The following is a 57,094-nucleotide window of genomic DNA, read 5'->3' on the forward strand; positions in this document are numbered from 1 at the left end:
GGCCAGGTCGCGCACGGCGCACCGCCAGGCCGCGGTGACGTCGAAGTTGCTGCTGGACAGACGGGCCAGCTCGGCGTCCAGCCGCGCCCGGGCCCGGGCGGCGGGGTCGTCGGGCTCGGCGAAGGTGGCCGGGGGCGGGGGTAGCCGGGTCCCGTCGAAGACCGGCTCGACGAGCAGTTCGGCGCCGGCGCTGCCGCCTGGCGGCACGGCCAGCTCGACGCTGAACCCGCCGTCGGCGTACGCCACCGGGGCATCGGCGCGCAGCCGGACCGCCACCGCCCGGTCCAGGCCCCCGTGCCGGTAGGTGAGCAGCAGCTCGGCGGAGTCCGGGTCCCACCCGGCCCCCACCTCGCCGACCTGGAGCCGGCGGCCCGCCTCGGCCTCGCTGGTGTCGGCGAAGTCCGCCTCGACCGTCACCCCCAGCCGGAACCGCAGCGGCCGGGCGGCGTAGCTGACCACGGTGAACCGGCTGCGCAGCCCGGGGCCGACGAACCGCTCGACGGTCAGGTACGCGGCCCGCGACGGCAGCACCTCCCCGTCGCCCAGCTCCGCGTAGGAGAGCTGGGCGTGCCCCCGCACGTTGGCGGTGGCGAACGGCACCGGCTCCCGGCCGTCCACGGTGATCCGCTCCCGGCTGAGCACCCGGGTGTTGCGGGCGTAGAAGCCCTGCGGGTCCGCCCCGGCGATCCGGCCGCGCACATCGGTGACCAGGGTGCTCCACCCGCTCGCCACATAGAGGAGATCGGGCCGGACGCGCAGGTTGCCCACCCAGGTCATCCGCCCGCCGTTACCCGTTGGCGCCCCCGCTACACCGCGGGGTCAGGGCGCGGTGCGGGCCCGGTCCCGGACGAGCAGCTCGACGGCCACCGCGATGGCCACCGCCTCCACGGCCAGCAGGGTGAGCAGGATCAGCAGTTGGGTGGCCCCGGCGCGGACCGGACCGGCCCCGCCGAGCAGCACGCCGACGAACGCGCCGGGCAGGGTGACCAGCCCGACCGTGCGGGTCTGGTCGAGCGCCGGGACGAGGGCCTGCCCGGCGGCCGGGCGGCAGATCTCCAGCGCGGCGTCGCGGGGGAGCAGCCCCAGGGCCAGTCCGGCCTCGTACTCGCCGTGCCGGGTGCGCAGCTCGTCGAGGGTGCGCCGGCCGGCCAGGCTGGTCGCGGTCATCGCCCCGCCGATCAGGATGCCGGCGGTCGGCAGCACCACGAGCGGGGTCGCCGGCAGGGCCCGGCTCGCCAGGAGCACGGCCAGGCTGGGCACCACCCCGGCGGCGATGGCCAGCGGGGCGACGCGGGCCGGCCCCTCCGCGCCGATCCGCCGGCGCGCGGTGAACGCGGCGACGACGTACATGAGCAGCACGAACGCGGCGGTGCTCCACCAGGCGCGGAGCACCGCGACGATGACCAGCGAGACGACGCCGAGCTGGACGGTGGCCCGGGCCGCCGCGGTGAGCACGGTGCGGGCCCGGCCGAGCCCGGTGAGCCGCAGCACGGCGGCGCCGGCCAGGGTGAGCGCGGTGAGCGCGACGACCAGAGCCGGGCCGATCGGTACCGTGCCGCCGCTCACCCGGTGATCGTATGCCGGCGGCCGGCCGGCGGGTGCGCTCCCGCCGGCCGGCCGGCCGATGTCACCGGCCGTAGACCTCGAACTCGTAGAGCGAGAAGCCGTACGAGGTGGCCCGCTTGACCCCGTACATCCGCACGTAGCGGGCGGTGACCGGGGCGAGGGTCACGGTGTCCGTCCCGCCGTTGCCGGCGGTGGTGCTGAACACCGGCTGCCAGGTGCCGCCGTCCGCGGAGACCTCGATCCGGTACGCGCTGCCGTACGCGGCCTCCCAGCGCAGCACCACCCGGCTCACGGTGTGGGCCGAGCCGAGGTCGACCCGGATCCACTGGTTGTCGTTGTAGCTGCTGGCCCAGCGGCTGCCCAGGCTGCCGTCGACCGCCTTGTCCGGGGTGTGGCTGGTGAGGAACTGGGTGCTCGACGCGGTCGTGACGCGCCCCTGGGCCAGGTTGGTGACGTCGTCACCGCGGCGCGCCGGGAACGAGACGACCTGCTGGTAGGTGGGGCGGTTCTGCCAGGCGATCAGCGGGTGGGTGATGCCGCCGAGCCCGGACTGGGCGATGGCGTCGGCGCACCACTGGTCGCCCGCCCCGCACGACTTGTCGCCCGGGTAGACGGTGCCGACCGGCACCGCGGCCGCCTGCCCGAGGGTGTCGAGCAGGCTCTGCCGGCAGGCACCGAGGTTGCCGTTGCCGCAGTACGGCCGCCCCAGCCCGCCGGCCACCGGGTCGCCGAGCACAGTGCGGATGTCCTTGTCGACGTACCCCCACCAGCCGTACTGGAAGGAGGAGCCCTTGTGCGGCTGGCCCTGCAGCGCCCACACGGCGCTGCCGTCGCGCCCGCCGTTCTGGCCGCCGGACGGCGCCTCGTTCACCTCGATGGCGTCGACCAGCGCCGCGTAGAGGTCGGGACCGAGGCCGGGGCGGAACTCCGCGGCGGCCAGCAGCGGCCACCAGGCGTCGAAGATCCGGATGGCGTCGGCGTGCTGGTAGACCCTCGACCCGGCGGCGGTCTCCACCCGGCGGGCGCCGGCCTGCTGCCAGGCCCGCAGCTTGGTCACGGCGTCGGCCAGCGCCGGGTCGGTGACCGGCGCGCTGCCGAGCACCCGGAGCAGGTCGCCGAGGACCTGCTGTCCCCGCAGGTCGGTGACCGCGGCGTCGGCCATGATCCGCACGACGTCGGCGCGGCCCAGTTTGCGCTGGGCGATCGCGGCGCGCACCGGGCCGTCCAGGAGCTGGGCCCGGTGGACCGGGCCGAAGCTGAAGTTGCCGTCGGCCGCGCCGAAGTCCCGGGCCTGCTTGTTGTTCCAACTGACGTAGTAATCCTGGTTCACCGACTGCGGGTGGGCGGCGGCCGGGGTGTAGGTGGCGGTGTTGGTGTCCGGGTTCCAGCCGACCCACTCGTAGGCCGCCTCGGCGCGGGTGGGCAGGTTGGGGTCGGCCGTGGACGGCCGGACCGGGTTGGATCCGGAGTTGAAGTAGGCCGCCTCGGTCGAGTTGACGTAGAACCAGTTGAACGCGTAGCCGACGGTCGCGGCGGACTGCTGGAACGCGGCCGCGGAGCCCATCGCGGCCGGGTCGTTGTACGCCTGGAAGCCGATCGCCGAGTCGGCCTCGTGCCGGTAGGTGGAGCGCAGCTTGGTGAACGCGGTCGGCTGCCCGTTCACCAGCCCCCGGTACGCGACCAGCCCGTACCGCGTGCGCAGCGCGCGCAGCGTGTACGAGCCGGCCGGGGTGGAGTCGGCCAGTGTCGGCGACCAGGAGTTGCGGTGTTCGATGACCTCCATGGCCACGCACTGCCCGTGCCACAGGTAGCGGGTCGACCCGAGTGTCGGGGCGCTGCCGTCGGTGGTGCACAGCGGCACGGCGTACGTGTCGGTGAGGTCCTGGGCGGCGGAGGTGGCGCTCCACGCGTAGTCCTGGCCCCGGCCGAGCAGCACGTACAGGTTCAGCCCGGCGAAGGCGGCGCCGCGGGCGCTGACCCCCGGCCCCTGCAGTTCCTGGAGCATGAGCAGTTGCGGGGCGAAGTAGCCGGTCTGCGGGCCGAACACGGCGACCGGGTTGCCGGTGGTGGTGTGCCGGCCGGAGACCACCACGGCGTTGGACATGCCGTGCGAGCGCAGTCCGGCGAGACCGCTGAGCAGCCCCTGCGTGCTGGCGCCGCCGCCGCCGGCCGTGGCGGTGGTGGCCCCGCCGGTCTGGTCGTAGGCGAGCGGCTCGGACACGACGCTGCCGGCGTCGGGGAGCACCGCGCCGGTCGCGCCGGCCGGGGTGGCGCCGTACGGGAAGCTCTGCCCGTCGTGCAGGGTGAGCACGGTCTCCGGGTCGTTCTGGGACCGGAACGCCTGCCAGACCCGGTCGCCCTCGGCGGCGCCGAACTTCGCCCGGGCGGCCACCCGGACCAGGGCGGACTGGATCTCGGAGCCGCCGCCCCCGCCGAACAGCCCGCCGACGACGCCGGCGGTGGCGATCAGGTCGGTCATGGTGAAGTGCTTCGGTTTGCCGGCGCCGGCCAGCACGTACTCGCCGGGGTAGTTGTCGGCGCTGATGGACTGGTCGATGTAGGCGTTGACGCCGGCGATGTAGTCGGTGACGTCGTCGTAGAGCTGCTGGCCGCGGGCGCCCTTCTGGCGCAGCGCGTCGACCTGGGCCTGCAGGTCCGCCTCGGTGTAGGGCGAGTTGGCCCAGATGCTCTGCTCCAGCTCCCGGTTGCCCGGGGCGCCGCCGGCGAAGGAGGTGAGCGTGCCGCGACCGGCGTGCCGCAGCAGGTCCATCACCCAGAGCCGGTCCTGGGCCCCGGCGTAGCCGGCGCCGAACATGGTGCCCGAGCGGGTGGTGCCGGTGACGTGCGGCACGCCGGTCGCCCGGTCGCGCACGATGGTGACGTCCGCGCGGGGCCGCACGGTGCTCTCCACCTGCCCGTCGGGCACGCCGAACGAGGCGTCGTTGTAGAACTGCGCGATCTGCTCGTCGGTGAGCCCGGCGTAGCCGTAGACCAGGTTCGCGTACTCGTCGAGTTGGTCGCTGGAGTGCGCGGGGCGGGTGCCGAGCGCCTGGTGGGCGAGGATCGCGGCGAGGGTGGCGTTGCCGTTCTCGCCGGGCGGCAGGATGTCGGCGCACTGGCCGAGGCAGTAGTCGTCGGGGGCGAAGGTGGTGGCGGCGAGCGCCGGTGACGGTGGGACGACCGTCAGGGCGCTCGCGGTGAGGGCGGCGGCGGCCAGCGCCGCGAGCCGGGCACGGGTGGTGGGACGGGGCATGGCGGATCCTCCGGGATGTGCGGAGTCGGGCCGGGGCTGCGCCCGGCTACCGCTTGCCGACGTCTCGCCCTCCGTGCCCGGGCGTCACACCCGGAGGTGAGAGTGACTCATGTCTACCTCCGGGTAATGATTGATGTCGTTCCATGCCTTGGGATAGATGCCGTTCACCAGGCGCGAATGCCGACGTTTCGGCGCGATTACGGCAGCGCGAGCACGGCCTGGTGACCCAGGTGGTCCGACGCCCACCGGCCGGCGGGGGTCTGCCGCTCGGTGCCGAAGACCTCGCTGGACACCGGCACCACCGTGCCGCGGACCAGCACCATGTCGATCCGGTGCTCGACGTCGTCGGCCGGCTCGGTCAGGTCGTCGCCCAGCCCGGCGGTCCAGCCGGGGTCGCCGGGGTGCAGGACCGGCCAGGTGTCGACCATCCCGCCGGCGACCAGGGCGAGGTACGCGAGCCGGTTGTTCGGGTCGGGCAGTTCGGGTCCGCTGTTCAGATCACCGACGAGGATCAGCCGGCCGGGCACGCTCAGCGGGCCGCGCAGCAGCTCCTGCGCCTGCAGCAGGCGTACCCCGGGGTGGAACGCCTCCAGGTGGGTGTTGACGAACCGGAAGGCGCGGCCGCCCAGCGCGGCGTCCACCGCCGTCCAGCCGCGGGTGCTCGTGGCGGTGCCGCCGGTGGCGGCGAGCGGGAAGACCAGGTTGTTGACGAAGTTGCCCGACGAGGTGCCGTTCACCTTGATCCGGCCGCCGTGCCGCATCAGGATCACGTCGCGCATGGTGAGCCGGACGTCCCGCAGGTGGGGCGCCCCGGCCGGGGCCTCCAGGTCCGCCTCGTCCCGCGCCACGACGACGTCGTACGGGTGGCCGGACTCGGCCAGCTCCGCCATCAGCAGGGCCAGGTAGTCGTACCGGACCTCGGTGGCCGGGGCCGGGTCGCCGAGCGGGCCGGTGCGCCAGAGTGCCACCTCCTGCAGGCCGACCAGGTCGGGCTTGCGCTCGCGGATCTCGTCGGCGATCAGCGCCGCCCGGGCCGGGAAGTCGACCAGGTCCACGTGGCTCAGCAGGGCGGCGTTCGCGGCCAGGAACGCCGGCAGGGTCGGCGCGGTGATCGACGGCGTGAGATCCCCGCCCAGGTAGAGATTGCGGGTCAGCACGGCGACCTTGGGCCCGGCTTCCGCGTGTGCCGGTGGGGCGACGAGCCCCAGGCCGGCCACCGCGAGGGCGGCCGCGGTGGCCAGCCTGGCCAGGCGTCGGAGGTGTGCGCGAGGGCTGCCGTCCATGACTGTCGTCCTTTCCGGCGGGATCCGTGGATCCGCGTACGCTAACGCCGGTCAGGCCAGCGTGGACACCGCCGTTCGGGCCACCTCCACCCGGCGGTCAGGCCTGGGGCTGGCCGATGTCCACCATCCAGGAGGTGCCGAACCGGTCCACGCACATGCCGAACTCGTCGCCCCACATCTGCTTCTCCAGCGGCATGGTGACGGTCCCGCCCTCGGCGAGCTGCTCCCACCAGCGGCGCAGGTCGTCCACGTCGTTGCCGCTCAGGCTGACCGCCATGTTGGTGCCCGGGGTGAATTCCATCCCGGGCGGGGTGTCGGAGGCCATCAGCGTGAAACCGCTGGGAGTCTCCAGTTGCGCGTGCATGATCCGGTCGGCCAACTGCGGGTCCGGGTTGCCGAACTCGCCGAAGGTGTTCATCCGCAGGTCGCCGCCGAACACCCGCTGGTAGTGCTCCATCGCCTCCCGGGCGTTGTCCTGGAAGCTCAGGTACGGATTGAGTCTGGACGTCATCGTCTCGCCTCCTCGGTGTCGTGACCTGGGCATCGTCGCAGAGGGACGGGCCGCGGCCAACGAGGCGCGACGGGCGAGTGTGGACGGGAGCGGTGGAGGTGGCGCCGTTGCCACCTCCACCGCCTTCCCCGCCGGTGCGCCGTCAGTTCTTCTGGAACGACTGGCGCACCACACCCCCCACCAGGGCGCACCAGGTGGTGGTGCTGACCTTGCCGTTCGGCGCCAGACCGTGCAGGCGCTGCAGGTCCTGAAGGGCCTTCTTGGTCGGGTGGTCGTACGCGCCGGTGATCGCCACGTCGGCGTAGCCCTTCAGGTTGAGCATGAACTGCACGGCCTGCACCGGGATGCCGGTGGCGTCCTTGTCCAGCTCGGGCGCGAGGGTCTCCCAGGTCGGCGCGGTGAGGGTGGCGTCGATGTCGACCGGGATGCCGTTGCGCGCCTGCCAGTCCTGCACGGCCGCCACGGTGGCGGCGTCGAACACGCCGGTGACCGGGACGGTGTAGCCGCGGAAGGTGAGCAGGTACTGCGCGACCTGCACGACCGGGCCGCCGACGAAGCGCCAGATGTCCGGCCAGCGGCGGGCCGGCACGTCGGCCAGGTGGGTGCCGAGCTTGGCGAAGACCCGGCGGCGCAGCGCCGGGAACTCCCGGTAGAACATCGCGCCCGGGCACTGCGTGGCCCGGAAGTCCCAGTGACCGAAGATGTCGTGCGCGTGCAGCCCGTACTGCCGGCAGACGGTGGTGCAGAGCTTCACCAGCGAGTCGAGCAGCTCGTCGGGCGGGGTCTCGGTGACGTAGGTGCCCTCGTTCTCGATGCCGATGGCCCGGCCGTTCTCGCCGGGGCAGTGCGCCGAGATCATCTGCCGGTCGCCGGCCTGCAACCGCTCCAGGCTGCCGTGCCGGCCCTCCAGGACGTGGCCGCCCCTGCTGACCGTGAAGTGCTGCCCGGTGTCCGACCAGCGGTTGGTGTCCATGTGCAGGTCCTGGCAGTCGCGGGCGAGCTGCTTGGCGTGTTCCTCGGAGTAGTCCGTGCTGTTCGGGAACGCCATGTGGTGCACGATGATCTTGTTGGTCGCGATCGCGCTGATCGACAGCGGATCCGCCGGCGGGCGGGCGCCCCACTCGTCGCAGCTGATGATCCAGTCGAGGTCCGCGTCCGGCGCGGCCTGCGCGGCGGCCGGGAAGGCGAGTTCGCTCCCGACGACCGCGACCGCGGCGGCGCCGAGGCCGGCCCGCAGCAGGGTACGACGGTCCAGCTCGGGGTGGTCGAAGTGCATGGCATCTCCTCAGTGGCCCGTGGGTGGCCGGGCGTGTAAAGGAACTCCAACTGCTGCGCGCGAAGTGGAGAATATTGCCAGGATCGGTCGGTGCGCCAGAGGACAAATGCGACGACCGCCGATCGCGGGACCTTCTCTCCTACCGCAGGAGTAGGCGATGTCACGTCCGGTGGGTGGGACGGCGAGCGCCCCGCCGCCGGTCGTCGTGGCAGCCTGGACCCGTGCAGCCGCCCCGCCTCACCGGTGTCCTGGTGCTCGTCGCGGTGCTCGCGGCCGCCGCCGCCTTCGGCTGGTGGCGACGCCGTCGCGACGGCCGGCTGCGCGCCGTGTCCCCGGCCGGCGACGCGCCGCACCGGGCCGCGTTGGCCGCCCTCGGTGTCCGCCCCGGCACGGTCACCCTGGTCCAGTTCTCCGCCCCGGTCTGCGCGCCCTGCCGGGCCGCCCGCCGGGTGCTCGAGGACGTTGCGGGGCGGCTCGACGGGGTCGCCCTGCTGGAGGTGGGCGTCGATGAGCACCTCGACCGGGCCCGCGAGCTGGACGTGTGGCGTACCCCGACGGTGCTGCTGGTGGACGGCGCCGGCCGGATCGTCCGGCGGGCCGCCGGCGTGCCGGACCGGGCGGACCTGCTCGCCGCGCTCGTCCCGCTGGCCGGCGGGGTGCGGGCGTGACCGGGGTCCGGCTCATCCGGCGGCGGGTGGTGGATCACGGGCGGCTCGCGGCGAGCCTCTGTGCGCCGGTCGCCACCGCCTGACCCACCCCTTCGCCGCCGAACGGAAGCCCTCATGCTGCTCGACCCTCGCGGGCCGCGGTTCGCCGCCGCCCTCACCACCGTCGTCCTCGCCGTCGCCCTGGTCACCGGCTCCGGCTGGCTCGTGCTGGCCCAGGCCGTCGTCTTCGCGCTGACCGCCGTCCACCCGCGACTCGGCCCGTACGGCCTGGTCTTCCGCGCCGTGGTCGCGCCCCGGCTGGCCCCGCCGGCCGAGCTGGAGCCGTTCGCCCCGGTCCGCTTCGCCCAGCTCGTCGGACTCGCCTTCGCCACGGTCGGCGCGGCCGGCTGGCTGGCCGGGCTGCCGCTGCTCGGGCTGGTCGCCACGGCCGCCGCGCTCGCCGCCGCCTTCCTCAACGCGGCCTTCGGGCTCTGCCTCGGCTGCGAGGGCTACCTGGCCATCCGCCGGCTCACCGGCCGCCCCCTCGCCGCCCGGACCCCGGCCCGCCCCGGCTGACCGGCCCCGCCCAGCTCAGCCCCGGTTGGAAACGTTTTCGTAACGAGCCCTTGACCTGACCGTCGGGTCTGGCGCAGACTCCCGGAAACGTTTACAGCAAGCAGCTGGAGGTGCGGGGCGTGGGTCGTAAACGTTTACAGGAGTCGGTCGACGGCCGGCCCACCGTCCACACCGTCGCCGCCCGCGCCGGTGTCTCCATCGCATCCGCCTCGCGCGTGCTCAACGGCGTCGGCGGCAGCCCGGAGACCGTCCGCAAGGTGCGCGAGGCCGCGGCCGAGGTCGGGTACGTGCCCAACGCCATCGCCCGCTCGCTCCAGTCCCAGCGCACCGGCCTGGTCGCGCTCGCCGTCGAGGACATCGGCAACCCGGTGTACGTCGAGATGATGCGGGCCATCGAGTCCGTGGTCGCCGCGTCCGGGCGGCAGCTCCTGGTGCACGCCACCGGCGGGCAGATCGACAACGAGACCGCGCTGCTGCGCCGGCTGGCCCACCGCTACGTCGACGGGATGATCGTCTCCCCGATCCGGGTCACCGACGACCACCTCGCCGCGCTGGTCGACAGCCCGGTGCCGGTGGTCGTGGTCGGCCAGCTCGCCGCCGACGCGCCGGTGGACAACGTCCGCACCGACTCGCGTACCGGCGTGGGGTTGGCCGTCGACCACCTGGTCGCGGCCGGGCGGCGGCGGATCGGCTTTGTCAACGGTCCACTGGACACCGTGCCCGGCACGGCGCGCGACGCCGGCTTCCGGGCCGCCCTCGCCGGGCACGGCATCGCGCTCGACGAGCGCCTGGTCGAGGTCGGCGACTTCCGGTACGCGGCCGGCCGGGCCGCCACCGAGCGCCTCCTCGCCCGGGCCCAGCCCGACGCGCTGGTCTGCGCCAACGACCTGATCGCCGTCGGCGCGCTGCACGCCCTGCTCGCTGCCGGCCGGCGCGTCCCCGACGACGTGGCGCTGGTCGGCATGGACGACACCGAGCTGGCCCGGATGATGTTCCCCCAGCTCTCCAGCGTCTCCCTCGGCTCGGCCGAGCGCGGTCGCCGCGCCGCCGAACTGCTGCTGTCGCGCATCGCCGACCCGACCCTGCCGCCGCGCCGCGAGCAGGTCGCCCCCAGCCTCGCCGTGCGCGCCTCCAGCGCCACGAGCCCGCCGTTCGTTCCCGCGCCGGCCGAGCCGGCGCCCGCGCCGCGTACCCCGGAGGTGACGGCATGACCATGGTGGCCGAACGGCCCGACGTCGCCCGCGCCGACGGGCCCCGCAAGGCCCGGTCCCGCTCCGACCGGCTCGGCATCTACCTGCTGCTGCTCCCGTCCCTGCTGCCCATCATGGTGCTGTCGGTCTTCCCGCTGCTGCGGGGCATCTACCTCGGCTTCACCGACGCCCGGGCCGGCCGCAACGTCGAGATCAGCTTCACCGGGCTGGCCAACTACCGGGAACTGCTCGGCGACCAGCTGTTCTGGAACTCGTTCAAGATCGGCCTGCTCTGGGCGGTCGGGGTGACCGTGCTCCAGTTCGTGCTCGCCCTCGGCCTGGCGCTGCTGCTGAACCAGCAACTGCGCTTCCGCGGAGTGGCCCGGGTGCTGGCCGTGGTGCCCTGGGCGATGCCGCCGGTGGTCGTCGGCATCCTCTGGAAGCTGGTCTACCACCCGGACGCCGGCCTGCTGAACGAGTTCTTCCACCAGATCGGCGCCGACGGGATGCGCACCAACTGGCTCGGCGACTTCAGCACCGCCCTGCCCGCGGTCATCATCGTCGGCGTCTGGGCCGGCATGCCGCAGACCACCGTGGTGCTCCTCGCCGGGTTGCAGGGCGTGCCGCGTGAGCTGCACGAGGCGGCCGCCGTCGACGGCGCGAGCACCTGGCACCGGTTCCGCAACGTCACGCTGCCCGCCATCGCGCCGGTCGTCGTGGCGATCACCTCGCTCGACTTCATCTGGAACTTCAACTCGTTCGGGCTGGTCTACGTGCTCACCGCCGGCGGACCGGGCGGCAAGACCATGCTGCCGATGCTCTTCGCCTACGAGGAGGCGTTCCGCTACGGCAACTACGGCTACGCCGCCGCCCTCGGCAACGTCATGGTCGTGATCATCGTCGCGCTGCTCGCGGTCTACCTGCGGCGCCGACTCCGGGAGGCGAACTGACATGTTCGGAAAGCCGAGCCGCACCGGGCGGACGCTCCAGTACGTCGCGCTGACCGGCTACCTGATCTTCCTCGGGTTTCCGCTGGTCTGGCTGCTCTCCACCGCGTTCAAGCCGCCGCGCGAACTGGTGCAGCTGCACCCCACGCTCATCCCGAGCAATCCCACCGTGCAGAACTTCGTGCAGGCCTTCACCGAGCAGCAGCTCGGCCGGGCCGCGCTGAACAGCCTCCAGGTGTCGCTCGCCTCGGCGGTGCTCACCGTGCTGGTCGCGCTGCCCGCCTCGTACGCCCTCGCGCGGTTCCGGACCAGACTCGGCACGGTCGCGCTGGGCTGGGTGCTGCTGTCGCAGCTCTTCCCGTTCGTGCTGCTGATCATCCCGATCTTCCTGATCCTGCGGCAGGTCGGGCTGGCCAACACGCACGCCGGGCTGGTGCTGATCTACGTGGTCTGGGCGCTGCCGTTCGCCCTGTGGATGCTGCAGGGCTTCGTCCGCAACATCCCGCGCGAGCTGGAGGAGGCGGCCAGCGTCGACGGCGCCAGCCGGCTGCAGGTGCTGCGCCGGGTGGTCTTCCCGCTGCTCGCACCGGGCATCGTGGCGACCGCGCTGTTCTCCTTCATCTCCGCCTGGAACGAGTTCTTCTTCGCGCTGGTGCTGGTCAAGACGCCGGAGCTGGCGACCCTGCCGGTCGCCCTGGCCCGGTTCGTCGGCATCGAGGGCACCGCCCGCCTGGGTCCCCTGGCGGCCGGTTCGCTGCTGGCCACCCTGCCGAGCCTGATCTTCTTCGCGGTCATGCAACGCCGCCTCTCGTCCGGGTCGCTCGCCGGCGCGGTCAAGGGCTGACCACATCCCCCACACCCATCACCAAGGAGGAATCCCCCATGCTCCGTAGCAGGTTCCGTCGACTCGCCGCGGCCGCCGCGGTCGCGGTCGTCGGGCTCGGCGCCCTCACCGCGTGCGGTGACGGCGGCGGCGAGGACGAGAACTCGTCCGGCCCGGTCAAGCTGCGCTTCCTCAGCCTCGCCTGGCAGAAGGAGTCGCTGCAGGCCAACAAGGACCTGGTCGCCAAGTGGAACGCCGAGCACCCGGACATCCAGGTCGAGTACGTCCAGGGCGACTGGAACTCGATCCACGACCAGCTGGTCACCTCGTTCGAGGGCGGCGACGTGGCCGACGTCGTGCACTACGAGGCCTCGGCGATCGGCGAGTTCAGCAAGCAGGGCTACCTGGCCGACGTCTCCAAGCTGCTGAGTGACGACTTCAAGGGCCAGATCGACCCGGGCGTCTGGGACACCGCCACCTTCGACGGCAAGGTCACCGGCGTGCCGTTCCTGCTGGAATCGCAGGTCGTCATCGCCAACAAGAAGCTCCTCGACGCCGCCGGCGTCGCCGTCCCGCCCGCCGACGGCGGCTGGACCTGGGACGAGTTCCAGGCCAACGCCCAGAAGCTCACCAAGCCCGGCCAGTACGGCGCCGCCTGGGCGCTCAAGTCGCCCACGAACCGGGTGCTGAACCTGGCGCTGAACTACGACGGCAAGTTCTTCTACAGCGACGGCGGCAAGACCGAGGTCAAGGTCGGCGACGCGGAGAAGGAGGTGCCGAAGCGGATCCACGACATGCTCTACACGACCAAGTCGGCCTCCCCGGAGGCGCTCGGCATGAGCGGAGCGGACACCCTGCCCGGCTTCTTCGGCGGCAAGTACGCGATGCTCCCGGGCTCGGTCTCGCTGCGCCAGCAGATGGTCGAGCAGGCCCCCGCCGGCTTCGAGTGGGTGACCCTCCCGCCGATCAAGGGCCTCTCCGCCAAGCAGGCGGCCAACCCGCAGACCCTGTCCATCGCCGAGGACAGCAAGCACAAGAAGCAGGCCGCGCAGTTCCTGGAGTGGTTCCTGAACCCGACCAACATGGCCGCCCTGGCCAAGGGTGACTGGCTGGTGCCCACCGGCAAGCAGGCCAACCAGGAGCTGGTCAAGCTCACGAACGGCAAGCAGGGCTGGGACGTCGCCGCGGACAGCGCCGCCGACCTGACCGTCGCCCCGTTCCAGAAGGCCGACGGCTACCCGGAGTGGAAGACCAAGTACGCCACCCCGGCCCTCCAGCAGTACTTCGCCAACAAGATCACCCTGGACCAGCTCGGCACGCAGCTGGTCGACGGTGGCAAGCAGGTTCTGAGGTAACCATGTCACTCTTGCTCGACACGTCGGTCGGTTGCCTGGTCGGCGCCGCGGTGGGCGACGCCCTCGGCGGGGCCACCGAGACGGCACTCCCGGAGCAGATCCGCACCCGCTTCGGCGGCTGGGTCGAGGGGATCGTCCCCCCGTACCACGCCGACTGGGCCACCGCGCGGCCACTCGCGCCGTACCACAAGGGCGACGGGCACATCACCGACGACACGTTGATGACCCACGCCCTGGTCCGGGCGTACGCGGCCAAGCGGGACCACCTCGACGCGTACGACGTGGTGGAACTGCTCGTCCCCGACCTGATCGAGCGGGTGGTGTACATCCCGGACCTGGAGCGGGACGGGGTGACCTTCCACCGCCTGGCCGCGGCCGAGCGGTGGCTGGTCACCCGCCTGCACCACGCCCACGCCGACCCGCGCGAGGCGGGCGTCGGCAACATCGTCAACTGCGGCGCCGCCATGTACATGGCGCCGGTCGGCATCGTCAACGCCGGTGACCCGGCCGGGGCGTACGCCGAGGCCGTGGAGATCGCCGGGGCGCACCAGCAGAGCTACGGCCGGGAGGCCGCGGCGGTCTTCGCCGCCGCGGTCGCCGCCGCCGCGACCCCCGGCGCGAGCGTCGACGACGTCGTGGCCGCCACCCTCGACCTGGCCCGCGACGGCACCCGCGCCGCCATCGACGCGGTGGTCAAGGAGGCCCGCGGGCACGACGACTGGAAGGCCGCCATCCCGGCGCTGCGCGCCGCGGTGGCCCCCTACGACACCGTGGGGGAGGAGTACCGCAGCCCCGGCCTGGGCGCCCGCCGCCCGAGCCGGCTGCACGCCATCGAGGAACTGCCGGTGGCGCTGGGCATGCTCGTGGTGGCCGGCGGCGACTACCGGGCGGCCGTGCTCGGCTCGGTGAACTACGGCCGGGACGCCGACTCCACCGCCACCATGGCCGGCGCGATCGCCGGGGCGCTCGGCGGCGCGGCGGCGGTGCCGGCCGAGTGGTCGGAGGTGGTCGCGACCGCGTCCCGCACCGACCTGGTCGAGCCCGCCCGGGTCCTCGCCGGGGTCGCCACCGAGGTGTTCGACCGCGACCGGGAGCGCTTCGCCCGGCGCGCCGAGCGGTTCGGCGGGCTGGCATGAGCGCTGCCGGGACGCCGGCGGCCGGGCTGCGGCTGAGCTGGGTGCAGCCGGAGGACCTGCTGCCGCACGAACTGGCCGCGAGCCGCGACGAGGGCCGCGACGTCACCGCCCTGGCCGACCGCTGGGCGGCGGCCGGCGGCGACGTCACGGCCCCGGTCACCGGGGCCTCGCCGGTGCCGGCGCCGCCGGCGCTGCGGGCCCTCGCCGTCGACCTGCTCGACGCCGCCGACGCGCTGCCCGGCCCGGACGCGGCCGACGAGCCGGACGACCTCGACGGGGTCCGCAAGACCTGGCCGGGCGCGTGGGACCTGCCGACCACCGTCGAGCGGGACCGGCTGCACGGCGCCTGGCTCGGCCGGGCGGCGGGCTGCCTGCTCGGCAAGCCGGTGGAGAAGATCCCCCGTCACGGAATCCGGGAGATCCTCTCCGCCACCGGCCGGTGGCCGCTGCGCGACTGGTTCACGGCGCAGGGGCTGCCGGCCGACGTGGCCGCCCGCTGGCCGTGGAACCGCCGCAGCGCCCCGACCAGCCTCGCCGAGAACATCGCCGGCATGCCCGAGGACGACGACCTCAACTTCCCGCTGCTGGCGCTGCGCGTCCTGGAGACCCACGGTCCCGGCTTCACCAGCGCCGACGTGGCCCAGGCCTGGCTGGACTGGCTGCCCGCCGGGCGGGTCTTCACCGCCGAGCGGGTCGCCTACCGCAACCTGCTGCTCGGCCTCACCCCGCCGGACACCGCCCGCCGGCACAACCCGTTCCGGGAGTGGATCGGCGCGCAGATCCGCACCGACGTGTACGGCTGGACCAACCCCGGCCGCCCCGACCGGGCCGCCGAGGCCGCCTGGCGCGACGCGGCCGTGAGCCACGTCCGGGCCGGCGCGTACGGGGCGATCTGGGTGGCCGCCATGGCCGCGGCGGCGCCGGTCGCCGGCGACGTCGACGCCGTGCTGGACGCCGGCGAGTCGGTGCTGCCCCCGGGCAGCCGGTTCACCGCCGCCGTCCGCGAGGCGCGCGCCCTCGGTGCCGGGGGTGACGACTGGGAGAGCATCGTGGACACCCTCTACGCGCGGCACGGCCACCTGCACTGGGTGCACGTCCGCAACAACGCCGCCCTGGTCGCGGCGGCCCTGGCGTACGGGCGGGGCGACCTGGAACGGTCCATCTGCGCGGTGGTGGCCGGCGGCTGGGACACCGACTCCAACGGCGCCACCGTCGGCGCGGTCACCGGGGCGCTCACCGGCGCCGCCCGGCTGCCGGGGCGCTGGGTCGCGCCGCTGCGCAACCGGTTGGCCAGCAGCATCGCCGGCTTCGACGGCATCGGCTTCGACGCCCTCGCCGACCGGACCCTGGCCCTTTCGGTGCGGAGTGCCGCATGAGCGCCCGGGTGGTGGTGGTCGGCAGCGCCAACCTGGACCTGGTGGTCACCGCGCCGCAGCTGCCCCGTCCCGGCGAGACGGTGCTCGGCGACGACTTCCGGATGGTGCCCGGCGGGAAGGGCGCCAACCAGGCGGTCGCCGCCGCCCGGGCCGGCGCGGACTGCGCCTTCGTGGGCGCGATCGGCGGCGACGGGTTCGGCGGGCTGCTGCGGGACAACCTGGCCGGCGCCGGTGTCGACGTCGCCGGCCTGCGGACCGTCGACGGGCCGTCCGGGGTCGCGCTGATCGCGGTCGACCACGCGGCGGAGAACTGCATCGTGGTCGCACCCGGCGCGAACGCCGCGCTGACCCTCGACGACGCCGACCGCGCCACGGTGGCGGCGGCCGGCGTGCTGCTGCTGCAACTGGAGGTGCCGCTGTCGGAGGTCACCCGGGCCGCCGGCTGGGCCCGCGCCGGTGACGCCGCCGTGGTGCTCAACGCCGCCCCGGCCCGGCCGCTGCCCACCGAACTGCTCGACCTGGTCGACGTGCTGGTGGTCAACGAGCACGAGGCGGCGGTCGTCGCCGGGGTGTTCACCGACGAGCCGGCGGCGCTGCTCGACTCGCTGGTCGACCTGGTGCCCCGGGTGGTGCTCACCCTCGGCGCGCGCGGCGCCGCCTACGCCGACTCCGACGGCGCCCGGATCGAGGTGCCGGCCCCGAAGGTCGACGCGGTGGACACCACGGCCGCCGGCGACGCGTTCACCGGCGCTCTCGCGGTCGCCCTGGCCGAACGCGGTGGGCTCACCGGGGACACGGCCACCGCCGTGCTGCGCTGGGCGTGCGCCGCCGGCGCGGCCTGCGCCGAGCGCCCCGGTGCGTCCACCGCCCTGCCCGAACGGGCCGCCATCGACGCGCTGTCCGCCGCCACCTACGGAGGGGTCGAGTGAGCTTCAACCCGTACGTGCCCCGGCCGATCGACCGGCCCACCGAGGTCCCGCTCGGCGGGCACGCGGACCTGACCACCCTGGACGAGGCGAAGATCTTCGCCGCCCCCGACGACCCCGCCGACTGGCCCGCCTGGCGGGAGCAGCTCACCCGGTGGCGGGCCGACGCCCGCGGCCGGCTCGGCTACACCGGTGCGCACTACGACGAGATCGCCGGGGACTGCTTCAGCGTCTGCCTCGCCTGGCTCTGGGACGAGACGCTGTACGACCACGACCGCGGCGAGTTCACCGTGGCGGCGTTCCTCGACGCGGCGCGGCGCGACTTCGGCGGCTTCGACGGGGTGGTGCTCTGGCACGCGTACCCGGTGATCGGGCTGGACGAGCGCAACCAGTTCGACTGGTACCGCGACGTGCCCGAGCTGCCCGAGGTGGTGCGCGCGTTCCAAGCCGCCGGCGTCCGGGTGTTCGTCGACTACAACCCGTGGGACACCGGCACGAGGCGGGAGCCCGGCGCGGACGCCGAGGAGGTCGCCGCGCTGGCCGGCCGGCTGGGCGTCGACGGCGTCTTCCTGGACACCCTGAAGGAGGGCGCCGGCGAGCTGCGCAAGGCCCTCGACGCCGTCCGCCCCGGCCTGGTCCTGGAGGGGGAGAGCCGGGTGCCGCTGGCCCGGATCGCCGACCACGCCATGTCCTGGGCGCAGTGGTTCGCCGACTCGGACACCCCGGGCGTGCTGCGGGCCAAGTGGTTCGAACGCCGGCACGTCCTGCACCACACCCGCCGCTGGCACCGGGACCACCTCGACGAGCTGCACTCGGCCTGGCTCAACGGCTGCGGTGTGCTGGTGTGGGAGAGCGTCTTCGGCGTCTGGGTCGGCTGGAACGAGCGGGACCGGGCCGTGCTGCGGGCCATGCGCCGGGTGCAGGCCAGCCACGCCGCGTGGTTGCGCGCCGAGGACTGGGTCCCGCTCGCCGACCACCCCGGCGCCGGCCAGGTGTACGCCTCCCGCTGGACCCACGACCAGCCGCTGTGGACGGTGGTCAACCGGGGCGCCGACCACGACGGCCCCTGGCTGCTCACCGACGCCCGGCCGGGGCGCTTCGTCGACCTGGTCACCGGCGCCGAGCTGGCCGTCACCGAACTCGAGGACGGCCGGGTGGCCGTCGGCGGGCCGCTGCCCGCCGGGGCGATCGCCGCGGTGGTCGCCACCGACACCCCGGTGCTCCGGCACGAGCCGCCGACCGGGGACCCGTCCTTCCCGGCCCGGGCCGCCGTGCGCGCCCGCACCCCGTGGTCGCCGCTCGCGGCCCTGCCCGACGGCATGGTGACCCTCTCCGGTGGCCGGCACGAGCTGACCGTGCACCACCGGGTCCGGGAGACCGGCCTCTACGGCGAGGCCCCGTACGTCGACGAGTGGAAGCCGCTGCCGCCGCGCCTGCACCACACCGGCACGCTGCGCCGCCAGGTCCGGCTCGGCCGCTTCGCCATCGACACCCACGAGGTCACCCACGGCCAGTACGCGCGCTTCCTCGCCGCCACCGGCTACCGGCCGGTCCGGCCGGAACGGTTCACCGCCGGGCAGGGCCCCGCAGACGCCCCGGTCACCGGGGTCGACCTCGCCGACGCCCGGGCGTACGCGGACTGGGCCGGGCTGCGGCTGCCCACCGAGGACGAGTGGCAGGTGGCCGCCGAGGCGGGCCTGCTGGCCCGGCGGGAACCCCTGGTGTGGAACCTGACCGAGAGCGAGCACTCCGACGGGCGGACCCGGTTCGTCATCCTCAAGGGCGGCTGCGCCTACCGGGCGGAGGGCTCCGACTGGTATCTCGACGGGGGCCCGCAGCCGCCGGACGTGTCGGTGAAGCTGCTGCTCACCGGCGCCGGCCTGGGCCGCTCCACCTCGATCGGCTTCCGCTGCGCCGCCGACCTGCCCGAAGGAGCCCTCCGATGAGAAGAGCCTGGCGCCCCGGCGCCGCCCTCGTCGCCCTGCTGACCGCCGTCGGGCTGGCCGGCCTCGCGCCGGAGACCGCCGTCGCCGGCAAGGAGCGGTCCGGCACCCTCACCACCGCCGCCGCCCCCTCGCCGGCCCTGGGCGCCGCCATCGACTACACCGTCTACCTGCCGCACGGCTACGCCGACGCGGCGAACGCCGGCACCCGCTTCCCGGTCCTCTACCTGCTGCACGGGCGCGGCGACACCATGCAGGCGTGGACCCGGGTGAAGAGCGACCTGGACCGGCTGATCGCCGACGGCGAGGTGCCGCCGGTGATCGCCGTGCTGCCAGACGCGCCGTGGAGCGAGCGCGGCAACTGGTACGTGGACTCCGCGTACACCGGCGCCGACCGTCCGGGCCGGCCGGTGGAGACCGGGTTCACCCGCGACCTCGTCGCGCATGTCGACGCCACGTACCGCACCGCCGCCCACCGCAACGCCCGGCTGGTCGGCGGCTACTCGATGGGCGGCGCCGGCGCGCTGCGTTACGCCCTGGCCCACCAGGACCTCTTCGCCAACGCGCTGGTGCTCAGCCCCGCCATCTACCGGCCGCTGCCGCCGGCGGACTCCTCGGCCCGCGAGTTCGGCGCGTTCGGCGACGGCGACGACCTCTTTTCCGACGAGGTGTACGAGCGGCTGAACTACCCGGCCCTGCTCCCCGGCCTCGACCCGGAGTCGCCGGTGCGGATGTTCATCGCCGTCGGCGACGACGAGTGGGCCAACCCCGACCCGGCCGACGCCGCGCACGACCTCGACTACGAGGCCGCCACCCTCTACAACACCGTCCGCCGCGCCGACGGCGTCGCCGCCGAGTTCCGCGTCCTCGACGGCGGGCACGACTGGGACGTCTGGCGGCCCGCCTTCGTCGACGGCCTGAAGCATCTGGCCGCCACGCTCAGCGTCACCCCGCCGGCCGGGCTGCCCGCCCCGCTGCACGGCACCGCCGGCGCCGACTGGGCCGGCGGGGTCGCAGCCCACCCCGACGGCGACGTCACCCTCGGCTACGCAGCCTCCGCCGCCGTCGCCGGCCAGCCGTACGCCGGCGGCCTCGACGCGGTGGTCACCCGGCTCGCCGCCGACCGGCGCACGGTCCGCTGGACCAACCAGTTCGGCACCGCCGCCAACGACCGGCTCTACGGGACGGTGCCGCTGCCCGACGGCGGCGTGCTCACCGCCGGGTACACCCGCGGCGACCTCGACGGCCGGCACCCGGGCAGCCCCGCCGACGACGCGTTCGTGGCGAAGCTGACGGCCACCGGGCAGCGGGCCTGGCTCACCCAGGCCGGCGACCCCGCGAAGGCCGACCGGTTCTACGCGATCACCGGCGCCCCCGACGGCGGCGCCTACGTCGCCGGCTACACCAGCGGCGCGTTCGGCGGGACCAGCGCGGGCGACAAGGACGCGGTGCTCGCCCGGATCGCCCCGGACGGCACGCTCGCCTGGACGCGGCAGTTCGGCGGCCCCGGCGAGGACAAGGCGTACGCCGTCGCGGCCGACGCGAACGGCGTCTACGTGGCCGGCGGCACCTCCGGCGCGCTGCCCGGGACCACGCCGCTCGGCGGCGCCGACGGCTGGCTCGCCCGGTTCACCCCCGACGGCACCCGCGACTGGGTGACCGTGGCCGGGGGCGCCGGGGACGACCTGCTCGGCGGCGTCACCGTCACCGGCGCCGGCCAGGTGGTGGCCACCGGCGCCACCGCCGGCGACGTGCTGACCGTGGCGTACACGGCCACGGGCGCGCCGCGCTGGCGGACCGTCACCGGCGGGCGCGGCGCGGACGCCGGCACCGACGTGCTGGCCCTCGCCGACGGCTCCGTCGCGGTGGTCGGGTTCACCGGCAGCACCCTCGGCGTGCCGGCCGGCGGCGCGGACGTGCTCACCCTGCGCCTCGACGCCAGGGGCCGGCAGGTCGCCGTCGCCCAGTACGGCACCGCCCGCGACGACGCGGCCGACCCGTTCGGCGAGGAGAACGTCTACGCCACCGTCGCGCCCGACGGCCGGCTGCTGGTCAGCGGCCGCACCGCCGGCACGCCCGCGGGCGGCGCCGCGCTCGGCAACGGGGACGTGTTCCTCGCCGCCGTCGACCCCACGAAGGGGACGCCATGACCACGACCGCCCCGCTGCACGGCGTCAAGGTGGTCGACCTGGCCACCCTCTTCGCCGGCCCGCTGGCCGCCGCGTTCCTCGGCGACTTCGGCGCCGACGTGGTCAAGGTGGAGCACCCCGCCAAGCCGGACCCGTCCCGGGGGCACGGCCCCGCCCGCGACGGCGTCGGCCTGTGGTGGAAGGTGCTCGGCCGCAACAAGCGGACGGTCACCCTCAACCTCTCCGACCCGCAGGGCGGGGAACTGCTGCGCCGGCTGCTCGCCGACGCCGACGTGCTGGTGGAGAACTTCCGCCCCGGCACGCTGGAACGCTGGGGTCTCGGCCCGGACGAACTGCACGCGGTCAACCCGCGGCTGGTCATCGCCCGGATCAGCGGCTTCGGGCAGGTCGGCCCGTACGCGCCCCGGCCCGGGTTCGGCACTCTCGCCGAGGCGATGAGCGGGTTCGCCGCGGCCACCGGGGAACCCGACGGGCCGCCGACCCTGCCCCCGTTCGGGCTGGCCGACTCGGTCACCGCGCTCGCCGCCGCGTACGCGGTCATGCTGGCCCTGCGCGGGCGCGACCTCACCGGCCGGGGTCAGGTGGTCGACCTGGCCATCATCGAGCCGATCATGGCGATGCTCGGCCCGCAGATCACCTGGTACGACCAGCTCGGCTACGTGCAGCCCCGGCTGGGCAACCGGTCCAACAACAACGCGCCCCGCAACACCTACCGGTGCGCCGACGGGCGGTGGGTGGCCGTGTCCACCAGCGCGCAGAGCATCGCCGAGCGGGTGGTCCGCCTCGTCGGCCGCCCGGAACTGGTGGACGAGCCGTGGTTCGCCACCGGCAGCGGCCGGGCCGCGCACGCCGACGAACTCGACGCGGCGGTCGGCGCGTGGGTGGCGAAGCGGGACCGGGACGAGGTGGTGGCCGCGTTCGAGTCGGCCCAGGCCGCCGTGGCCCCCGTCTACGACGTGCGGGACATCCTCGCCGACCCGCAGTACGCGGCGCTCGGCACCGTCGTCACCGTCCCCGACGAGGAACTGGGTGAGGTGCGGATGCAGAACGTGCCGTTCCGGATGTCGGACAGCCCGGGGGAGATCCGGCACGCCGGCCGCCGCCACGGCCAGGACACCGACGCGGTGTTCGGCGCGCTGGGCCTGACCGGCGACGAGCTGGCCGCGCTGCGCGAGCGCGGGGTGATCTGATGCTGCTCACCTGGCTCTACGTGCCCGGGGACCGGCCGGACCGGTTCGCCAAGGCGGTCGCCGCCGGCGCCGACGCGGTCATCCTCGACCTGGAGGACGCCGTCGTGGCCGGCCGCAAGGCGTACGCCCGCGACGCCGTCGCCGAGTTCCTGGCCGACCCGCAGCCGCTGCCCGTGCAGGTCCGGGTCAACGAGCTGACCGGTCCGGACCTCGACGCCGACCTGGCCGCCGTCGTCGGCCGGCCGGGGCTGGCCGGGTTGCGCCTGCCCAAGGTGGAGTCACCGACGACCGTGGCCGCCGTGGCCGCCCGGGTCGACACCCCGCTGCACCCGCTGGTCGAGTCGGCCGTCGGGCTGGAGTCCGCGTACGCCATCGCGGCCGCCCACCCGGCGGTGGCCTCGCTCGGGCTCGGCGAGGCCGACCTCCGCTCCGACCTGGGCGTCGCCGACGACGAGGGCCTGCTCTGGGCCCGCGGCCGGATCGTGGTCGCGGCCCGCGCGGCCGGCCTGCCGCCGCCAGCCATGTCGGTGTACGCCGACGTGGCCGACCTGGACGGCCTGGCCGCCTCCTGCGCGGCCGGCCGGCGGCTCGGCTTCCTCGGCCGGGCCGCCATCCACCCACGCCAGCTGCCGGCAATCGCCGACGCGTTCCGCCCGGCCGACCGGGAGGTGGACCGGGCCCGGGAACTCCTCGCCGCGATCGCCGACGCGCAGCTGCGCGACTCCGGCACCGTGGTGCTGCCCGACGGGCGGTTCGCCGACCGGGCCATGGTGGCCGCCGCCCGCCGGGTCGTCGACCTGGCCACCCGCTACGCCGCCTGACCCGACAAGCCCTCCCGCTGCGCTGCCTTATCCTGACGGCCCGTCCGCCACGCCGCCTGACCCGACGGTCCGCCGTCGCCCGCACGATCGCCGGATGCCGGGCCGGTGCCGCCGCCCGTACGCTGGCCCGGGCCGGCAGGGGAGCGGGGGAGCGGCATGGGCGATCGGGCGCGGCTGGACCGGCGGAGCCTGCTCGCCGCCGCCGGTGGCCTCGCGGTCGCCGGGATCAGCGTGCCGGTCGGCCTGGCCGCCACCGGCGACCCGCCATCACCGGGACGCGGACGGCGGCCGATCAGCATGGCCATGCACCTGCACGCCTCGTTCAGCGAGGGCGTCGCCAGCTACGCCGCCCACCTCGACCAGGCCCGCCGCAATGCCGTCGACGTGCTCTGGTGGACCGACCACGACTTCCGCGTCGCCGCCCACGACCACCGCCGAATGGTCCACTTCGACGGCCCCGAGGAGCCCGAGGGCGGGCTCGCCTGGACCTGGCAGGCGTCCACCGAGGGCCGGCTCACCGCCTCCGCCGCCGACTTCGTGCCCGCTCCGCACGCCGCCGACGAGGACGCCGGCAGCAGCGCGCTGCGGCTCACCGCCGCCGGCGCCGGCACCTTCTGGTACGCCGGCAGGGCCTGGAACTGGACGCACACGGGGAACATCTCCGACACCACCCTGCACCTCGACGTGCTGCCCGAGTCCGCGGGCCCGGACGCCGCGCTGATCGTCGAGATCGCGCTGTCCCACCACCCGGCCGGCGCCGGCCGCCCCGCCGGCCAGCTCGTGGTCCGCTACCGCCTCGGCGCGGCGACCGCGACCCGGCACCGCGCCGACGGCCGGCACGGCACCGTCGACCTGCCCGCCCCGGCCGGCGCCTGGCGGCGGCACACCCTCGACCTGCTGGCCGACGTGCGGCGCCTCTGGCCGGACCTGGTCGCCGGGGACAACTCGCTGCGCGGGCTGCGCCTCGGAGTACAGGTCGGTTCCGGCGCCCGCGGCGCGTTCGTGGTCGACCGGCTGGTCTTCGACCGGGCCCGGCGCGCCGGGCAGGCCGGCGAGGAGCTGCGCGCCGAGGTGCTGCGCGGCTACGCCGGGGCGTACCCGGGGGTCACCCACCACCGCGCCTACGAGGTGTCAATGGTCCGGCACCTCAACTGGTTCGGCGGCGATCAGACGCTGCCGTCCTTCCCGTCCCCGCCGTACCGGGACAACGACGTCGGGGCGACCGAACGGATGGTGGAGTTCCTGCACGGTCACGGCGGGGTGGTCTGCTGGAACCACCCCCTCGACGTGGAACGCCGCGAGTCCCTCGCCCGGCTGCTGGTGGAGCGGCACGCGCTCGGCGTCGACCTGATCGAGATCGGTCGCGATCCGGTCGACGACCACCTCTGGGCGTACGACGTGGCGGCTCGCAACGCCATCCCGGTCACCGCCGTCGGCGTGACGGACGACCACGACGGCACCGACTGGCGGGCCGGGCGGGACCGGCACGTCACGTACGTCTGGGCGGCCTCTACCGGCCGCGACGACCTGGTGGCGGCGCTGCGCGCCGGGCAGGCCTGGTTCACCGACCTGGCCCGCTACCGGGGCGCTCTCGACCTGGAGTTCGGCGGGCGCAGCGCGATGGGCGCCGTGGTGACGACCGACGCCACCGACCCGACCGTGCGGCTGCGCGCCACCGACCTGCCGGCCGGCGCCACCCTGGAGGTGGTCACCGGCACGGTCGACCTGGCCGGCGTCGCGGACCCGACCCCGGCGATCCGGGTCGGACAGGTCCCGTGGCGGCAGCTCCGCGAGGGCTGGCACGACGTGCCGGTGGAGGTGGGCGTCGGCGCGTACCTCCGCACCCAGGTCCGGGGGCGCGGTGGGGAGATCGTCGGGGCGAGTAACCCGGTCTGGCTGCTGCGCCAGGCCCCACCCCGCGGCATCCCGACCGCCCGCCGCTTCTGAACCCGACGCGACGAGGGCTCACTCGACCAGCCGTCGCCGTGTCCACCCCACGAACCGCACATACAAGGCATCCGCGCCGGGCATATCGTCGGGGTTGAGGCGGTACAGGTCGCCCGCGGCGTCGAACAGGCAGCCGGCCATGTGTACGGCCTCGTCGGCGCGGCGGAGATTCGGGACATGCTCGGCGGCATCAGCCGCCAGCGTGTCAACGTCATCACGAACGCGAAGGGCTTTCCCGACCCGGTCGCCGTTCTCCAGATGGGCAAGGTCTGGCGCAAGCGGGACGTGGAGCGGTGGATCGCCGAGCACCGCCCGACGCAGGACTAACCAGGGCGCACAGTCCGATCTTGGAGGGTTTCCGTGCGCTGCTAACGGTCGCCAAGATTCACAGCGGCGGCGGCGGGATGGCCGGGTGCGGGTCACGGGCACCGCGGCCATGCCGCGCCCGGCGGAACCGGTGCGGGCCCGGCGGCAGGCGTGAAGCGCGCACTCGTGAAGCGCGGCAGGCGTGAAGCGCCGGGGAGCGGGTACGCGCGCCGCCGGGAGGCGGGCGCCTCCGGGATCGAGGGAGACCATGGCAGCCGCCGCCGTCGTCGTGCTGGTCATCGTCGTGGTGCTCGTGGTGCTCGTGGCCTCGCTGAGCATCCGTCTGGTGCAGCAGTACCAGCGTGGCGTGGTGTTCCGGTTCGGCCGGGTGCTGGAGCGCATCCGGCAGCCCGGCTTCCAGCTGATCATTCCGGTCGCCGACCGGATGGTGCGGGTGAGCATGCAGACCACGGTGATCGGGGTGCCCGCGCAGGGGGTGATCACCCGGGACAACGTCACGCTCACCGTCGACGCGGTCGTCTACTACCGGGTGGTCGACCCGGTGAAGGCCCTGGTCAACGTCCGCGACTACCCGTCGGCGGTGCTGCAGGTCGCGCAGACCGCGCTGCGGTCGGTGATCGGCAAGGCGGATCTGGACACGCTGCTGCGGGACCGGGACCGGATCAACGCGGAGCTGAAGACGGTCATCGACGCGCCCACCGAGAAGCCGTGGGGCCTGCTCATCGAGCGGGTGGAGGTCAAGGACGTGTCGCTGCCGGAGGGGATGAAGCGGTCGATGTCCCGGCAGGCCGAGGCGGAGCGGGAACGCCGGGCCCGGGTGATCGCGGCGGACGGCGAGTTCCAGGCGTCGCGGCGGCTCGCCGACGCCTCGCGGGCGATGGCGAACACGCCGGGGGCGTACCAGCTGCGGCTGCTCCAGACGGTGGTGGATGTGGCGGCGGAGAAGAACAGCACCCTGGTCATGCCGTTCCCCGTCGAGCTTCTGCGCTTCTTCGACCGGCTCGCCGGCGGGGGCACCGAGCAGGCCGCACCGGCCGGGCCGGGCGCGACGGAGCAGGCCGGGCCGGGCCGGGCGGAGCAGGCGGGTCCGGCGCTCGGGCCGGTCACGGAGAACGTCGCCGCGGCCGCCGCCGACGGGGACGGGCGCCGGCCGGCATCATGACGGGGCGGCGTATATACCGATAGCCGGTATATGCTCGCCGGCATGACCGACAGCCCCCTACGGGAACCGACGTTCCTGGTCCTCACCGCGCTCGCCGAGACACCCCGGCACGGCTACGCGGTCATCGAGGACGTGCTGCGCATCTCCGACGGGCGGGTCCGGTTGCGCGCCGGCACCCTCTACGCCGCCCTCGACCGGCTGCGCGCCGACGGCCTCATCGAGGTCGAGCGCGAGGAGGTCGTGCAGTCCCGGCTGCGCCGCTACTACCGGCTCACCGCGCTGGGCGCGACCCGGCTCGCCGACGAGGCGGCCCGGCTGCGCCGCAACGCCGACACCGCCGGCCGCCGGCTGCGCGCCGCCGGCCTGCTGCCCGGGGGAGGGGTGGCGTGAGCGCCGCCGAGCTGGAACGCCGCTACCGCCGGCTGCTCGCCGTCCACCCCTGGGAACACCGCCGGGTGTACGAGGAGGAGATGGTGGCCGTCCTCCTGGCCGGCGCGCGGCCCGGGCAGACCCGGCCCGGGCCGCGGGACACGGTCGACCTGGTCGGCGCCGGCCTGCGGGCCCGGCTGAGGGTGGGCGCACGGGGGTTCACCGAGCCGGCCTGGGCCGACGCCGCCGCCGTCACCGGCGTCCTGGTGGCGCTGGTCCTCTGCGCCGGGGCCGGGCGCAACCTGCTCGACCAGCTTCTGCTGGACCCGTCCCTGCCGCCGCCGGTGCGCCCGGCCGCCCCCGACCTGGTCGACTGGCTGCGCGTGGCCGGCTGGGCGACGGTGGCGGTGACCGCGCTGGCCGGGCTGCCCCGCGTGGCCGCCGGCCTGGCCTGGGCCGGGGTCGGCGGATGGCTCGTGCTGGTCGGGCCGGGGGTGGGCGACCAGCCGACATACGTGGTCGACACCCTGCCCCAGTTCGCCCTCGCCGTGGTGGCCTCGGCCGCACTCACCGTGCCCGCCCCGGCTCGCCGGGCCGTCGCGGTCCTCGGCGTGCGCCGGCTGGCGGTGCTGGTGGCCGCGTGCCTCGCGGTGGTGTCGGTCCTGGCGGTCAGCCGGCTGACCCGGCCATCCTTCCAGGTCTCCGCCGACAGCCACCCCGTCTACGTGCTGTACGACCTGGAAGCCCGCAGCGAGCTGGTGATCTGGCTCTACGTCGCCGGGCTCGCCGCCGCGGCCCTGGCCGCCGTCGCCGCCCTGGCAACCCTGGACCGGCCGGTCCGCCGGCGGATCGCCGTCCTGCTGGCGCCGGTCGCCGCGCTGGCTCTGGTCATCGACACCGCGCTGGCCGGGTGGGCGGTGTCCACCGTGCACATGGGACACACCATCGCGCTGGTGCCGGCCCAGTGGCTCATGCTCGTGCTCGTGCCGCCGGTCACCTTCCTGGCCGGGGTGCTGCTGGTGCGCCGGCGCGAGGAGACGCTGCGGATGGTGGCGCTGGGCCGGGCCGCCGACCGGGAGCGCCCCGCCGGCTGAGCCGCGGCCGGTGGCCCCGCGCTCAGGCCGGGGCCACCGGTGCCCGCTCGCCCGCCTGCTCGGGCACGGCGACCGTCGCGGCCGGCCTCGGCAGGGTGAAGACGAACCGGGCGCCCTCGGCGTATCCGTCGTCCAGCCGCAGCGTGCCGCCGTGGTACTCGATGATCTTCTTGCAGATGGCCAGCCCGATCCCGGTCCCGTCGTAGGAGCCCCGGGGGTGCAGCCGCTGGAAGATCAGGAAGATCTTGTCGGCGTAGCGGGGGTCGACGCCGATGCCGTTGTCCGCCACGGCGAACTCCCAGCCGGCCTCGTCCTCGGTGACCGCCACCCGGACCCGGGGCGCCCGGTCGGGGTGGCGGAACTTCACCGCGTTGCCGAGCAGGTTCTGCCAGAGCATGGTGAGCAGCGTCGGGTCGCCGTGCACCACGGGCAGCCGGTCCGCGACGATCTCGGCGCCCGCCTCGGCGATCGGGTGGGAGAGGTTCGACTCGGCCTGGGCGAGGACGGCGGCCAGGTCCACCTCCCGGTCGTCGCTGTAGACCCGGCCGATCCGGGAGAACGCCAGCAGGTCGTTGATCAGGTTCTGCATCCGGGTCGCCCCGTCCACCGCGTACCCGATGTACTGCCGGGCCCGGTCGTCGAGCTGGTCGGCGTAGCGGCGGTGCAGCATCTGGCAGAACGACGCCACCTTGCGCAGCGGCTCCTGCAGGTCGTGCGAGGCCACGTAGGCGAACTGCTCCAGGTCCTCGTTGGACCGGCGCAGCTCGGCGGCCTGCTGTTCGAGGGCGTCCCGGTGGCGGCGGCTGGTGTGCAACGCGTCTACCACCCGCTGCCGCATGGTCTCCACGTCGGCGGTGAGCCGGGCGATGTCGGCCGGCCCCTCCGGGGCGAGGCGGTGCTCGAAATCGCCGCCGGCGACCCGCCGCACCGAGGCGCCCAGCCGGTCCAGCGGGCGCAGCACCGTGGTGCGGACCAGCACCGAGATGACGATGCTGGACAGCAGCAGGGTGGCCAGGATCGCCACGAAGAGGAGGTCCCGCAGCGCGCGGGCCCCGTCCAGGTCGGCCCGGCCGGCCGCCTGTTCCCGGTCCAGCCGGGCCTCCAGGCCGGTCAGCGCCGCCTGCGCGGCCTCGAACGCGACCCCGGCCTGCCGCACCACCGGCGCCAGCTCCGCCGCGCCCGTGCCGGCCCGCCGGGCGGCGATCAGCCGGGCCGGGTACTCGGCCCGCCAGCGCTCCGCGAGGACCAGCGCCGTGTCCAGCTCACGGCGCGCGTCCGGCTCGCCGGCGAGCAGGTCGCGGGCCCGCTGAGCGGTCGCGCGCTCGGCGGCCACTCCTTCGTCGTACGGGCGCAGCACCTCTGGGTCGCCGGTGACGACGTACCCGCGGACCGCCGCCACCTGCTCCAGCAGCCCGCTCTCCAGCCGGCTCACCGCGGTGCGGGCCGGGGAGATGTGGTCGGCCAGCCGGTTGGAGACCGCCGCGGTGTGGGACAGCGCCACCGCGCCCACCCCGCCGCCGGTGAGCACCAGCACGGTCATCCCCAGCATCATGACGCTCAGCCGCCGGCTCGTGGTCATCCGCGCCGGGCGTCCCTCGGTGACGGTCGTGGCGGCCGTCGCTGCGCTGCTCACGGCAGCACAGTAACCGAGTGCCGGTTAATCGCGCGGACGCGCTCAGTCGAGCAGCGCGCCACCGGTGGGCAGCGGCAGCTCGGGCAGTGGAAGCCCGGACACCGACACCGACGGCAGCGGCAGCGGCAGCCGGGGCAGCGGCAGCAGCGGACTGCCGGCCGGGGTCGGCGGACGATTCGACCCGGACCTCGGCGTGCCACCCGAGGTGGCGGGAGCCGGCCGGGACGTACCGCCGACGGTGGGGCTCGGCACGGCGGTGGGCGCGGGGGTGGCCGGGGCGGTGCCGGCCGGCGCGGTGGTCGGCGGCGCGGTCGTCGCCCGGGCCGCCGCCAGGTCGTGGGCCAGGAGGTCGAGCGCGGCGCCCAACCGCGTGACGGCCGCCGGGTCCTCGACCCGGGCGAGGTCCCGGCGGCCCTGCGCGACCAGCGCATCGGCGTCGTCCAGCCGGCCGGCGTCCAGGGCCGTCCGGGCCCGGTCGACGGTGTCCTCGATGCCGCGGACCTCGGCCTGCTGCGGGTGCAGCAGCCGCGTCAGCGACCAGAGCGGGCTGCCCGGTCCGGCGTCGCGGCTGCCGATGCCGAGCCCGGAGACCAGCGCCAGCAGCGCCACGGCGGCGGCCGCCAGCCGCAGCGTCCAGGGGCGGGGGCGGCGGACCGCCCGTCGAGCGGGCGCCTCGTCGGCGGGGGCCGGCGCGCCGGGGCGTACCGCGGTTGCCGGCTCCTCGGCGAACTCGGCCCGCCAGAGGGCGAGCAGCCCGGCGAGCGCGTCGCCCTCGGGCGGGGCCTCGCCGCGGCCGAGCGCGTCGAGCAGCGCGTCGTCGCGCGCGATGGTCCCCAGGTCCATCGCGTCGTCGCCGTCGCCCGGCGTTCGCCCGGTCATGCCGCCACCTCGTCCAGTGAGCCCCCGGCCAGGGTACGGAGCCGGGTCAGGGCGCGGGACTGGGCCATCCGGACCGCCGCCGCCGACATGCCGACGATGCCGCCGACCTCCTCCGCGGACAGCCCCGCCGCGACCCGCAGCAGGATGATCTCCCGCTGCACGTCGGGGAGCCGGTCGAGCAGGGCGGACAGCCGCCGGGCAAGGTCGCTCGCCATCGCCTGCTGCTCGGGACCCGGTGCGGCGTCCGGTCGCTCGACGGGAGTGTCAGTGGGGGTGACCGCGGCGTCGCGGACGGCGGAGCGCTGGGCGTCGGCCACCTTGTGCGCGGCGATGCCGTAGACGAACGCGGCGAACGGGACGCCCTGCTCGCGGTAGCGGGGGAGCGCGCGCAGCACGGCCACGCACACCTCCTGGGCCACGTCGTCGGCGGTGGTGTACGCCCCGCCCACCCGGCCCAGCCGGGCCCGGCAGTAGCGGACCAGGCCCGGACGTACGCCGACGAGCAGCTCCTCGACCGCCGCCGGGTCGCCCGCGGCGGCCCGGCGGACGAGTTCGGACTCGATCACTGTCGTCATGGCGTTCGTGGAACATCCTCATCGCCGGCCGGTTTCCGGCACGTTATCGACACCTCCGGGGTTTTGCATAGCTCGCCGGTCGTCCCCGGACCGTGACGGAAAGTAGTTGTTGCGTCCGGTCGACCCCGCCCGATGTCCCAGGTAGGACACGAAGGGAGGGGAACGATGGGCGTCGAGGTCGCGGTACGCGGACTGACCAAGTCCTTCGGCGGGCACCCGGTCTGGTCGGACCTCACCCTGACCCTGCCCGCCGGGGAGATCTCCGTCCTGTTGGGACCCTCCGGCACGGGCAAGTCGGTGTTCCTCAAGACGCTGGTCGGGTTGCTCCGGCCCGACCGGGGCTCCGTCCTCATCGAGGGCCGGGACCTGCCGAAGCTCTCCGAGCGCGAGCTGTACGAGGTCCGCAAGCTGTTCGGCGTGCTGTTCCAGGACGGCGCGCTGTTCGGCTCGATGACCATCTACGACAACGTGGCGTTCCCGCTGCGCGAGCACACCCGCCGCTCCGAGTCGCAGATCCGGGCCGTGGTCACCGAGAAGCTGGAGATGGTGGGCCTGGTCGGCGCCGAGCACAAGCTGCCCGGCGAGATCTCCGGCGGGATGCGCAAGCGGGCCGGGCTGGCCCGGGCGCTCGTCCTCGACCCGCAGATCATCCTCTTCGACGAGCCGGACTCCGGGCTGGACCCGGTGCGGACCGCCTACCTCAACCAGCTCATCGTCGACCTCAACCAGCGCACCGAGGCGACCTTCCTGATCGTCACCCACGACATCAACACCGCCCGGACGGTGCCGGACAACATCGGCCTGATCTACCACGGGCACCTGGCCATGTTCGGGCCGCGGGAGATGCTGCTGTCCAGCACCGAGCCGGTGGTCCGGCAGTTCCTCAACGCCCAGCGGATCGGCCCGATCGGGATGGCCGAGGAGAAGGACGCCGAGGAGCTCGCGGCCGAGGCGCAGGCCGGCGTGGAACTCCCGCCGCTGCCGCCGATCCCGCTGCAACTGCCCGCCTCCGACGGGCAGCCGCGCCGGGCCGAGCGCCCGCCGGGCCAGTGGTGCCGCGAGCACGGCGTCACCCCGCCGCCCGGGTCGTTCGAGGGCAGCCGGGCGGCCGACCCGAGCGAGGTGGCGGTGTGAGCGCGCCCGTCGCCGCCGTCCGGAACACCGGCGAGTTCTTCGCGTTCTGCCTGGACACCCTGCGCGGGCTGGGCCGCCGGCCGGTGCAGGTCCGCGAGTTCGTGCAGCAGGCCTGGTTCATCAGCTCGGTGTCCATCCTGCCCGCCGCGCTGGTCTCCATCCCGTTCGGCGCGGTCATCGCGCTGCAGCTCGGCTCGCTGGTCCGCCAGCTCGGCGCGCAGTCGTTCACCGGCGCCGCCTCGGTGCTCGCCGTGGTCCGCGAGGCCGGCCCGATCGTCACCGCGCTGATCATCGCCGGCGCCGGCGGCTCGGCCATCTGCGCCGACCTCGGCGCCCGCAAGATCCGCGAGGAGCTGGACGCCATGCAGGTGCTCGGGATCGACCCGATCCACCGCCTCGTGGTGCCCCGGGTGCTCGCCTCGATGCTGGTGGCGGTGCTGCTCAACGGCCTGGTCAGCGTGGTCGGCGTGACCGGCGGCTACGCGTTCAACGTGGTGCTCCAGGGCGGCACGCCCGGGGCGTACCTGGCCAGCTTCCAGGCCCTCGGCCAGCTGCCCGACCTGCTGGTCGGCGAGGTGAAGGCGCTGCTGTTCGGTGCCGCCGCCGCGCTGGTCGCCAGCCACCAGGGAATGACCGCGAAGGGCGGGCCGAAGGGCGTCGGCGACGCGGTCAACCGCAGCGTGGTGATCACCTTCATGCTGCTGTTCGCGCTGAACTTCGTGGTCACGGCCGTGTACTTCCAGGTCGTCCCGCAGAAGGGGAGCTGACGTGACGGTCCTGCGGTATCTCGACGACCTGGGCGGGCAGCTCGCCTTCCACCTGCGCGCCCTGGCCTGGGCGCCGCGCACCCTGCGCCGCTACCGCCGCGAGGTGATCCGGCTGCTGGCCGAGGTCAGCTTCGGCACCGGCGCGCTCGCCGTGCTCGGCGGCACCGTCGGGGTGATCTGCTTCCTCACCTTCTTCACCGGCACCGAGGTCGGCCTCCAGGGCTACCAGGCGCTCGACCAGATCGGCAGCAGCGCCTTCACCGGCTTCGTCTCGGCGTACTTCAACACCCGGGAGATCTCGCCGCTGGTGGCCGCGCTGGCGCTGTCGGCCACGGTCGGTTGCGGCTTCACCGCCCAGCTCGGCGCCATGCGGATCTCCGAGGAGGTCGACGCGCTGGAGGTGATGGGCGTGCCCTCGCTGCCGTTCCTGGTCACCACCCGCATGATCGCCGGTTTCGTCGCGGTGATCCCGCTGTACGTGGTCGGCCTGCTCGCCAGTTACCTGGCCACCCGCACCATCGCGGTCGGCTACTTCGGACAGTCCGCCGGCACCTACGACTACTACTTCCACCTGTTCCTGCCGCCCGAGGACGTGCTGTGGTCCTTCGGCAAGGTGCTGGTGTTCAGCGTGATCGTGGTGCTGGTGCACTGCTGGTACGGCTACACCGCGAAGGGCGGGCCGGCGGCGGTCGGCGTCGCCGTCGGCCGGGCCGTGCGGACCGCGATCGTCGCGGTCAACGTCGTCGACTTCTTCCTGTCCCTGGCCATCTGGGGCGCCACCACCACCGTCCGGATCGCGGGGTGATCATGCGACACCGTCTGCTCGGCCTCGTCTTCGTCGCCCTGCTCACCGCGGCGCTGACCGCCGCCGTGCTCCAGTACCGCGGGGCGTTCACCCCGGTCGACCGGGTCACCCTCCGCGCCGACCGCGCCGGCCTGCACCTCCTGGAAGGCGCCGACGTGAAGGTACGCGGGGTGGTGGTCGGCGCCGTCCGCTCGGTGCGCAGCGACGGCCACGGTGCGGTGATCGGGCTGGCCCTCGACCCGGCCACCACCGGCCGGATCCCCGCCGACGTGACCGCCCGGCTGCTGCCCAAGACCCTCTTCGGCGAGCGGTACGTGGAACTCGTCCCGCCCCCGGGCAGCACCGCCGGGCCGATCCGTGACGGCGCGGTGATCAGCCAGGACCGCAGCCGCACCGCCGTGGAGCTGGAACGGGTGCTCGACGAGGCGCTGCCGCTGCTCCAGGCCGTCCGCCCCGAACAGCTCGCCACCACCCTCGGCGCGATCACCACCGCCCTGGAGGGGCGCGGCGACCGGCTCGGCGCGAACCTGGCCCGGCTCGGCGCGTACCTGCGGCAGCTCAACCCGCAGCTACCGACCATCACCGAGGACCTGCGCCAGCTCGCCACCGTCCTCGACAGCTACGACGCGGCGCTGCCCGACCTGCTCGCCCTGCTGCGCGACGTGACCGTCACCGCCCGCACCATCGGCGACCAGCGCGACCAGCTCGCCGCGTTCCTCGCCGACACGACCGACACGGCGGACACCGCCCGCGGCTTCCTGGACCGGCACGGCGACCAGCTCATCCGGCTCGGCCAGGTGAGCCGCCCGGTGCTGGAACTGCTCGCCGCCTACGCGCCGGAGTACCCCTGCCTGGTGCACGGGCTGGTCGACCTGCAACCCCGGGTCGAGGAGGTCTTCTCCGGCGGCCGGATGCACATCACCCTGGAGGTGACCCGCGACGGCGGCCCGTACGAGCGGGGCCGCGACGAGCCGGTCTACGGCGCCGACGACGGCCCGGACTGCCGCGGCCTGCCGAAGCCCCGGGTGCCCGCCCCGGAGGTGGCCGTCGCCGACGGCTACGACTACGGCGGCACCCGTACCCCGAAGCCCCTGCCCGTGGGTGCGCCGGCCGGCGGGGCGCCCGCGGGGCCGGCCTCCCCCGCGATGGGCCGGGCCGGCACCGGCGAGGAGCAGGCCCTGGTGAAGCCGCTCGTCGGTGGGCTCACCGGGACACCACCCGCCGAGGTGCCCGACATCGCGGTGCTGCTCTGGGGTCCGCTGCTGCGCGGAGCGGTGGTGACCGCACGATGACCGGGAAGACGACCCCCGCGCTGGTCAAGCTGCTGGTGTTCGCGGCGATCACGCTGCTGGCCACCGGGCTGCTCGCGCAGACCCTCGGCGCGTTCCCGCCCGGCGGCACCACCTACCGGGCCCGGTTCACCGACGTGACCGGGCTGCTCGCCGGCGACGACGTGCGGATCGCCGGGGTGCGGGTGGGCAAGGTGGCGGACATCCGGGTGGTCGACGACACGACCGCCGAGGTGGCCTTCACCGTCGACCGGACCGTGCCGGTGGCCGTCGGCGTCCGCGCCGCGGTCCGCTACCGCAACCTGGTCGGCCAGCGCTACCTGGCGCTGACCGAGGGCCCCGGCGACCCGCGCCCGCTGCGCCCCGACGGCCTCATCCCGCTCACCCAGACCAAGCCGGCGCTGGACCTGACCGTGCTGTTCAACGGCTTCCGGCCGCTGTTCACCGCGCTCGACCCCGCCGAGGTCAACAAGCTGGCGTACGAGATCGTCCAGGTGCTCCAGGGCGAGGGCGGCACGGTGGCCAGCCTGCTGCGGCGCACCGCGTCGCTGACCAGCACCCTGGCCGACCGGGACGCCGTGATCGGCCGGGTGGTCACCAACCTCAACCAGGTGCTGGGCACCCTGGCCGGCCACGACCGGGAGCTGGACCAGAGCATCACCCAGCTCCAGCAGTTCGTCTCCGGGCTCTCCGCCGACCGCACCGCCATCGGCGAGGCGCTGGTCAGCCTCGGCGAGCTGACCGACACCACCGCCGGGGTGCTGCGCCAGACCCGGCCGCCGCTCGCCGCCGACGTCCGCGCCCTCGACGACCTGGCCGGCACGCTGAACCGCAACTCCGCCGTCATCGACGCCACCCTGGGCCGGCTGCCGCAGCGCTACGAGTCGCTGACCCGGGTCGCCTCGTACGGCTCCTGGTTCAACTTCTACCTCTGCGACTTCGACGGCCGGCTCGCCGTCGACGGCCACGCTCCGCTCACCGTGCCCGGTGTCGACGCCACCGCCGCGCGCTGCGCCACCGGAGGTGCCCGGTGAAACCGTTCCGCGAACGCAACCCGGTGATCGTGGGCGCGATCGGGCTGACCGTGCTCGTCGCCGCCCTGCTCGGCGCCTTCCAGCTCGACCGGATCGCCGCGCTGACCGGCCGGTCGTACGCCGCCGCGTTCCACGACGCCAGCGGCCTGGACACCGGCAACGAGGTCCGGGTCGCCGGGGTGCGGGTCGGGCAGGTCACCGCCGTGGAACTCGCCCGCGAGCCGCACCCGTACGTGCGCGTCCGGTTCCGGGTCGACGACGACGGCGTACGCCTCGGCCGGGACACCGGCGCGACCATCCGGATCAAGACGGTGCTCGGGCAGAAGTACCTGGCGCTCGCCCCGGCGGGCTCGGGGAAGCTGCCCGAGCGCGGGCAGATCCCGCTGGACCGCACGGCCGCCCCGTTCGACGTGGTGCAGGCCGTCACCGGCCTCGCCGACACCCTCGACAAAGTCGACACCGATCAGCTCGCCCGGGCGTTCACCACCCTGTCGGAGACCTTCGCCGACACCCCGCCCAGCGTGAACACCTCGCTGACCGGGCTGTCCCGGCTGTCCCGCACCGTCTCCTCCCGCGACGCCGAGTTGCGCACCCTGCTGTCCCGGGCCCGGGGCGTCACCGGCGTGCTCGCCGAGCGGGACGAGGAGTTCCGCAAGCTGGTCACCGACGGGGAGAAGCTGCTCACCGAGGTCAGCCGGCGGCGGGACGCCATCCACCAGCTCCTGGTCGGCACCGACCAGCTCGCCACCCAGCTCTCCGGGCTGGTCGCCGACAACCGCACCCAGCTGCAACCGGCGCTGCGCAAGCTGCGCGACGTGGTCGCCGTGCTGCAACGCAACCGCGACGACCTGGAGCAGACCATCCGCCGGATGGGCCCGTTCGTGACCGCGTTCGCCAACGTGGTCGGCAACGGGCGCTGGTTCGACTCGTACGTCGACGGTCTGCTCCAGCCGTACCTGCCCGCCGCCACCGGAGGTCGCTGATGCCCGGTCGGATCCAGCGCTGGCGGCGACCGCTCGCCGCGGCCACCGTGCTGCTCACCGCCGTCGCCGTCGGGGCTGCCGTGTGGCGCCACGAACCGCCCGAGCGGCGGGTCGTCGCCTACTTCACCCGCGCGGTCGGCGTCTACGCCGGCTCCGACGTGCGGATCCTGGGCGTCCGCGTCGGCGAGGTCGAGAAGGTGGTCCCGCAGGGGCGGGTGGTTCGCGTCGAGATGCGCTACGACCCGGAGCTGCGGCTGCCGGCCGGCGCACAGGCACTGATTGTCCCGCCCAGCGTGGTCAGCGACCGGTACGTGCAGCTCACCCCGGCGTACACCGGCGGCGCGGAACTCGGCGACGGCGCGCAGATCCCGGTCGACCGGACCGCCGCGCCCATGGAGATCGACGACATCTACGCCGCCCTCGACGAGTTCAACCGGACCCTCGGCCCGCAGGGCGCCAACGCCGACGGGGCCCTGTCCGACCTGGTCGCCACGGGCCGGGCCAACCTGGACGGCAACGGCGCCGACCTGCACGACACCCTCGACGGGGCCTCCCGCGCGCTGACCACCCTGTCCGCCGGGCGCGGCGACCTCTTCGGCACGGTGGTCAACCTGCAACGCTTCACCACCACCCTGGCCCGCAGCGACCAGCAGGTACGTCGCTTCCAGGAGCAGCTTGCCGACGTCGCCGAGCAGCTCGCCGGGGAGAAGGAGGAGCTGGCCCGGGCGCTGCGCAACCTGGCCGCCGCGCTCGCCGACGTGACGACCTTCGTCCGGCAGAACCGGACCGCCCTGACCTCGAACGTCACCGCGCTGACCGACATCACCCGGGTCCTGGTCCGCCAGCAGCGGGCGGTCATCCAGATCCTCGACGTGGCGCCGCTCGCGATCGGCAACCTCAACCTCGCCTACAACCCCCGCTCCGGCACCCTGGACACCCGGGACAACCCGCTCGGCCCGTACGACCCGGCCACCTTCGCCTGTTCCCTCATGGTCGACCAGCTTCCCGTCGCGGAGGTGCCGGCGATCTGCACCAAGCTCGCGCAGACCCTGCGCCAGCGTGGACTGCCCCTCACCGATCAGCTGCGCAAGCTGCTCAAGCTGCCGCCCGGCGCCCCGGCGGGAGGCGGGTCCCCACCGGGATCCATCAGCTCCCCCGGTGCGCCGACCGCCGACGAGGCGCCGGGCGGCCCCTCCATCCCGAGCGACCTCACGCTCGGCGGCATCCTGCGAGGCCCGGCGTGACCGCCCGGCCGGCCCGGCCGACCGGCGCGTGGGCCGCCGCCCGGTTGCCGGCCGCCGCGCTGGCCGTGGCCCTGCTGCCCGCCGGGTGCGGCCTGCCCGAGGTGGCCGACCTGCCGCTGCCCGGCGGCCGTCCGGCCGGACCCGGCTACACGATCACCGCGGAGTTCGGCGACGTGCTGGACCTGGTGCCCCGGGCCGCCGTCAAGGTCGACGACGTCACCGTCGGCAGCGTCGAGAAGATCTCCCTGGACGGCTGGCACGCCCGGGTCCGGCTGCGCATCGACCGGGCGGTGCGGCTGCCGGCGAACGCCACCGCCGCCGTCCGCCAGAGCAGCCTGCTCGGCGAGAAGTACGTGGCCGTGGCCCCGCCGCCGGCCGAGCCGGCCCGCGGCGACCTCGCCGACGGCGACCTCATCCCGCTGTCCCGCACCACCCGTGGCGCCGAGGTGGAGGAGGTCCTCGCCGCCCTGGGCCTGCTGCTCAACGGCGGCGGCCTGGCCCAGCTGCGCACCATCAACGCCGAGCTGAACAAGGCCCTCGCCGGCCGCGAACCGGCGTTGCGGGACACCCTCGCCCAGCTCGACACCTTCCTGGGCGGGCTGGACCGGCAGAAGGCCGACATCGTCCGCGCGATCGACGCCCTCGACCGCCTCAGCGGCCGGCTGGCCCGGCAGCGGCAGGTCGTCGGCGACGCGCTGGACTCCCTGGCCCCGGGCCTGACCGTCCTGGCCCGGCAACGGGCCCAGCTCACCAAGGCGCTCACCGCGCTGGGCCGGCTCGGCACCGTGGGCACCCGGGTGGTGGAGCGCAGCCGGGCGGACACGGTGGCCGCCGTGACGTCCCTGCAACCGATCCTGGAGCAGCTCGCCCGGGCCGGCGACGACCTGCCGAAGTCGCTGGACTTCATGCTGTCGTACCCGTTCCCGCCGAACGTCACGGGCGCGATCGTCGGGGACTTCGTGAATCTCTCCGTCACCGCCGACCTGGACGCCGCCGGCATCCTGGCCAACCTGGTGGCCGCCGCGCCCGCCCCGGCGCCGCGGACCTCCCGGCCGAAGACCCCGACGGCGCCCCGGCCGCCGGCCACCGGCGGCCCGGCCCCGGCCCGGCCCGGCGCCCATCCCGGCGGCGGCGTCCTTCCCGACCTGCCGCTGCTCAAGTGCCTTCCGGACCTGGAGCACTTTCCGGCCACCTGGACGCCGCCGAAGGAGTGCGGCCTGCCGGAGGGCTGCAAGCTGCTCAAGCCCGGCTCCACCGTGCCGCTCGGCGGGCTGCTGCTGCCCAAGGGGCTGGTACCGCCCGGCACCGCGCTCCCCGTCGGCACCGAACTGCCCGACGGCACCGTGCTCACCGCCGAGTGCGTACTCCCGCTGACCGGCGCCATCACCGGCCAGATCGGCGACCTGACCGACGTGCTCGGGGGAGGGCTGATCCCGTGATCGGACGCACCGTGAAGCTCCAGGTGCTCGCCTTCGTGCTGGTGAGCATCCTCGGCGTCGGCTACGTCGGCGTCCGCTACGTCGGCCTCGGCGAGCGGCTGTTCCACACCGGCTACGTCGTCCACGTCGACCTGGCCCGCGCCGGAGGGCTCTTCGCCAACGCCCCGGTCACCTACCGCGGCGTGCCCGTCGGCCGGGTCACCGCGGTCGCCCTGCACGGCGACGGGGTCCGCGCCGACCTGCGCCTCGACCGGGGCGTCCGGGTCCCCGACGCGCTGCGCGCCGTGGTCGCCCAGCGCTCCGCCGTCGGCGAGCAGTACCTCGACCTGCGCCCCGAGCGCGACGACGGGCCGTACCTGGCCGACGGGGCGGTGATCCCGGCCGACCGGACCGGCCTCCCGCTGGCCCCGGAGACCCTGCTGACCAACCTGGACGCGCTGGTCCGCTCGGTCGACCCGGACGACCTGACCGTGCTCGTCACCGAGCTGGGCACCGCGTTCGAGGGCAACGAGCAGGCCCTGGCCCGGATCCTCGACGCCGGGGACGCCCTGCTCACCGAGGCGGACCGGCGGCTGCCCGAGACCCTGGCGCTGATCCGCGACGCGCGGACGGTGCTGACCACCCAGGCCGAGTCCACCGAGGCGCTGCGCCGCTGGTCGGCCGGGCTGGCCCAACTCGCCGCCACGCTCCGCTCCGCCGACCCGGACCTGCGCCGGCTGCTGGCCGGCGGACCGCCCGCCGGGGTCGAGCTGCGGGCGCTGCTGCGCGGCCTGGAACCCGACGTCGGCGTGCTGCTCGGCAACCTGGTCACCGTCAACGGGATCGCCGCCCGGCGGCTGCCCGGCATCGAGCAACTGCTGGTGGTGTACCCCATCGCGGTGGCCGGCGGATACACCGTCACCCCCGGCGACGGCACCGCCCACCTCGGCCTGGTGGTCAACGTGGGCAACCCGCCGTCCTGCGTCTACTCCGGCGGCGCCACCGCCTGCGACGCCGCCGAGCGGGCCGCCGGGGCGAGCGTGCGCGGCGCCGGGAACGCGCCCCGGCCCTCCGGCGCCGACCCCGCACCCCCGCCGGAGGCCGACCGGGGTGGCGACCCCGGGTACGACCCGACGACCGGCCTGGTGCTCGGCGCCGACGGCCGCCCGTTGCAGTTCGGCGGCACCGGCGGCCAGTACCGCACCGCCGGGGCCCAGTCCTGGAAACAGCTGTTGCTCGCCGGGGTGACTCCGTGACCGGCGTACCCGAGGAGGTGGCGGTGCCCAGCCGTAAGAACACCACGTTGAAGGTCATCAAGGGCGCGAAGGCCGGCGGCCCGACCGTGCCGCGCCGCCGCCTGGTCAACCGCGCGGTTCCCGCATCCGCCGAGCCGATCGAACGGGTGCTGGAACGACTCGACCGGGAGCCGGTCGAGGACCCCACCGAGGCCGGCGACCTCACCGTCGTCGGTGACCCGGCCGAGGTCGAGGACCTGCCCGAGCCCGAGCGGGAGCCCGCCGATCCGGACGCCGACGCCGACGCCGATCCGGACGCCGACGCCGACGCCGAGCCCGACGCCGACGCCGAGCCGACCGGCACCGCGCCGCCCCGGCGGCACCGGGCGCTCACCGCGCTGCTCGTGGTGCTGCTGGCCGCCGCCCTGGCCGGCGCCGGCGTGCAGGGCCACCGCTGGTACGTCGACCGGGCCACCGACCAGGCCCGCCGGGAGGCCGTGGCCGCCGCCCGACAGGCCGCGGTCAACTTCGTCTCGGTCAGCGCGGCCAGCGTCGACCGGGACCTCAGCCGGATCACCGCCGGCGCCACCGGGGACTTCAAGGACGAGTTCACCCGCGGCCAGGCCCAGGTCCGCGCCGCCGTCGTGGAGAACAAGGTCCAGTCGCAGGGCAGCGTGCTGCGCGCCGGGCTCGTCTCCGGCGACCGGCGTCGCGCGGTGGTGCTGGTGGCCGTCGACGCCACCGTCCGCAACGTCAAGGCGCCCGACGGGCGGCCGTCGCACTACCGGATCCAGCTCGACCTGGTCCGGGACCGGGAGTCGGGGGACTGGCTCGTGACCAAGCTCCAGTTCGTCGGATGACCGACAGGAGGAGACCGATGCGCCTACCGACCGTCCTGCGTCGACCCCGGGTGCGGCTGCGGCCCGTACCGGTGCTCGTGGTCGCGCTGCTGCTGGCCGCCGCCGTGGCGGTGGCCGGCTGGACCGCAGACCGCCGCGCCGGCCAGCGCGACCAGGCCGTACGCCAGGCCCTGGCCACCGCACCGGCCGCCGCCAAGGCCCTCTTCTCCTACGACTACCGTACCTTCGACGACAGCGTCGCCAACGGTCGCACCTTCGCCACCGGCGCGTTCGCCGAGGAGTACGCGCAGACCACCACGGCGCTCAAGGCGACCGCCACGAAACAGCAGGCCGTGGTGCTCGCCGAGGTGTCCGCCACGGGCGTGGTCGACGCCGAGCCGGACCGGGTGGAGCTGCTGCTCTACCTCAACCAGTACCGGCGCAACGTGACCACGGCGGGGGAGAAGGTGGACCAGAACCGGGTGGTGCTCACCCTGGTCCCGGTGCACGGCGAGTGGAAGGTCGTCCAGGCCACCGCCATCTGACCGACGGGCTTGCCGGCGTCTGCTAGCAGTGGCGGTGTGTCCGCTACCGACCATCCGCCGGCCGGCCCGCCCGGCCCGCGCACGACCGATCCCGGGCCCGGCCCGCACCCCGGGTCCGGGGTCGCCGTCCGGTGCCCGGAAGCACCCGTTGCGCCGATGGACGGCGGCGTCGTCGCGACCAGAATGACCAGCGAGGCGGAGGCCGACACCCGCCCCTGGAACGCCGTGGAGGCCGTCGCATGAGCGGCTGGCAGCTGTCCGGCTACACGCCGGTCCGTCGGCTCGGCGCCGGTGCGTCGGGCAGCGTCGTGCTCGCCACCCACGACGCCACCGGCACCCCGGTCGCCATCAAGTACCTGGTGCGCGACCTCGGCGCCGACTCCTCCTTCCGGAGCGCCTTCCGGGAGGAGGCCCGGCTGCTCGGCGAGATCGACGACCGGCACGTCAGCCGCCTCTACGAGTACGTCGAGTCCCCGCACGGCGCGGCCATCGTGATGGAGCTGGTCAACGGGGTCTCGCTGCGCCAGATGCTGCGCGCGCACGGCCCGACCACCCCCGAGGCGGCGCTCTGCGTGCTGAAGGGCTCGCTCGCCGGCCTCTCGGCCGCCCACGCCCGTGGCGTGGTGCACCGCGACTACAAGCCCGAGAACGTGCTGGTCACCGGGGAGGGGCTGAGCAAGCTCGCCGACTTCGGCATCGCCATGCCGGTCGGCCAGGGCTCCGACACCACCGTCTCCGGCACGCCCCGCTACATGGCCCCCGAGCAGTGGACCGGCGCGCCGGCCAGCCCGGCCTGCGACATCTACGCGGCCACCGCCACCTTTTTCGAGTGCCTCACCGGCCGGCCGCCGTACGAGGGGCCGGACCTGTTCACCCTGCGCGAGCAGCACGCCTCCGCGCCGATCCCGACCGACCCGGCCCCCGCGCCGGTCCACGAGCTGCTCCGGCACGGCATGGCCAAGCGCCCCGACGAGCGGCCCCAGCCCGCCCAGGTGTTCCTGGAGATCCTCGATCGGGTGGCCGGCGCCGGATACGGCGGGGAGTGGGAGGAGCGCGGGCTGCGCGAGCTGGCCCGCCGGGCCGCCCTGCTGGCCGCGCTCTGGCCGTTCCCCGACGGCGCGGGCGGCGCCACGAGCCTCGCCAGCACCACGCTCGGCCCGGCGGCGGGGCGCGGCGGCCGGTTCCGCCGGGGGCGCACGCGGACCGCGCTGGCCGGCGGCGCCCTGGTCGCCGCCCTGCTGGCCGGCGGCGCCGGCTACAGCTACGCCGCCCACGAGGACCCGGCCACCGCCGACGGCCCGACCGGCCCGGCCGGCGCCGGCCCCACGACCACCGGCCCGGCCGGCGCCACCCCGACCGGCACGCCGGCGCCGACCGTGACCGTCACCCCGTCCGCGCCCGCCACCCCGCCGGCCACCCCCACCGCCACCCCGAGCGGCTCCCGGTCCGCGACGCCCACCCGCTCGCCGGTACGCAGCAGCGCGCCCGCACCGACCCCGTCGACCAGCACCTCGCCGCCGCCCCCGCCCGACGTCACGGCCCCCACCGTCGGCGGCGTCACCGCCGACCCCGGGCAGCTCGAACCGAACGGCTGCCGGTACGGGTACAAGACCAGCGCGGTCACCGCCACGGTCACCGACGACCGCAGCGGCCCGGCCGCTCTGAAGGTCACCTTCCGCTACACCCTGGAGGGCGCCACCGGCACGGGGGCGATGACCTCCGCCGGGCGCGGCGTGTTCCGGGGCACGCTCGGCCCGCTGCCGGCGCCGAAGCAGAGCAGCCGCATCCCGATCCAGGTCACCGCCGTCGACGCCGCCGGCAACGCGACCACCTCGGCGTCCCCGGTGTACGTGACGCTCTACAACTACTGCACCCCCGGGCTAGGAGTCGTGACCGTGCCCGCTGCCCACACCTGCACCGTGACCCGGGGACGGCCGGCGTGACCCGGCCGGAGGAGCCGACCGAGGCGCTGCCCACCCGGGCGCTGCCCGCCGACCCCGGCGCGACCGTCGACCTGGGCCACGGCGGCGACCCGGACCCCACCCGCACCGACGCGACCGTCCACCTCGGCCCGCCGGCCCGGCCCGCCCCGCCCGTCAGCCCGGACGCGACCGTGCACCTCGGCGCCCCGGCCGCGGGCGCGACGGGCGGGGCCCAGCCGACCGTGCACTTCGGTGCGACGCCCCAGCCGTCGGCGCCGTTCGGTGCCCCGACCGTCGGCGCTCCGGGCCCCGCCGAGCCGACCGTGCACTTCAGCGCGCCGCCCCGGCAGTACCCGGCCGGGCCCGCCGCCGTGGCCCGGGGCGGGGCGACCGCCGGGGCGTACCGGGGGGCGACGGCGGACGCGCGGGCGGCGAGCGGGGCGCCGGCGCCCGGCGGCGAGGTGCGCTTCGGGCCCGGTGTGCCCGCCACCCCGCCGCCCGCCCCGGCCTGGCCGGCGGCGCCGCCGGCACGGCGGCCCCGCCCGGTGTGGCGCCGGGTCGTCTCGGTGCTGTCCACCCTGCTCACCGCGGCGCTGCTGGTGGTGGTCGGGCTCTACCTGTGGCAGCTGCTGCGACCGCTGGAGGTCGAGGGCGTCACCGTGGCGGTGCCCCGGCCGCCCGGCGTGGCCTGCGACGTCACCGTCGACGTGGTGGCCACGGTGCGGACCAACGGTCGCGGCGGGGTGATCCGCTACCAGTGGTTCCGCTCGGACGCTCCACCGGGCGGCCTGCTCACCGAGCGGGTCGGCCGCGGCCAGCGGACCGCCACCCTCACCCTCAAGTGGACGTTCAACGGGGTCGGCGCGACCACCGGAAGCGCCACCGTCAACATCATCGAACCGTCGCCGGTGCAGGCCGGCACGCAGGTCCGCTACCGCTGCCCCGGGGGCTGACCGCGTTTCGCCGACGACCGCTCAGGGTAGCTCCAGGCGAACCGACCCTGACCCTGTGCGTGGAGGCCCTTCGATGAGAGACAACTTCGGGGACGCGGTGGGCGACGCGTTCCGCTCGGTGATGCTGTTCCTGCCCAAGGCGGTCGCCTTCATCGCCATCCTGATCGTGGGCTGGCTGATCGCCAAGGCCGTGCTGAAGATCGTGGACAAGGTTCTGGAGCGGGTCCACTTCGACCGTGCCGTCGAGCGCGGCGGGATCAAGACCGCCCTCGCGCGCTCGAAGTACGACGCCAGCGACATCGTCGCCAAGCTGGCCTACTACGCGGTGCTGCTGGTCACCCTCCAGCTCGCCTTCGGCATCTGGGGCCCGAACCCGATCTCCGACCTGATCGCCGGCGTCGTCGCCTGGCTGCCCCGGGCGTTCGTCGCCATCGTCATCGTGGTGGTGGCCGCGGCCATCGCCCGGGCGGTCAAGGACATCATCTCCAGCGCCCTCGGCGGCCTCTCCTACGGCCGGGTGCTCGCCAACATCGCCTCGGTGTTCATCCTCGGCCTCGGCGTCATCGCCGCGCTCAACCAGATCGGCGTCGCCACCACGGTGACCACCCCGGTGCTGATCGCCGTGCTCGCCACCGTCGGCGGCATCCTGGTCGTCGGCGTCGGCGGCGGACTGGTCCGCCCGATGCAGAGCCGCTGGGAGAACTGGCTGGCCCGGGCCGAGGAGGAGTCGCGGACCATCGCCACCCACGCCCGGGCGTACCAGGCCGGGCGGCGGGACGTCGAGGCGCGGTTCGGCGGGACGGCCGGCCCGTACGCCGAGGCCGAGCTGACCCAGCCGGTGGCCGGCGAGGCCGAGGCGGACCGGACCCAGCCGGTCGCCCCGTACGGCGCGGCGGAGCCGACCCAGCCGGTGCCGGCGCACGCCGACCCGGACCGCACCCAGCCGACCACCCCGCGGCAGCCGACGGCCGAGCAGGCCGCGGACAACGAGGCCACGATGGTCATCCCGCAGGCGGACGTGGACCGCTCGCGCCGCTGACCGACCGTGCGCCGACCGGGGTGGGGCCCTTCCGGGTCCCACCCCGGTCCGTCTGCGCGGGGCGGTCGCGGGGGCCGGGCGCCCGGTTACGATCGGCGCATGCACTGGCGACATTGATGCCCTGCCGAGGGTCGAGCCCGCGGGCCACCGCGGACACCGCACATCCGGTGTCCGTCACGTCCCCGTGGGAAGGTCCCCATGCTCGTCGTCTCCGCGCGCGTGCCCGCCGAGCGCCGGCTCGCCGGCACGCTCTACGCCTACGCGTTCCTCACCGACCTGGTGCTGCTCTATCCGGTCTACACCCTGCTCTTCGCCGACACCGGGCTGTCGGTCGGGCAGATCTCCTCGCTCTTCGTGCTCTGGTCGGCCGCCGGCATCCTGCTGGAGGTGCCCTCGGGCGCCTGGGCCGACGCGGTCTCCCGGCGGCTGCTGCTCTGCCTCGCGCCGCTGCTGGCCGCCGCCGGCTTCGCCCTCTGGGTGCTCGTCCCGTCCTACCCGGCGTTCGCCGTCGGCTTCCTGCTCTGGGGCGCGGGCGGCGCGCTGCGCTCCGGCGCCCTGGAGGCGCTGGTCTGGACCGAACTCGACCGCCTCGGGGCCGCCGGCCGGTACGCCCGGCTGGTCGGCCGGGCGAAGACCGCCGAGCTGCTCGGGGTGGTCGGCGCCATGGGGCTGGCCGCCCCGGTGCTGGCGCTCGGCGGCTATCCCGCGGTCGGCGCGGCGAGCGTGGCGGCGTGCCTGGCCGCCGCGGCGATCGCCACCCGGTTCCCCGAGCACCGGGCGGAGCCGGCGCGCCCCGGCCCGGCGGACGCGGACCAGCGCGACGCGGACCAGTCCGACGCGGACCAGTCCGACGCGTTGCGGTCCGAGGCGGAACAGCCCGACACGGCCGAGCCGGGCTGGTGGACCAGCCTGCGCGGCGGGCTGGCCGAGGCCCGCGCCGACCGGTCGGTGCGGGCGGCGCTGCTGCTGGTGCCGGCGGTTGCGGCGGTCTGGGGCGGCCTCGACGAGTACACCCCGCTGCTGGCGCGGGACACCGGGGTCCCGGCGGTCGCCGTGCCGCTGCTGCTCCTGCTCGTCTGGGCCGGCACCACCGTCGGCGGGCTGCTGACGCCGGTGGGGGAGCGGCTGACCGACCGCGGCTTCGCCGCCCTGCTGGCCGGCGCGGCGCTGGCCCTGGCCGCGGGCGCCCTGCTCCGCCACCCGGCCGGGTTCGTCCTGGTGGGCGTCGCGTTCGCGGCGTTCCAGCTCGCCACCGTGCTGGCCGACGTCCGGCTCCAGGCCCGGATCAGCGGGCCGGACCGCGCGACGGTCACCTCGGTGGCGGGGATGGCCACCGACCTGACCATCATCGCGGTCTACGTCGGGTACGGCGTCGTCGCGGGCGCCGCCGGCCACGCGGTCGCGTTCGCGGTGGCCGTGCTGCCGTACCTGCTGCTGGCCGGCCGGCTGGCCACCCGCCGTCCCGCCCGCCGGTCTCGGGCGAATAGGTCTTTGCCCGACAATACGGCTGTTTCCTGATTACCGTATGGGCGGAAGCGGTCGGCGCCGGTCGTCACCGGGGCGGCCCGGGGCGACCGGCGGTGGGCTGGTCGGGACGGAGGCGACGCGGCGTGACGATGGAAGCAGAGCGCACCCTGCGCGACGAGGAGCTGGCCGGGCTGGCGGACCTCGCCGCCCAGCTGCGGGTCGACTCGATCCGGTGCAGCACGCGGGCCGGCTCCGGCCACCCCACGTCGAGCCTGTCGGCAGCCGACCTGCTGGCGGTGCTCGTCTCCCGCCACCTGCGCTACGACTGGTCGTATTCGGGCAACCGGGCCAACGACCACCTGATCTTCTCCAAGGGGCACGCCTCACCGCTGCTGTACGCGGTCTTCCGGGCCACCGGCGCGATCAGCGAGCAGGAACTGCTGGAGACCTACCGCCAGGCCAACTCCCGCCTCCAGGGCCACCCCACCCCGGTCCTGCCCTGGGTCGACACCGCCACCGGCTCGCTCGGCCAGGGGCTGCCGGTCGGCGTCGGCGTCGCCCTGGCCGGGCAGTACCTGGACAAGCTGCCGTTCCACGTCTGGGTGCTCTGCGGCGACAGCGAGACGGCCGAGGGCTCCATCTGGGAGGCGCTGGACAAGGCCGGGCACTACGGGCTGCGCAACCTCACCGCCATCGTCGACGTGAACCGGTTCGGCCAGCGCGGACCGACCGAGCTGGAGTGGGACCTGGACACCTACCGCCGGCGGGTCGAGGCGTTCGGCTGCCACCCGCTCGTCGTCGACGGCCACGACCTGGCCGCGATCGACGAGGCGTTCGGGCAGGCCCGGCAGGCGACCGGCCCGACGGTGGTGCTCGCCCGGACGGTCAAGGGCAAGGGCGTTCCGGAGATCGAGAACCGGCCGGACTGGCACGGCAAGGCGCTCGAGGCGGACCAGGCCGAGCGGGCCGTCCAGGCCCTCGGCGGCGTGCGGCAGATCCGGGTCGCCGGGCCGCGGCCCGCCGCCGCGCCGCCGGCCCCCGCCCCCGCCGGCCAGCAGCCGGAGCTGCCCCGGTACGAGAAGGGGGCGAAGGTGGCCACCCGCAACGCGTACGGGGACGCGCTGCGCGCGCTGGGCGTCCGGCCGGACGTGGTGGTCCTCGACGGCGAGGTGAGCGACTCGACCCGGGCGGACAAGTTCGGCGAGGCGTACCCGGACCGGTTCTTCGAGATGTTCATCGCCGAGCAGCAGCTGATCGCCGCCGCCGTGGGGCTGCGGGTCCGCGGCTACCGGCCGTTCGCGGCCACCTTCGCCGCGTTCCTCTCCCGCGCCTACGACTTCATCCGGATGGCCGGCATCTCCCGCGCCGACATCGCCCTCGCCGGCTCGCACGCCGGCGTGGAGATCGGCCCGGACGGCCCCTCCCAGATGGGGCTCGAGGATCTCGCCGCCCTGCGCGCCGTGCACGGGTCGACCGTGCTCTACCCGAGCGACGCCGTCTCCTGCGCGGCCCTGGTCGCCGCCATGGTCGACTGCGAGGGCGTCAGCTACCTCCGCACGACCCGCGGCAAGTACCCGGTGCTCTACGACAACGGGGACGACTTCCCGATCGGCGGCAGCAAGCTGCTCCGCGACGGGACCGACGTGACGCTCATCGGCGCCGGGGTGACCGTGCACAACTGCCTCGCGGCCGCCGACGAGCTGGCCCGGGAGGGGATCGACGCCCGGGTGATCGACCTCTACTCGGTCAAGCCGATCGACCGGCAGCGGCTGCTCGACGCCGTGCGGGACACCGGCGGCCGGTTGGTGGTGGTCGAGGACCACTATCCGCAGGGCGGGCTGGGGTCGGCCGTGCTGGAGGCGCTGGCCGACCTGGCCGAGCCGGTGCGGGTCAACCACCTGGCGGTACGCGGGCTGCCCGGCTCCGGGACCCCGGTCCAGCAGATGGACCGGGCGGGCATCGGCGCCCACGCCATCGTCGGCGCGGCCCGCGCCCTCGCCTGACGGCCGCTGGGCGACCCGGCCACGGTGCCACGGGACCCCGGGTCACCGCCGCAGGCGGATCTCCGCCGGATCCCGGTCGCTGCGCAGCCCCTTCCAGGAGGGGTGGCGGAGCCGTCGGTCCGGCGTCCACGAACGGAAGGTGACGTCCCCGACCAGCACCGGGTCGACCCAGACGGCGTGCCGGGCGTGCTCGCGCGGCACCGGGGCGGTGAAGGGCGGGTCCGGCCTGGTCAGCGGCTCCAGGCGGCCCGCCAGGTCGCGCAGCACGGCCTGGGTGAAGCCGGTGCCCACCTGCCCGATGTAGTGCAGCTGGTCGTCCTCGTCGTACATGCCGAGCAGCAGGGACCCGATGGCGCCGGCCCGCCGGCCGGCGCCGGGCTTCCACCCGCCCACGATCACCTCGACGGTGTCGTTCAGCGGCACCTTGACCCACGCCGCGCCCCGGCGGCCCGGCTCGTACGGCGACCGGAGCTGCTTGGCGACCACCCCTTCCAGGCCGAGGTCGGCCGCCGCCGTGGCCAGGTCCCGGCCGCCCTCGCCGGTCCAGTAGGGCGGCGTCTCGACGGTCTCGCCGCTGAGCCCCAGCTCCTCCAGCGCCGCGCGCCGCTCCGTGTACGGCAGGGCCGTGGTGTTCCGCCCGTCGAGGTGCAGCAGGTCGAACAGGTAGTACCGGACCGGGGTCGAGGCGACCAGCGCGGCGGCCGGCGCCCGGACGTGCATCCGCCGCTGGAGCGCCGAGAAGCTGGGCCGGCCGCCGGAGTCGAGCGCCACGATCTCGCCGTCGAGCACCGCCCGCCGCCCGGCCAGGAGGTCCGCGAGCTCACTCAGCTCCGGGTACGCCCGGGTGACGTCCCGGTCGTTGCGGCTGAGCAGCCGCAGCCCGTGGTCGACGTACGCGACCGCGCGGACGCCGTCCCACTTGAACTCGTAGCCCCACCCGGGCCCGGTGGGCAGCGCGCCGGCGCCGGCGAGCATCGGCGGCACGAGCGTCGGCATCCTGACGGCCACGCCCCGATCATGGCCGTCGCGGCCCGGAAGGATGCCGGTTTCCGGGGAACGGAGTCGTTTGTGGTGGTCGCCGGCGGGTAGCCACGCGGTCTCCGGGACGGAAGGACCGACGATGGCGGAACTGGAGTTCGTGGCGAAGGTGGCCGAACGGGCGGGCGTCCCGGCGGACACCGCGCGATCCCTGACCGAGGCCACCCTGCGCACCCTCGCCGAGCGGATCAGCGGCGGCGAGGCGGCGGACCTGGCCGACCACGTGGCGCACGAGCTGCGCCCGCTGCTGGCCCGGGCCCGTCCGGAGGAACCGGAGGCATTCGGGTACGACGAGTTCCTGCGCCGGGTGGCCGACCGCGCCGGGACGGCGCCGGACATCGCGGAGCGGGGCGCGCGGGCCGTGCTGCAGACCCTGCACCGGGTGGTCGGGCACATCGAGTTCGAGCACGCCCTGGCGCAGCTCCCACGGGAGATCGGCGCGCTGGCCCAGCCGGTGCCCCGCACGCCCTGACCGCCCACGGGGCGGGACGAAACGCCCACCCCGATGGCTACCCCGGTGCGGCCGGCCGGCCACTACGGTGGGCTGGTGACCGCCCTGAGCTTCGACCGCCACCGCGCCGAGATCGTCGCCCAGAGCGACCTGCTGCGCACCCACCTCGACGGCGCCGACCTGACCACGCCCGTCCCCTCCTGTCCCGGGTGGAACGTCGGCCAGCTGGCCCGGCACCTCGGCGGCGGGCAGCGCTGGGCGGCCGGCGTGGTGCGCACCCGCGCCGAGCGGCCGCCGTCGGACACCCACTTCCGTGACCTGTCCCCGTACGCCCGGGAGGAGCCGGCGGTGGTCGGCCCCTGGCTGGTGGAGAGCGCCGCCGCGCTGGCCGACGCGCTCGGCGAGGCGGGGCCGGACGTGGCCACCTGGACGCCGCTGCCCGTGCCGGCCGCCGGGGAGTTCTGGGCGCGCCGGTTCGCCAACGAGACGCTGCTGCACCGCGCGGACGCGGCCCTCGCCCTGGGCGTGGACTTTGCCGTCGACCCGGCGGTGGCGGTCGACGCGCTGGACGAGTGGATGGAGCTGGGCTCGCTGCCGCAGATGCTGGACTTCCACCCGCACCAGCGCGAGCTGCTCGGCCCCGACCGCACCCTGCACCTCCACGCCACGGACGTGCCCGCCGAGCTGGGCGCGGAGTGGCTGGTGGACCTCACCGGGGACACGCTCGCCTGGCGGCGGTCGCACGAGAAGGCGACCGTGGCGGTGCGCGGCCCGGTGACCGAGCTGCTGCTGATGGTCTACCGGCGGCGCCCGGTGGACACCGCGGTGGTCGAGGTGCTCGGCGACGGCAAGCTGCTGGACTTCTGGCTGGAGCGCGTCGCGTTCGGCTGAGCGCCGGCCAGGGGTCAGGTCACCGGGCGGGCTCGGTGGTCTGCTCCCACATCGACTTCATCTCGTCGAACGCCTGCTCCATGATCTGCACCATGGCCCGGCGGGCCGCGTCGCCGTCGCGGCGCTGCAGCGCCGAGGCCACGTCGGCGTGCAGCTGCAACGCCTGCTGATCGGGGTGGTGCGGCATCAGGTGGTAGTGGTGCCGGCCGGTGAGCACCTCGGCGACCAGTTCCCGCAGCTTGCCGAACATCTCGTTGCCGGAGGCGGCGAGGATCCGCCGGTGGAACTCGATGTCCAGGCGCAGGAAGCGGTCCTCGTCCCCGGCCTGCCCGGCCGCCCACATCTTCGCAGCGATCCCGACCAGGTCGCTCGCCTCGTCCGGGGAGATCCGGCGGGCGGCCAGCCAGGCGGCGTGCGGCTCGACCGCGGTCCGCAGCTCGGTGATCGAGCGGAGCTGCGCCATCCGGCCCGCGGAGGCGAGCCGCCAGCGGATCACCTGCGGGTCGAAGACGTTCCAGGCCTCGGCGGGGCGGATCAGGACGCCGACCCGGCGGCGCGTCTCGATCAGACCCATGGACGCGAGCACCCGGAGGACCTCGCGGATCACTGACCGGGAGACCGCGTGCCGGTCGACCAGCTCGTCGATGTTGAGCACCGAGCCGGCGGCGAGTTCGCCGCCGCAGACGGCCGTGCCGAGTTCGTCGAGTACGCGGGCGTGCAGCCCGGTCTCGCCCCCGGAGGAGGAGTGATCCACGCGTCGGAGCATATCAGTTGGGGGTCAACCCTTGAATAAATCAGCTTTTTCGGCCTAGCATCCGGTCGTTAAGCGGACGTTACAGCGTTGTGGCGCTCTTCCCCCGGGGCGGCGACCACGAGAAAAGGAGAGATGACGTGCGACGTCGATCGATATTCGGTACGTCTCTGGCCGTGGTTGCCGCCATGGGTCTGGCCGCCTGCGGCGGCGGTGGCGACGACAGCGGCGCGTCCAAGACGGTGCGCGTGACGCTGGCGAACCACGTCTGGACGGAGAACATCAAGGCGGCCCTGCCCGAGTTCGAGAAGCAGACCGGGCTCAAGGTCGAGATCACCCAGCTCGGCGAGGACCAGCTCTCCGACCAGTACAACGTCAAGCTCAACGCCGGGTCGTCCGACCTCGACGTGATGATGTACCGGCCCCTCCAGGAGGGGAAGCTCTTCGCCAAGAACAAGTACCTGGCCGACCTCTCCGAGCAGGTCAAGTCCACCAAGGACTGGGAATACTCCGACTTCCAGTCCGGCCCGGTCGAGGCCACCACGTACGAGGGCAAGTCGGTGGGCGTCCCGATCATCACCGAGCAGGAGGTCCTGTACTACCGCAAGGACCTGCTGGCCAAGGCCGGCCTGAGCGCCGCGCCGAAGACCCTCGACGAGCTCAAGGCCGCGGCCGCGAAGATCAAGTCGACCACCCCCGGCGTCGCGGGGTTCGTCGCCCGGACCGGCAAGTCGCCGGCGGTCACCCAGTTCTCCAGCTTCCTGTACAGCTTCGGCGGTGACTTCGTGGACGGCAGCGGCAAGGCGACCGTCAACAGCGACGCCGCCAAGCAGGCGTACGCCTTCTACGGCGGGCTGATCAAGGACTCCGGCCCGGCCAACGTCAGCACCGACATGAGCTGGCCCGAGGCGATGGCCATCTTCACCCAGGGCAAGGCCGCCTTCTACACCGAGGCCAACTCGCTCTACAAGAACGCCACCGACCCGGCCAAGTCCAAGGTGTCCGACACCGTCGGCTTCGCGCCGTTCCCGGCCGGCCCGGCCGGCTCCAAGCCGTACAACATCCCGTCGTGGGCGCTGGGCGTCAACGACGCCTCGAAGAACAAGAGCAACGCCTGGAAGTTCGTCGAGTGGGCCACCGGCAAGGAGCAGACCCTCGCGCAGCAGAAGGCCGGCGTGCCGGGCGCGCGTACCTCGGTCTGGGGCAACCCGGAGGGCACCGCGAACTACCCGAAGGACCTGGTCGAGGCCATCGCCGCGAGCACCAAGGGCGGCGTCGCCCACGACCGGCCCGTGGTCGTGAAGGTCGGCCAGGCCCGCGAGCTCGTCGGCCAGCCGATCGTCGACGCGATCACCGGCAAGGACCCGGCGGCCGCGGCCGACACCGCCAACGAGGCCTTCCAGAAGTTCCTGGACGACGAGGCCAAGTAGCGCGCGCGGGTGGTGGGGCGGCTCGCCCCGCCACCCGCGTACCCCTGTCGGTCCGCCCACCCCGGAGATCTCATGGCAACCGTCACCACCCCCCGCCGCGCGCCCGGCGGCGCCGGCGTCATGCCCGACACGCCCGGCTGGGCGCGCTGGGCCAACGACCACCGCAAGTGGCTCTTCGCCGCGCCCGCGATGGCCTTCGTCGCCGCCTTGATCGTGATCCCGCTGGGCTGGACCGCCTGGCTCAGCCTCACCGACGCCGAGGGGTCGGTCCGCGCCGAGAGCGAGTTCGTCGGCCTGCGGAACTACCTCGACGTGCTGTCGGACACCGACCGGTTCTGGCCGGCCGTCGGGCGGACCGCCGCCTTCACCGTCGTCGCGCTGCTGTTCGAGGTGGTCCTCGGGATGGCCATCGCGCTGCTGCTGTGGCGGCCGTTCAAGGGCCAGAAGTGGGTCCGGGTCGCCATCCTCATGCCGCTGGTCGCCACCCCGGTCGCGGTCGGCATGATGTGGCGGCTCATCTTCGACCCGAACATCGGCCTGGCCAACCAGGCGCTCCGCTGGGTCGGCATCGGCCCGCAGCCCTGGCTCGCCGGCCAGCACTCCGCCCTGCCCACCACGATCTTCATCGACGTGTGGCAGTGGACGCCGATGGTGGTGCTGATCCTGCTCGCCGGGCTGAGCTCGCTGTCCGAGGAACCCCAGGAGGCGGCGCGGATCGACGGCGCCAGCACCTGGCAGCGGTTCCGGCACGTCACTCTGCCGCTGCTGATGCCCACGGTGATCGTCGCGATCCTGCTGCGCGGCATCGACGCGCTGAAGACCTTCGACATCCTCTACGCCACCAAGGGCCGCGGCGGCGGCTCCTTCCACGAGGTGGAGACCCTGAACGTGTACGCCTACGGGCTGAGCTTCGACTACAACGAGTACGGCGTCTCCTCCACCGTCCTCATCCTCTTCTTCCTGATCATCATCGGGTCGATGTGGGCCCTGACCGCGCGGCGCAAGGAGGCCAAGCGATGAAGGCCAGTCCCGCGTACCGGGTGTTCCGGGTGGTGGCCCTTGTCCTCGTGGTGCTGTCGCTGGTCACGCCGCTGCTGTGGATGATCGCCGCATCCTTCAAGACCAACGTCGACATCTACGACACCGGCAAGGCGCTGGTCTTCTCGCCCACCCTGGACAACTACGCGACGGTGCTCAAGCAGTCGCACTACGTCCAGTTCATCGGCAACAGCCTGTGGGTGGCGTTCGCCGCCACCGTGCTGTCGCTGCTGCTCGGCGTGCCGGCCGCGTACTCGATGAGCCGGTTCAACATGAAGAAGTCGGCCCTCGTCGTGCTGATGGCCCGGGTCATCCCCGGCGTCTCGCTGCTGGTGCCCTGGTACTACGTCTTCTCGAACCTGAAGCTGGTCGGCGGCTTCACCGTGCTGATCCTCAGCCACATGTTCGTCTCGCTGCCGTTGATCGTCTACATCATGATGGGCTTCTTCGACGGCCTGCCCGAGGAACTGGAGGAGGCGGCGCTGGTCGACGGGCTCACCCACATCGGCGCGTTCCGCCGGATCACCCTGCCGCTGTCCGTGCCGGGCATCGCCACGGCCGGCATCCTGTCGTTCATCTTCTCCTGGAACAACTTCATGTTCGCCCTGGTCCTCTCCGGCGCGGACACCAAGACCCTGCCCGTGGCGATCTTCGACTTCGTCGGCTACGCCAGCATCGACTGGGGCGGCCTCATGGCCGCGGCCACCGTGGTCACCCTGCCGATCATGGTGATCGCCCTGTTCGTGCAGAAGTACGTGGTCTCCGGCCTGACCGCCGGCGCGACGAAGGGCTGAGCACCATGACCACCATCGCCCGCATCGAGACCTTCCTGGTCGCCCCTCGCTGGCTCTTCGTCCGGGTGGAGACCGCCTCCGGGATCGTCGGGTGGGGCGAGGCCACCTGCGAGGGCCGCTCCGAGACCGTCCGCGCCGCCGTCGACCAGCTCGCCGAGCTGCTGATCGGCCGGGACGCGCTGCGCATCGAGGACCACTGGCAGGTGCTGACCAAGGGATCGTTCTACCGGGGCGGGCCGATCCTGGCCAGCGCCGTGGCCGGCCTCGACCAGGCGCTCTGGGACATCGCCGGCAAGCACTGGGGCGCGCCCGTGCACCAGTTGCTCGGCGGCCCGGTCCGCGACCGGATCCGGGTGTACGGCTGGGTCGGCGGCGACGAGCCCGGCGAGGTCCGCGACCAGATCAGCGCCGCCCTCGACACGGGCCTGACCGCGGTCAAGATGAACGCCGCCGGCCGGATGAGCGCGGTGGCCTCGGTGGCCGAACTCGACGCCGTGGTCCAGCGGGTGGCGGCCGCCCGCGAGGTGCTCGGTGACCACCGGGACGTCGCGGTCGACTTCCATGGCCGGTTCAGTCTGGCCAGCGCCCGCCGGGTCGCCCCGCTGCTCGAGCCGTACCGGCCGTTCTTCCTGGAGGAGCCGGTGGTGCCGGAGAACTCGCACCTGATCGGCGAGTTCGTCCGCTCCACCACCACGCCGGTGTCCACGGGGGAGCGGCTCTACAGCCGGCAGGAGTTCCTGCCCGTCCTCCAGGCCGGCATCGCGGTGGCCCAGCCGGACCTCTCGCACGCCGGCGGCATCACCGAGGTCCGCAAGATCGCCGCGTTGGCCGAGGTGTACGACGTCCAGCTCGCCCCGCACTGCCCGCTCGGCCCGATCGCCCTCGCGGCCTGCCTCCAGGTCGGCTTCGCCACGCCGAACTACCTGATCCAGGAGCAGAGCATCGGCATCCACTACAACCTCGGCGCCGAGGTGCTCGACTACTGCCTCGACAAGACGCCACTGACCTTCGTGGACGGGTACGTCGAGCGGCTCACCGCGCCCGGCCTGGGCATCGAGATCGACGAGGC

At 74.6% G+C, this 57,094-nt stretch carries 52 protein-coding genes (2 of these 52 cut by a window edge); 40 read left to right on the forward strand and 12 right to left on the reverse strand.

All coding sequences use genetic code 11. The features are described from left to right. From ACFYPD_RS08440 to ACFYPD_RS08465, 6 genes are all read right to left on the reverse strand, one after another. Positions 1-777: the 5' portion of a glycogen debranching N-terminal domain-containing protein gene (locus tag ACFYPD_RS08440; protein WP_387110368.1), read on the reverse strand. The gene continues 1,374 nt to the left of window position 1, outside the view; only the first 777 of its 2,151 coding nucleotides appear in the window; it begins with the start codon at positions 775-777; the stop codon falls past the left edge of the window. A 42-nt stretch (positions 778-819) separates the two neighbouring features. Then, positions 820-1,566: an ABC transporter permease gene (locus ACFYPD_RS08445; protein WP_387110370.1), complete on the reverse strand. Its 747-nt coding sequence runs from the start codon at positions 1,564-1,566 to the stop codon at positions 820-822. Between the two features lie 61 nt (positions 1,567-1,627). After that, the gene (locus tag ACFYPD_RS08450; protein WP_387110372.1) at positions 1,628-4,819 is read right to left on the reverse strand and encodes a penicillin acylase family protein; all 3,192 of its coding nucleotides are present in this window, start codon (positions 4,817-4,819) and stop codon (positions 1,628-1,630) included. Between the two features lie 197 nt (positions 4,820-5,016). After that, entirely contained in the window at positions 5,017-6,102 is a 1,086-nt protein-coding gene (locus ACFYPD_RS08455; protein WP_387110374.1) for an endonuclease/exonuclease/phosphatase family protein, read from the reverse strand. Positions 6,103-6,199: 97 nt separating this feature from the next. Next, positions 6,200-6,613, reverse strand: a complete 414-nt coding sequence (locus ACFYPD_RS08460) for a VOC family protein (RefSeq protein ID WP_387110376.1) — start codon at positions 6,611-6,613, stop codon at positions 6,200-6,202. 142 nt (positions 6,614-6,755) lie between these two features. Then, entirely contained in the window at positions 6,756-7,889 is a 1,134-nt protein-coding gene (locus tag ACFYPD_RS08465) for an N-acetylmuramoyl-L-alanine amidase (RefSeq protein ID WP_387110378.1), read from the reverse strand. 221 nt (positions 7,890-8,110) lie between these two features. On the opposite strand from ACFYPD_RS08465, the gene ACFYPD_RS08470 reads away from it, so the two are divergent. The 14 genes from ACFYPD_RS08470 to ACFYPD_RS08535 all read left to right on the forward strand — a co-directional run bounded on the left by ACFYPD_RS08470 (position 8,111) and on the right by ACFYPD_RS08535 (position 24,916). Then, positions 8,111-8,557, forward strand: a complete 447-nt coding sequence (locus ACFYPD_RS08470; RefSeq protein WP_387110380.1) for a TlpA family protein disulfide reductase — start codon at positions 8,111-8,113, stop codon at positions 8,555-8,557. Between the two features lie 114 nt (positions 8,558-8,671). Further along, the gene (locus ACFYPD_RS08475) at positions 8,672-9,112 is read left to right on the forward strand and encodes a DUF4395 domain-containing protein (protein WP_387110382.1); all 441 of its coding nucleotides are present in this window, start codon (positions 8,672-8,674) and stop codon (positions 9,110-9,112) included. Positions 9,113-9,231: 119 nt separating this feature from the next. Beyond that, the gene (locus ACFYPD_RS08480) at positions 9,232-10,323 is read left to right on the forward strand and encodes a LacI family DNA-binding transcriptional regulator (protein WP_387110383.1); all 1,092 of its coding nucleotides are present in this window, start codon (positions 9,232-9,234) and stop codon (positions 10,321-10,323) included. Further along, positions 10,320-11,252 carry a carbohydrate ABC transporter permease gene (locus tag ACFYPD_RS08485; protein ID WP_387110385.1) on the forward strand — a complete coding sequence of 311 codons (933 nt, stop codon included), beginning with the start codon at positions 10,320-10,322 and terminating at the stop codon, positions 11,250-11,252. The genes ACFYPD_RS08480 and ACFYPD_RS08485 overlap by 4 nt, the downstream gene beginning before the upstream one ends. Position 11,253: 1 nt before the next feature. After that, positions 11,254-12,093 (forward strand): carbohydrate ABC transporter permease, encoded by an 840-nt coding sequence (locus tag ACFYPD_RS08490; RefSeq protein ID WP_387110386.1) that lies wholly within the window; start codon positions 11,254-11,256, stop codon positions 12,091-12,093. 38 nt (positions 12,094-12,131) lie between these two features. After that, positions 12,132-13,427 carry an ABC transporter substrate-binding protein gene (locus tag ACFYPD_RS08495; RefSeq protein ID WP_387110388.1) on the forward strand — a complete coding sequence of 432 codons (1,296 nt, stop codon included), beginning with the start codon at positions 12,132-12,134 and terminating at the stop codon, positions 13,425-13,427. 2 nt (positions 13,428-13,429) lie between these two features. After that, positions 13,430-14,563 carry an ADP-ribosylglycohydrolase family protein gene (locus ACFYPD_RS08500; protein WP_387110390.1) on the forward strand — a complete coding sequence of 378 codons (1,134 nt, stop codon included), beginning with the start codon at positions 13,430-13,432 and terminating at the stop codon, positions 14,561-14,563. Next, positions 14,560-15,939: an ADP-ribosylglycohydrolase family protein gene (locus ACFYPD_RS08505; RefSeq protein ID WP_387110391.1), complete on the forward strand. Its 1,380-nt coding sequence runs from the start codon at positions 14,560-14,562 to the stop codon at positions 15,937-15,939. The genes ACFYPD_RS08500 and ACFYPD_RS08505 overlap by 4 nt, the downstream gene beginning before the upstream one ends. Next, the gene (locus ACFYPD_RS08510) at positions 15,936-16,868 is read left to right on the forward strand and encodes a ribokinase (RefSeq protein WP_387110392.1); all 933 of its coding nucleotides are present in this window, start codon (positions 15,936-15,938) and stop codon (positions 16,866-16,868) included. Before ACFYPD_RS08505 ends, ACFYPD_RS08510 begins: the two co-directional genes overlap by 4 nt. Beyond that, positions 16,865-18,811: an SUMF1/EgtB/PvdO family nonheme iron enzyme gene (locus ACFYPD_RS08515; protein ID WP_387110394.1), complete on the forward strand. Its 1,947-nt coding sequence runs from the start codon at positions 16,865-16,867 to the stop codon at positions 18,809-18,811. Before ACFYPD_RS08510 ends, ACFYPD_RS08515 begins: the two co-directional genes overlap by 4 nt. After that, on the forward strand, positions 18,808-20,958 hold the full coding sequence (locus ACFYPD_RS08520) for an alpha/beta hydrolase-fold protein (RefSeq protein ID WP_387110396.1): 2,151 nt from the start codon (positions 18,808-18,810) through the stop codon (positions 20,956-20,958). The genes ACFYPD_RS08515 and ACFYPD_RS08520 overlap by 4 nt, the downstream gene beginning before the upstream one ends. Continuing rightward, the gene (locus tag ACFYPD_RS08525; protein WP_387110398.1) at positions 20,955-22,148 is read left to right on the forward strand and encodes a CaiB/BaiF CoA transferase family protein; all 1,194 of its coding nucleotides are present in this window, start codon (positions 20,955-20,957) and stop codon (positions 22,146-22,148) included. Before ACFYPD_RS08520 ends, ACFYPD_RS08525 begins: the two co-directional genes overlap by 4 nt. Beyond that, on the forward strand, positions 22,148-22,969 hold the full coding sequence (locus ACFYPD_RS08530; RefSeq protein WP_387110400.1) for an HpcH/HpaI aldolase/citrate lyase family protein: 822 nt from the start codon (positions 22,148-22,150) through the stop codon (positions 22,967-22,969). The genes ACFYPD_RS08525 and ACFYPD_RS08530 overlap by 1 nt, the downstream gene beginning before the upstream one ends. Positions 22,970-23,125: 156 nt before the next feature. After that, complete coding sequence (locus ACFYPD_RS08535) at positions 23,126-24,916, forward strand: hypothetical protein (protein ID WP_387110402.1); 1,791 nt, start codon at positions 23,126-23,128, stop codon at positions 24,914-24,916. Positions 24,917-24,934: 18 nt separating this feature from the next. Here the strand turns inward: ACFYPD_RS08535 and ACFYPD_RS08540 are convergent, their stop codons facing one another. Then, a complete protein-coding gene (locus tag ACFYPD_RS08540) occupies positions 24,935-25,057 on the reverse strand; it encodes a hypothetical protein (RefSeq protein WP_387110404.1) in 123 nt (40 codons plus the stop codon). Here ACFYPD_RS08540 and ACFYPD_RS08545 point away from each other — a divergent pair, their 5' ends adjacent. From ACFYPD_RS08545 to ACFYPD_RS08560, 4 genes are all read left to right on the forward strand, one after another. Then, entirely contained in the window at positions 25,058-25,243 is a 186-nt protein-coding gene (locus tag ACFYPD_RS08545; protein ID WP_387110406.1) for a hypothetical protein, read from the forward strand. 247 nt (positions 25,244-25,490) lie between these two features. Beyond that, positions 25,491-26,405 carry an SPFH domain-containing protein gene (locus ACFYPD_RS08550; RefSeq protein WP_387110408.1) on the forward strand — a complete coding sequence of 305 codons (915 nt, stop codon included), beginning with the start codon at positions 25,491-25,493 and terminating at the stop codon, positions 26,403-26,405. A gap of 42 nt (positions 26,406-26,447) precedes the next feature. Next, the gene (locus ACFYPD_RS08555) at positions 26,448-26,795 is read left to right on the forward strand and encodes a PadR family transcriptional regulator (RefSeq protein WP_387110409.1); all 348 of its coding nucleotides are present in this window, start codon (positions 26,448-26,450) and stop codon (positions 26,793-26,795) included. Further along, the gene (locus ACFYPD_RS08560) at positions 26,792-27,868 is read left to right on the forward strand and encodes a hypothetical protein (RefSeq protein ID WP_387110410.1); all 1,077 of its coding nucleotides are present in this window, start codon (positions 26,792-26,794) and stop codon (positions 27,866-27,868) included. Before ACFYPD_RS08555 ends, ACFYPD_RS08560 begins: the two co-directional genes overlap by 4 nt. A gap of 22 nt (positions 27,869-27,890) precedes the next feature. Here the strand turns inward: ACFYPD_RS08560 and ACFYPD_RS08565 are convergent, their stop codons facing one another. Genes ACFYPD_RS08565 through shbA form a run of 3 tightly spaced genes read right to left on the reverse strand, consistent with a single transcriptional unit; the run spans position 27,891 to position 30,955 of the window. Then, positions 27,891-29,501, reverse strand: coding sequence for an ATP-binding protein (locus tag ACFYPD_RS08565; protein WP_387110412.1), 1,611 nt, complete (start codon positions 29,499-29,501; stop codon positions 27,891-27,893). 42 nt (positions 29,502-29,543) lie between these two features. Beyond that, positions 29,544-30,380: an anti-sigma-D factor RsdA gene (locus ACFYPD_RS08570; protein WP_387110413.1), complete on the reverse strand. Its 837-nt coding sequence runs from the start codon at positions 30,378-30,380 to the stop codon at positions 29,544-29,546. Next, a complete protein-coding gene (gene shbA / locus ACFYPD_RS08575) occupies positions 30,377-30,955 on the reverse strand; it encodes an RNA polymerase sigma factor ShbA (RefSeq protein ID WP_387110415.1) in 579 nt (192 codons plus the stop codon). Before shbA ends, ACFYPD_RS08570 begins: the two co-directional genes overlap by 4 nt. Positions 30,956-31,120: 165 nt before the next feature. Here shbA and ACFYPD_RS08580 point away from each other — a divergent pair, with 165 nt between their 5' ends. From ACFYPD_RS08580 to ACFYPD_RS08655, 16 genes are all read left to right on the forward strand, one after another. Continuing rightward, positions 31,121-32,089: an ABC transporter ATP-binding protein gene (locus ACFYPD_RS08580; protein ID WP_387110417.1), complete on the forward strand. Its 969-nt coding sequence runs from the start codon at positions 31,121-31,123 to the stop codon at positions 32,087-32,089. Further along, complete coding sequence (locus ACFYPD_RS08585) at positions 32,086-32,856, forward strand: MlaE family ABC transporter permease (RefSeq protein ID WP_387110419.1); 771 nt, start codon at positions 32,086-32,088, stop codon at positions 32,854-32,856. The genes ACFYPD_RS08580 and ACFYPD_RS08585 overlap by 4 nt, the downstream gene beginning before the upstream one ends. Before the next feature lie 10 nt (positions 32,857-32,866). Continuing rightward, complete coding sequence (locus tag ACFYPD_RS08590; protein ID WP_387110610.1) at positions 32,867-33,661, forward strand: MlaE family ABC transporter permease; 795 nt, start codon at positions 32,867-32,869, stop codon at positions 33,659-33,661. Between the two features lie 2 nt (positions 33,662-33,663). After that, complete coding sequence (locus ACFYPD_RS08595) at positions 33,664-34,953, forward strand: MCE family protein (RefSeq protein WP_387110421.1); 1,290 nt, start codon at positions 33,664-33,666, stop codon at positions 34,951-34,953. Then, positions 34,950-35,984 (forward strand): MCE family protein, encoded by a 1,035-nt coding sequence (locus ACFYPD_RS08600; protein ID WP_387110423.1) that lies wholly within the window; start codon positions 34,950-34,952, stop codon positions 35,982-35,984. Before ACFYPD_RS08595 ends, ACFYPD_RS08600 begins: the two co-directional genes overlap by 4 nt. Next, on the forward strand, positions 35,981-36,967 hold the full coding sequence (locus tag ACFYPD_RS08605; RefSeq protein WP_387110425.1) for an MCE family protein: 987 nt from the start codon (positions 35,981-35,983) through the stop codon (positions 36,965-36,967). Before ACFYPD_RS08600 ends, ACFYPD_RS08605 begins: the two co-directional genes overlap by 4 nt. Then, on the forward strand, positions 36,967-38,211 hold the full coding sequence (locus ACFYPD_RS08610) for an MCE family protein (protein ID WP_387110427.1): 1,245 nt from the start codon (positions 36,967-36,969) through the stop codon (positions 38,209-38,211). Before ACFYPD_RS08605 ends, ACFYPD_RS08610 begins: the two co-directional genes overlap by 1 nt. After that, the gene (locus ACFYPD_RS08615; protein ID WP_387110429.1) at positions 38,208-39,650 is read left to right on the forward strand and encodes an MCE family protein; all 1,443 of its coding nucleotides are present in this window, start codon (positions 38,208-38,210) and stop codon (positions 39,648-39,650) included. The genes ACFYPD_RS08610 and ACFYPD_RS08615 overlap by 4 nt, the downstream gene beginning before the upstream one ends. After that, a complete protein-coding gene (locus tag ACFYPD_RS08620) occupies positions 39,647-40,885 on the forward strand; it encodes an MCE family protein (protein ID WP_387110430.1) in 1,239 nt (412 codons plus the stop codon). Before ACFYPD_RS08615 ends, ACFYPD_RS08620 begins: the two co-directional genes overlap by 4 nt. Further along, entirely contained in the window at positions 40,882-41,724 is an 843-nt protein-coding gene (locus tag ACFYPD_RS08625; RefSeq protein ID WP_387110432.1) for a hypothetical protein, read from the forward strand. The genes ACFYPD_RS08620 and ACFYPD_RS08625 overlap by 4 nt, the downstream gene beginning before the upstream one ends. A 17-nt stretch (positions 41,725-41,741) precedes the next feature. Then, positions 41,742-42,248 carry a hypothetical protein gene (locus ACFYPD_RS08630; protein ID WP_387110434.1) on the forward strand — a complete coding sequence of 169 codons (507 nt, stop codon included), beginning with the start codon at positions 41,742-41,744 and terminating at the stop codon, positions 42,246-42,248. 239 nt (positions 42,249-42,487) lie between these two features. Further along, complete coding sequence (locus tag ACFYPD_RS08635) at positions 42,488-44,191, forward strand: serine/threonine-protein kinase (protein WP_387110436.1); 1,704 nt, start codon at positions 42,488-42,490, stop codon at positions 44,189-44,191. Further along, positions 44,188-45,123 carry a hypothetical protein gene (locus ACFYPD_RS08640; protein WP_387110438.1) on the forward strand — a complete coding sequence of 312 codons (936 nt, stop codon included), beginning with the start codon at positions 44,188-44,190 and terminating at the stop codon, positions 45,121-45,123. Before ACFYPD_RS08635 ends, ACFYPD_RS08640 begins: the two co-directional genes overlap by 4 nt. A 73-nt stretch (positions 45,124-45,196) precedes the next feature. Then, entirely contained in the window at positions 45,197-46,162 is a 966-nt protein-coding gene (locus tag ACFYPD_RS08645; RefSeq protein WP_387110439.1) for a hypothetical protein, read from the forward strand. Between the two features lie 198 nt (positions 46,163-46,360). Next, entirely contained in the window at positions 46,361-47,680 is a 1,320-nt protein-coding gene (locus ACFYPD_RS08650) for an MFS transporter (protein ID WP_387110441.1), read from the forward strand. A 98-nt stretch (positions 47,681-47,778) separates the two neighbouring features. Next, positions 47,779-49,632, forward strand: a complete 1,854-nt coding sequence (locus ACFYPD_RS08655) for a transketolase (protein WP_387110612.1) — start codon at positions 47,779-47,781, stop codon at positions 49,630-49,632. Between the two features lie 42 nt (positions 49,633-49,674). On the opposite strand, the gene ligD is transcribed toward ACFYPD_RS08655, so the two are convergent. Then, positions 49,675-50,640 carry a non-homologous end-joining DNA ligase gene (ligD, locus tag ACFYPD_RS08660; RefSeq protein WP_387110443.1) on the reverse strand — a complete coding sequence of 322 codons (966 nt, stop codon included), beginning with the start codon at positions 50,638-50,640 and terminating at the stop codon, positions 49,675-49,677. Positions 50,641-50,752: 112 nt separating this feature from the next. Between ligD and ACFYPD_RS08665 the strand changes: the two genes are divergently transcribed. Next, a complete protein-coding gene (locus tag ACFYPD_RS08665) occupies positions 50,753-51,142 on the forward strand; it encodes a DUF2267 domain-containing protein (protein ID WP_387110445.1) in 390 nt (129 codons plus the stop codon). A 75-nt stretch (positions 51,143-51,217) separates the two neighbouring features. Continuing rightward, a complete protein-coding gene (locus tag ACFYPD_RS08670) occupies positions 51,218-52,012 on the forward strand; it encodes a maleylpyruvate isomerase family mycothiol-dependent enzyme (RefSeq protein ID WP_387110447.1) in 795 nt (264 codons plus the stop codon). A 19-nt stretch (positions 52,013-52,031) separates the two neighbouring features. On the opposite strand, the gene ACFYPD_RS08675 is transcribed toward ACFYPD_RS08670, so the two are convergent. After that, on the reverse strand, positions 52,032-52,766 hold the full coding sequence (locus ACFYPD_RS08675; protein WP_387110448.1) for a FadR/GntR family transcriptional regulator: 735 nt from the start codon (positions 52,764-52,766) through the stop codon (positions 52,032-52,034). 185 nt (positions 52,767-52,951) lie between these two features. On the opposite strand from ACFYPD_RS08675, the gene ACFYPD_RS08680 reads away from it, so the two are divergent. The 4 genes from ACFYPD_RS08680 to dgoD form a co-directional block, all read left to right on the forward strand. Beyond that, on the forward strand, positions 52,952-54,193 hold the full coding sequence (locus ACFYPD_RS08680; protein WP_387110450.1) for an ABC transporter substrate-binding protein: 1,242 nt from the start codon (positions 52,952-52,954) through the stop codon (positions 54,191-54,193). A 72-nt stretch (positions 54,194-54,265) separates the two neighbouring features. After that, a complete protein-coding gene (locus ACFYPD_RS08685) occupies positions 54,266-55,213 on the forward strand; it encodes a carbohydrate ABC transporter permease (RefSeq protein WP_387110452.1) in 948 nt (315 codons plus the stop codon). Beyond that, complete coding sequence (locus tag ACFYPD_RS08690) at positions 55,210-56,025, forward strand: carbohydrate ABC transporter permease (protein WP_387110454.1); 816 nt, start codon at positions 55,210-55,212, stop codon at positions 56,023-56,025. Before ACFYPD_RS08685 ends, ACFYPD_RS08690 begins: the two co-directional genes overlap by 4 nt. A gap of 5 nt (positions 56,026-56,030) precedes the next feature. After that, positions 56,031-57,094, forward strand: the 5' portion of a protein-coding gene (gene dgoD / locus ACFYPD_RS08695; RefSeq protein ID WP_387110455.1) for a galactonate dehydratase. The gene runs 85 nt beyond the window's last position; 1,064 of the gene's 1,149 nt are visible here — the first part of the coding sequence; it begins with the start codon at positions 56,031-56,033; the stop codon falls past the right edge of the window.

This window comes from Micromonospora sp. NPDC005299 (genome assembly GCF_042872345.1).
In the GTDB taxonomy this organism is placed as follows: domain Bacteria; phylum Actinomycetota; class Actinomycetes; order Mycobacteriales; family Micromonosporaceae; genus Micromonospora.

Coding starts and splice junctions, on each gene's coding strand:
- ACFYPD_RS08685 (WP_387110452.1), top strand. CDS start 54,266: ATGGCAACCGTCACCACCCCCCGCCGCGCGCCCGGCGGCGCCGGCGTC.
- ACFYPD_RS08570 (WP_387110413.1), bottom strand. CDS start 30,380: ATGACCGGGCGAACGCCGGGCGACGGCGACGACGCGATGGACCTGGGG.
- ACFYPD_RS08455 (WP_387110374.1), bottom strand. CDS start 6,102: ATGGACGGCAGCCCTCGCGCACACCTCCGACGCCTGGCCAGGCTGGCC.
- ACFYPD_RS08500 (WP_387110390.1), top strand. CDS start 13,430: ATGTCACTCTTGCTCGACACGTCGGTCGGTTGCCTGGTCGGCGCCGCG.
- ACFYPD_RS08680 (WP_387110450.1), top strand. CDS start 52,952: ATGGGTCTGGCCGCCTGCGGCGGCGGTGGCGACGACAGCGGCGCGTCC.
- ACFYPD_RS08540 (WP_387110404.1), bottom strand. CDS start 25,057: ATGGCCGGCTGCCTGTTCGACGCCGCGGGCGACCTGTACCGCCTCAAC.
- ACFYPD_RS08490 (WP_387110386.1), top strand. CDS start 11,254: ATGTTCGGAAAGCCGAGCCGCACCGGGCGGACGCTCCAGTACGTCGCG.
- ACFYPD_RS08690 (WP_387110454.1), top strand. CDS start 55,210: ATGAAGGCCAGTCCCGCGTACCGGGTGTTCCGGGTGGTGGCCCTTGTC.
- ACFYPD_RS08535 (WP_387110402.1), top strand. CDS start 23,126: ATGGGCGATCGGGCGCGGCTGGACCGGCGGAGCCTGCTCGCCGCCGCC.
- ACFYPD_RS08465 (WP_387110378.1), bottom strand. CDS start 7,889: ATGCACTTCGACCACCCCGAGCTGGACCGTCGTACCCTGCTGCGGGCC.
- ACFYPD_RS08630 (WP_387110434.1), top strand. CDS start 41,742: ATGCGCCTACCGACCGTCCTGCGTCGACCCCGGGTGCGGCTGCGGCCC.
- ACFYPD_RS08485 (WP_387110385.1), top strand. CDS start 10,320: ATGACCATGGTGGCCGAACGGCCCGACGTCGCCCGCGCCGACGGGCCC.
- ACFYPD_RS08645 (WP_387110439.1), top strand. CDS start 45,197: ATGAGAGACAACTTCGGGGACGCGGTGGGCGACGCGTTCCGCTCGGTG.
- ACFYPD_RS08530 (WP_387110400.1), top strand. CDS start 22,148: ATGCTGCTCACCTGGCTCTACGTGCCCGGGGACCGGCCGGACCGGTTC.
- ACFYPD_RS08550 (WP_387110408.1), top strand. CDS start 25,491: ATGGCAGCCGCCGCCGTCGTCGTGCTGGTCATCGTCGTGGTGCTCGTG.
- ACFYPD_RS08520 (WP_387110396.1), top strand. CDS start 18,808: ATGAGAAGAGCCTGGCGCCCCGGCGCCGCCCTCGTCGCCCTGCTGACC.
- ACFYPD_RS08460 (WP_387110376.1), bottom strand. CDS start 6,613: ATGACGTCCAGACTCAATCCGTACCTGAGCTTCCAGGACAACGCCCGG.
- shbA (WP_387110415.1), bottom strand. CDS start 30,955: ATGACGACAGTGATCGAGTCCGAACTCGTCCGCCGGGCCGCCGCGGGC.
- ACFYPD_RS08495 (WP_387110388.1), top strand. CDS start 12,132: ATGCTCCGTAGCAGGTTCCGTCGACTCGCCGCGGCCGCCGCGGTCGCG.
- ACFYPD_RS08555 (WP_387110409.1), top strand. CDS start 26,448: ATGACCGACAGCCCCCTACGGGAACCGACGTTCCTGGTCCTCACCGCG.
- ACFYPD_RS08595 (WP_387110421.1), top strand. CDS start 33,664: ATGCGACACCGTCTGCTCGGCCTCGTCTTCGTCGCCCTGCTCACCGCG.
- ACFYPD_RS08655 (WP_387110612.1), top strand. CDS start 47,779: ATGGAAGCAGAGCGCACCCTGCGCGACGAGGAGCTGGCCGGGCTGGCG.
- ACFYPD_RS08600 (WP_387110423.1), top strand. CDS start 34,950: ATGACCGGGAAGACGACCCCCGCGCTGGTCAAGCTGCTGGTGTTCGCG.
- ACFYPD_RS08580 (WP_387110417.1), top strand. CDS start 31,121: ATGGGCGTCGAGGTCGCGGTACGCGGACTGACCAAGTCCTTCGGCGGG.
- ACFYPD_RS08635 (WP_387110436.1), top strand. CDS start 42,488: ATGAGCGGCTGGCAGCTGTCCGGCTACACGCCGGTCCGTCGGCTCGGC.
- ACFYPD_RS08610 (WP_387110427.1), top strand. CDS start 36,967: ATGCCCGGTCGGATCCAGCGCTGGCGGCGACCGCTCGCCGCGGCCACC.
- ACFYPD_RS08525 (WP_387110398.1), top strand. CDS start 20,955: ATGACCACGACCGCCCCGCTGCACGGCGTCAAGGTGGTCGACCTGGCC.
- ACFYPD_RS08665 (WP_387110445.1), top strand. CDS start 50,753: ATGGCGGAACTGGAGTTCGTGGCGAAGGTGGCCGAACGGGCGGGCGTC.
- ACFYPD_RS08650 (WP_387110441.1), top strand. CDS start 46,361: ATGCTCGTCGTCTCCGCGCGCGTGCCCGCCGAGCGCCGGCTCGCCGGC.
- ACFYPD_RS08505 (WP_387110391.1), top strand. CDS start 14,560: ATGAGCGCTGCCGGGACGCCGGCGGCCGGGCTGCGGCTGAGCTGGGTG.
- ACFYPD_RS08510 (WP_387110392.1), top strand. CDS start 15,936: ATGAGCGCCCGGGTGGTGGTGGTCGGCAGCGCCAACCTGGACCTGGTG.
- ACFYPD_RS08450 (WP_387110372.1), bottom strand. CDS start 4,819: ATGCCCCGTCCCACCACCCGTGCCCGGCTCGCGGCGCTGGCCGCCGCC.
- ACFYPD_RS08475 (WP_387110382.1), top strand. CDS start 8,672: ATGCTGCTCGACCCTCGCGGGCCGCGGTTCGCCGCCGCCCTCACCACC.